The following is a 41,844-nucleotide window of genomic DNA, read 5'->3' as shown; positions in this document are numbered from 1 at the left end:
GCTGCCGCGCCCGGCCCCGGCGCGTTCGCGGGCGGCGCGGCGGGCTGCGGCGCGCCCGGCTGCATCGCGGGACCGCCCGGCGTGCCCAGCGGACGCGGCGGCGCGGCGGTGAACGGAGAGGCGGCGGCCGGCTGCGCCGGTCCCGTCTGTCCCGCAGTCTGGCGGGGGGCTGCCGGGTCGGGCCTGTCGCTCACCATCGTCGCTTTCGCTGGTTTTTCCTGATCGCCGTTGATACAGAGCCGCAGGCGCCAAGGCCAGCCTCAGCGATCACATGTCCGACATGACCGTTCCCGCATCATCCGCCCCGCAGCGTCCCGGCCAGCCCGCCCGCGGGCCGCGGTTCCGCATGGTCCGCACCGTGGTGGCGCTGATGCTGCGCGAGATCTCGACGACCTATGGCCGGTCCGTCGGCGGATACGCCTGGGCGCTGCTGGACCCGATCCTGGGCATCGCGCTGCTGACGGTGGTGTTCCAGGGCGCGCTGGGCGCGGCCAAGCCGATGATCGGCAGCAACTTTCCGCTGTTCTATGCGACGGGCTATATCCCGTTCGTGATGTATAACGACATCGCCAACAAGATGGCCGCGTCGCTGCGCTATTCCCGTCCGTTGCTGGCCTATCCCGCCGTCACCTTTGTCGATGCGCTGATCGCGCGGTGGCTGCTGAACCTGGCGACGCATCTTGTGGTGTTCTTCGTGGTCGTGGGCGGCATCGCGCTGATCTTCCGCATGCCGCTGGTGATGGACGTGGGCGTCGTCATGCAGGCGCTGGGGCTGATCGCCCTGCTGGCGGCGGGCGTGGGCACGATGAACTGTTTCCTGATCATGCGGTTTCCCGTGTGGGAACGGGCGTGGTCGATCCTGAACCGGCCGCTGTTCCTGATGTCGGCGGTGTTCTTCACCTATGAATCGCTGCCGAACGTGGCGCAGAACGTCCTGTGGTGGAACCCGCTGGTGCATCTGATCGGGCTGTTGCGGCGCGGGGTGTATGGCGTCTATCCGGCCGATTACGTCAACATCCTGTATGTCGCGTCGATCGCGGTCGGGCTGTTCCTGTTCGGTCTGCTGCTGCTGTGGCGGCGCTATCGCGACCTGCTGGAGCTGACTTAGACGTCCTCTAGACGTCGCCCAGACCCGCGATGATGGACCGCAGCGTGGCGATGCCGCGGCCCTTTTCGGACGAGGTGACGACCAGTTCGGGGAACGCCGCCGGGTGGCGTTGCAGCTCGGCCTCGACCTGGGCCAGCGTCTCGGACAGGGCGGCCGCCCCGATCTTGTCGGCCTTGGTCACGACCACCTGGAACGGCACGGCGGACCGGTCCAGCAGGGTCAGGATCTCGTGGTCCACCGGCTTGACGCCGTGGCGCGCGTCGATCAGCGCGAAGGCCCGGCGCAGCGTCGGCCGCCCCGCCAGATAGCGTTTCAGCAGCGCCTGCCATTTCGCCACCACCGCGACCGGGGCCTGCGCATAGCCATAGCCGGGCAGGTCCACCAGATAGCTGTGGTCGGCCAGCGCGAAATAGTTGATTTCCTGCGTGCGGCCGGGGGTGTTGGACGCCCGCGCGATGCCCTTGCGCCCGGTCAGCGCGTTGATCAGGCTGGATTTGCCGACGTTCGACCGTCCGGCGAAACAGACCTCGGGGCGGTCGGCGGGGGGCAGGCCGTCCATGTTGACGACGCCCTTGACGAAATCGACGGGCCCCGCGAACAGCAGCCGGCCGCGTTCGGCGGACGCCTCGTCGGGGTCGGGGGCGGGGGGGAATGCGACCTTCAAAGCACCGTTACCTCGTCGCCGGGGCGGATGGTTCCGCCGGTTTCCACCTGCGCGTAGATGCCAAAATCGCGGTGCCAGAACAGCCGGTCCAGGTCGGCGGGCATGTCGCCGTCGATCCGCCCGGTCGCGGTATCGGCGCTGGTCGCGGCGCAGCGCCCGATCCGGTCGGTCAGTTTCAGCACCACCGGGCCGATGCGGACCTTGTGCAGCCGCATGTCGTGTTCGGCGTGCGCGTCCCAGCCGTCGATCCACAGGTTCCCGCGCCAGCGGTCGGTGCCCAGCCGCCGGCCCAGCCGCCGTTCAAGATCGGCCAGCGAGGTCAGCGACAGCACCGACACCCACGGCTGCTGGACGTCGGACAGGGCCTGCGGCCCCTCGACCAGCCGCGCGGCCGGGGCCTTGCCGCTGTCGGCCCACAAGGGCGCCAGCCAGTCCAGCAGGGGCGCGTCGTCGCCTGTCGGGTCGAACCGCAGGGGCGGGCGGTCGGGGTGGGTCAGCGCCAGCGCGTCGCCCTCCCACCCGCCGCGCACGGCCTGCAGGGGCGCTGCCGCCACGCCGCGCACAAAGGCCGATTTCGGCAGCCAGCGGTGCAGCGCGTCGCCTTGCAGGTGGTGGGCCGCGTCGGCGTGCAGCACCGCGAAACGGCGATCGCCGGGCAGGGGCTGCCCGGCGGTCAGGGTCACGCTGTCCAGCGTCTCGCCGCCGATCGACTTGACCGGATAGCGGCAGATGCGGGCCAGCCGCGCCGTCACTTTTTCGCGCCGCGCTTGGGCAGGCTGGACCGGATGTTGCCGAACAGGTCGGGCGGATGGCCGTGCATCTTCATGATCGTGTATTGCTGCACGATGGTGATGACGTTGTTGGTGATCCAGTACAGCACCAGCCCCGACGCGAATCCGCCCAGCATGAACATGAAGATCCACGGCATCCACGCGAAGATCATCTTCTGCGCGGGGTCGGTGGGCGCGGGGTTCAGCTTTTGCTGCACCCACATGGTGATGCCCAGGATGATCGCCATGACCGGCAGCGAAAAGCTGTGCAGCATCGTGCCCTGCGCGGGCGAGGCAAAGGGCAGCAGCCCGAACAGGTTCAGCAGCGACGACGGGTCGGGGGCCGACAGGTCGCGGATCCAGCCAAGCCACGGCGCGTGGCGCAGTTCCAGCGTGACGAAGATCACCTTGTAAAGCGCGAAGAAGATCGGGATTTGCAGCAGCATGGGCAGGCAGCCCGCCGCCGGGTTGACCTTTTCGCGCTTGTAGAGGGCCATCACCTCTTGCTGATACTTGGCGCGGTCGTCGCCGGTGCGCTCCTTGATCGCCTCCATCTGGGGCTGCATCTCGCGCATGCGCGCCATCGAGACATAGGATTTGCGCGCCAGCGGGAACACCAGCAGCTTGAGGATGAAGGTCAGCGCGATGATCGCCCAGCCCATGTTGCCGATCACGCCATGCAGCCAGTGCAGTACGCGGAAGATTGGCTTGGTCAGGAAATAGAACCAGCCCCAGTCGATGGAATCGACGAAACGGTCGATGCCCTGCTGTTCCTGATAGCGGTTGATCTGCTCCCACTCCTTGGCGCCGGCGAACAGATAGCTGCTTTGCGACACGCTGGCGCCGGGGGCCACGGTCTGCATCGGCATCCGCGTTTCCGCCTGATAGATGTCGGCGCCCGGCGCGTATTTCACGACCGAGGTGAAGGGCTGCCCCGGCGCGGGGGCCAGCGTCGTCATCCAGTATTTGTCGGTGAACCCGACCCAGCCGTTGGTCGCGACCTCGGTCACCTCGGCGGGGCCTTCGGCGCCGACCGGGTCAAGGCCGGCGATGTCCTTGTATTTCGCCTCGATCAGCTCGCCGTCGGTCATGCCGACCGCGCCCTCGTGCAGGACGAAAAAGTTCTGGGTGTCGGGCTGGCCGTGGCGCGCAAGGATGCCATAGGGCGCGGCCGAGAACGGCGCGGCGGCGGTGTTTTCCAGGCTTTGCGTGACGGTGAACAGGAAGTGGTCGTCCAGTTCGAACGTGCGGCGGAAGACCTGCCCCGCGCCGTTGTCCCAGGCCAGCGTGACGGGCTGGCCCGGCGACAGCGTGGTGCCGCTTTCGACCGACCACAGCGTTGCCGGGTTCGGGACCAGCGCCGGATCGACGCCGGGGCCGGGCATCCAGCCATAGACGGCGTAATAGGGTTTCTGGACCACGACCGCCGGATCGCCGCCGGGTGCGACGGGGCTGCCCGTCGCCTCGACGCGCGGCTGCGCGGTGGGCGACAGCAGCCGCACGAACGGCGAATTGGGGTCCAGCGTCTCGCGATAGCCGCTGAGCAGCAGGTCATCGACCCGCCCGCCCGCCAGCGAGATCGAACCTTTCAGCGCGGGCGATTCGATCGCCACGCGGGGCGCGGACAGCACCGGATCGTCGGCCGCCCCGGTCAGCGCGGGGGCGGCCGCGGTGCCGGCGGGGGCCGCAGCCGTCGTGGGCGCGGGGGTGGCGGCGGTCGTGCCGGGGGCGGTCTGGGTCACGGCGTCGGGCGCCACGGCCGGCGGCTCGGGCGCGAAGAAGGCGTACCACCCGATCATCACCAGTGCGGACAGCACCATGGCAAGGATCAGGTTGCGATTGTTGTCGTCCATCCGTGGACCCCGGGGCTATGCAATATCGCGCCGCTTTGACCGGACCCCCCTGCAAAGGTCAAGCGGATTTGGCCTGCGCACCTGCCCGCGCAGCCGGCGGGCGAAGGCTGCCGGGGCGCAAGGGGTGGCGCGGCCGGTGCGCGGGCCGGGGATGTGTGGCGGGGGCGAGCCGCGATCAGATCGGCGTGACCTCGCGTTCGGCAAACAGGCGTTCGACGTCCGCCGGGCGGCACAGGTCCGTCGCGGGCGTCATCACCGTGGCCGAGGCGGCGGCAGCCCCCAGCCCCATCGCGTCCGCGACCGGCCAGCCGCGGGCGATCCCCAGCGCATAGCCGGCGACAAAGCTGTCGCCCGCGCCGACCTTGCTGGCGACCGGCACGTCATGGGCCGCCACATGCCAGCGCCCGTCCGGCGTGGCGATGATGTTGCCGTCGGGCCCGCGCGCGATGATGACCGTGCGGGCCGCCCCCGATGCCGCCAGCCGCGCTGCGAAATCGGCGGTGTCCGCGCGGGTGGGCAGGGGGGCGCCGCACAGGGTCGCGGCCTCGGCGTCGTCCATGCGCAACAGTTCAACCGGGGCGCCCTGCGCGGCCGCCACCGACGCCAGCGCCTTGCCCGAGGTGTCCACGATCAGCCGGCTGCCGGTCGGCGTCAGCCGCGCCGCGGCCATTGCCGCGAACTCGGGCGGGACGCCCGGCGGGTTCGACCCCGACAGCACGACCAGCCCGTCGCGGGGCGCGGCGGCGGCCAGCGCGTCCAGCGCCGCGCGCACGTCCAGCGTGCCCCATTCCGGCCCGGGCAGGACAAAGCGGAACTGCTGGCCGGTGCCGCGGTCGGTGACGGACAGTGAATGGCGCGTCTCGCCCGGCGCATCCAGCCGCAGCACGGTCAGCCCCGCCTGCGCCAGCAGCGTGGCCAGCCGCGCGCCCGCGCCGCCCCCAACGGCGACCAGCGCGGTGGACCGCCCGCCCATGCGGTCGATGGCGCGGCTGACGTTGATGCCGCCGCCGCCCGGATCGACCTGCGGCGCGTCGCAGCGCAGCTTGATCTCGGGGACGACGGAATCGACGGCGGTGGCGATGTCCAGCGCCGGGTTCAGCGTGACCGTCAGGATCGGCGCCTGCCCCGTGCCCGCCATGCGCGTCATTCCCACCAGCGGTCGATCCGGGCGATGTCGTCGTCCGACCAGCCGAAATGATGCGCCAGTTCGTGCACGACGACATGGCTGACCAGCGCCCCCAGCGTGACGTCGCCGCGTTCGGCCCATTCGTCCAGGATGGCGCGGCGGAACAGCCAGACGGTGTCGGGGAAATGCTGCGGCTCGCTGGGCGATTTTTCGGTCAGGGGGATGCCGTCGTAAAGCCCGGTCAGTTCCAGCGGGTCGTCGATCTGCAGTTCGTCCAGCACGTCGTCGCCGGCGACATCCTCGACCCGCAGGATCACGTCCTGCGCGTGGCCGGCGAATTGGGCGGGCAGGGCGGCAAAGACCTCGCGGGCCATCGCCTCGATCGTGGCGCTGTCGGGCGCGTTTCGTTCCGTCCAGTCGGTCATGGCCGCCTCTCCTGTGGCTGGGGCCGATATGGACAAAAACCCCCGCCTGTGAAAGAGCGGGCCGACCAAGGAGCCGCCGATGACCACGACCCGTTTCGCGCCCTCGCCCACGGGGCATATCCATGTCGGCAACCTGCGCACGGCGCTGATGAACTGGCTGATCGCCCGCAAGGCCGGCGGCACGTTCATCCTGCGGCTGGACGACACCGACCGCGAGCGGTCGAAGCAGGAATACGCCGACGGCATCCGGCGCGACCTGGAATGGCTGGGCCTGACCTGGGACCGGGTGGAACGCCAGTCCGACCGGCTGGACCGCTATGCCGAGGCCGCGGACCAACTGCGCGGCGCGGGGCGGCTTTACGAGGTGTTCGAGACACCGACCGAGCTGGACCTGAAGCGGAAAAAGCAGCTGAACATGGGGAAGCCGCCGGTCTATGACCGCGTCGGGCTGAACCTGTCGGACGACGACCGCGCCCGCCTGCGCGCCGAGGGGCGCGAGGGCTACTGGCGGTTCCGGCTGGACCAGGAACGGATCGAATGGCCCGACGGCATCATCGGCGACGTGTCGATCGACGCGGCGTCCGTCAGCGACCCGGTGCTGATCCGCGCGGACGGGCAGGTGCTGTATACCTTCGCGTCGTCGGTCGATGACGTGGACATGGGCGTGACCGACATCGTGCGCGGCGCGGACCATGTGACCAACACGGCGACGCAGATCCAGATCATCAAGGCGCTGGGCGGCACCCCGCCGCGCTTTGCCCACCACAGCCTGCTGACCGGTCCGCAGGGCGAGGAGCTGTCCAAGCGGCTGGGCACGCTCAGCCTGCGCGACCTGCGCGAACAGGGCGTCGCGCCTCAGGCGCTGCTGTCGCTGATGGCGCGGCTGGGGTCGAACCAGCCGGTGACGCTGCGGATGAGCCTCGACGAGCTGGCCGAGGGGTTCGAGCTGTCGCAGTTCGGCGCCTCGCCCACCAAGTTCGACGCGGATGACCTGTGGCCCCTGACCCGAGAGCGCAACCAGAACCTGCCGTTCGACGCGGTGGCGGACCGCATCGCGGCGCTGGGCGTGCCGCAGGATCTGGCGCGGCCGTTCTGGGAGGTCGCGCGCCACAACATCACCCGGCTGGACGACCTTGACCCGTGGTGGGCGCTGATGCGCGACGGCGCGGACGCTGTGGTCGCCCCCGAGGATGCCGAGTTCGTGGCGCAGGCGCTGGCGCTGCTGCCGCCGCGCCCGTGGACGGCGGCAAGCTGGGGCGAATGGACGGGCGCGGTCAAGGCGGCCACCGGGCGCAAGGGCAAGGGTCTGTTCATGCCGCTGCGCAAGGCGCTGACCGGCATGGACCACGGCCCCGAGATGGCCGACCTGATGCCGCTGCTGCAGGTGGTGCGCGGGGGCTGAGCGTTACAGCCCGGCCCGCGCCCGCGCCTCGCGCAGCAGCAGGTTGATGACGTCGGACCGCGTGATGACGCCCGCGACGCGCGCGCCTTCCATCACCGGGACGACCTGCGGCCCCTGCACGGCCAGCCATTCCAGCAGCGCGCCGACCGGCAGGTCGGCCTGCACCTGCGGCCCGCCCGTCCGCATGATCCGCGCCGCCGTCAGCCGCCGGCGCAGCGTCGGCGCGGACATCAGCGCGCGCACCAGATCGCCCTGCTGGATGATCCCCGCCAGCCCGCCCGCGGCGTTGACGACCGGCACGCTTTTGATCGCGTGGCGGGCGAACAGGTCCGCGATCTCGGTCATGTGGGCGTCGGGGCCGACCGAGATCAGCGGCCGGGTCATGATGTCGCCGCAGGTGGTGCCGTCGAAACGGTGGTGGGCGGCCTCGGCCTCGGCCGCGGCCAGCAGCCGGCCGAGGTCCGCCGCGCCCAGGTTCGCGCCCTGCCGGAACCGCACCAGCAGCCCGTCCAGTTCGGCCCGCGACAGGCTGATCTGCGGCGTGGCGATGCCCGCGGCCGCCGTCTGGCGCAGCGGATAGACCCGGCCGGTCAGCCGGTTCCAGATCACCGCGCCCGCGACCAGTATCGTGGTGCCCAGCATCAGCGGCGCGATCAGCGCAAAGGGCTGCGCCGGATCGGCTGCCAGCGCCGTCAGCAGTGCCGCCGCCCCGCCGGGGGGATGCAGCGCGCGCACCGCGATCATGACGGCGATGGCCAGCCCCGCCGCGACGGCCGCCGACCACGGCGCGGGCAGGAACATGGCGGCAGGGACCGCCGCAAGCGCCGACACCAGACAGCCCGCGATGGCCGACCACGGCTGCGCCAGCGGGCTGTTCGGCACGGCGAAGGCCAGCACCGCGGTCGCCCCCATCGGCGCCAGCAGCACCGGGTCCAGCCCGGCCAGCAGCATGACCGCCGCCGCCAGCGCCAGCCCCGCCGCGCCGCCTGCGGCCGCGCGCATCATCTCGCGCCCCGAAGGCGCCGGCATGGCGGGCAGCAGCCCGCGCAGCAGTTCCACCCTCATCCGCGGCCCGTCCCTTGTGCGTTCGACCGCCCATCTGCCGCGTATCGTGCCGGAACGGAACCCCGCGCGGCGGGGCAGGGGGTCCGACCTTCGGCTGGGAACGGGGGCGCACGCCGGTCGCCGGTGGTCGCGGCCCCGGTCGTGGGACCGCGCCCGCGCGCCTACTTGTCGCGCGGCCCCTCCAGCCCCACGCCGGTCGGCTGCAGCCGGCCCGCGCGCCGGATGCGCAGCGCCTGGCACAGGGTGCGCGCGGCGTTGCGCACCTCGTCCTGGACCGCGCTGTCGCGGTCCAGCTCCTGGTGGCTGGTCGCATAGGGCTTGAAATAACCGATATAGCGGTCCAGCTCGGCCTCGGCCCCGGCGCTTTCCATCTGGATCGACCGCATCCAGTCGGTCAGGCTGCGGCGCACATTCTCGGCCCCCTCGGCGTCGCCGTGAACGACCACGGAAAACAGCCGCCCCTTGAGGTGGCGCGGATAGGCCCAGCCCTTCAGCTCCTCGCGCTTGGCGGCCTGCGCGTCCTTGCCGTGGGTCAGCGTCGGGTCGGGGTTGCCGCCGTCGGCGCAGACCAGACGGTCCATCATCAGCTTCAGCCCCGAGGTGGGGCTGAACCAGTTGACCGGTGTCACGATCATCACCCCATGCGCCTGAACCCACATCGGAAAGATGTCGTTCATCATGTCCTGGGTCTGGCCCAGCGAATGGTTCGGATAGCACGAGCAGGGCCAGTGGCACAGCGCCGCGGCGGTCGAGAAGCACGCCTTGCAGGGATGGATCTTGCGCCCGTATTCGGACGCCAGGCGCGACAGGTCGAGGAACGCGACGTCAAAGCCGCCCGCCTCCTCCAGCACCTCGCGTGCCAGCTGGGCCAGCCGCCACGATTTCGACACCTCGCCCGGGCAGGTATGTTCCGACCGGCCCGATCCGTTGATCAGCAGCACGCGCAGCGGGCCGTCCGGGTCGTCGTGGCGGGCTTGCGCGGCGTCGATGGCCTCGCGGGCGGCGATCCAGTCCACGGCAAGGTCATAGTCGGGGTCGGCATGGCCGGGACCGGCCTTGCGGGTCCGGGGGCTTTTGCGTTCATGCGCATAGCCGTCCCAGGCGGCGTCGGCGATCCGGTCCAGTTCCACGGCCAGCGCGTCGAAGGCCGGATCCTGGAACTGGTCGCGGAACCGCCGCTTGAACTCGGCCTCGTCCAGGCGCGGGCTTTCGGACCCCCTGCGCGGCGCGGGCGCGCCCCCGGTGACATAGCCGGCGATGTCCCTGATGCGCATGGCGATCCCCTGTCCTGCGTTCAGGGCCCAACGCGGAACCGCCGGGCGCGGGTCCGGCCGGGATGAATCACCAGAGGAAATCGTCCGATCCCAGCGCCGCCAGGTGCTTGCCCTCGATGGTCAGGACGTCGTCGCCCATTCGGAACACGACGTTGCCGCCCGACCCAGCCAGATGGGCGCGCACGTCGGCCCAGCTGTCCAGACCGGCAAAGCTGCGCAGGTCGATCACGTCGGCCGTCTGGTCGAACCAGCGGACGGTGTCCGCGCCGTCGTTGAACACGAACCTGTCGCGCCCCGCGCCCCCGCGCAGCAGGTCGTCGCCCGTCCCGCCATCCAGCACGTCCGCCCCCGAATCGGCCAGCAGGGTGTCGTTTCCGGCCCCGCCGACCAGCCAGTCGTTGCCGTCGCCGCCGACCAGCAGGTCGTTTCCGCCGTCGCCCCACAGCGTGTCGGCCCCGGCCTGCCCCTGCAACTGGTCGGCGTCGTCGCCGCCGTTGATGCGGTCCACGCCCAGCCCGCCCCACAGCGAGTCGAACCCCGCCCCGCCAAGGATGCGGTCGTCGCCGGTGCCGCCGTGAACCGCGTCGTTGCCGGCGCCGGCGTCCAGCAGGTTGGCCCCCGCGCCGTCGTGCAGCCGGTCGTTGCCCGCCCCTCCGCGCAGCTGGTCGTTGCCCCCGCCGCCATAAAGATGGTCGTCACCCTCGTCGCCGGCCAGGATGTCGTTGCCATCCCCGCCCTGGATGGTGTCGGCGCCGTGGCGGCCGTGGATGGCATCGTTGCCGTTGCCGCCCGCAAGACGGTTGCCGGCGGCGTTGCCCAGGATCGTGTCGTTGCCGCCACCGCCGGTCGCGTGTTCGATCACCGTGCCGCTGACGATCTGCATGTTCCCGGTCGCGCCCATGACGCTGGAGATCGCGCCGCCGGTCAGGTCGATGCGCTGCGACGCCGCGAAGCCTGCAAAGTTGACGTGGTCGATCCCGCCGTGATCGGCGATCAGGAATGTGGCGCCGCCGCCGATCTGGGCGGCCCGGTCCAGCGCCCCGCCCGCGTTCGAGCCGACGCCATAGGTCGTGTTGCCGAGATGCATGTCCGGCGCGTCATACATCTGCCGCAGCGCAAGATAGTCGGCCAGCATCGGCGTCAGGTGATAGGCCTTGCTGGCGTCGACGCGGCTATTCTCGTTCTGGTCGAAATAGGACATCAGGCTGATCTGCCAGCTGTCGTTGGCGATCGACGACTGGGCGTAATCCTGGACGCGGCCGTAATCCTGCGGGTGCCCCAGTCCCAGCGCGTGCAGCGTCTCGTGCATATAGGTGCGGGACGCAAAGCTGCCATAGCTGTCGCCCGGATCGACCCGGTCGGACGCGATGCGGACGGTGGCGCCGGTGATCGTGGTGCCGCGGGCAGAGGTCTGGGTCTGCGCCCCGCTGCCATCGTTCAGATAGCGTATCTGGGCGGTCCCGGTCGTCTCGGCAAAGCGCAGGCCGGTCATCGCCGAAACCTCGACCAGGGCAGCGCGGGCCAGCGCCTTTTCCTGCGCCGTCAGGTCCGTGAGGTTGACGGTGATCCCGTTTGCGCCGGGCTGCATGGTCCGGGTCACGCCGTCCGAATACGAACTGGTCATCAGGCGTTGGGCATATTGCTGCGGGGTCAGGACTTGCATCCGGATCTCCTGAATGCGGACGGGGGGGCGTCGGGTGCCAGTGACCTGCGGGAATGCAGCATCGCGGCGGGTTCGTCCAATGGTTGTTATCTACAAATCTATACAATCTAGACGGGAACGGCGAAGCCGGTCAAGGCGCCCGGCCTGAGGACGGCAGCGTCGTCCGGCCTGCAAGTCGCGCCGCGCGGCGATCCCTAGGCTGTCGGCGCGTCCGACTGCAAGGCCGCGGCCCCGCCCTGGGCCGGGCTGAAGGCGACTTCGTGCCGAAGGGCAAGCGCGCGGGCGAGATCCACACCACGGGCGCGGGCGTGATCGGCGGGACGGCGTCCTGATCCGTGGTTTCCGGCTGATCCTCGGCATCGCCGCGCTGCCGCCGGGGTTGCGGGCACGCAAGGGGGCGGCACAGGACGCCAACGGCAGCGGCTTTCCGATCCTGCCCGCACGGGTCTTTGCCCAAGGACATGGTTGCGGCTTTCCGCCGATTTCCTGTTGCGTCATATTCTGGATCGTGTGTCACATGTAAAGAATGCGGTGCCAGATGGGTGAGGTTTGCATGCGAGACTCGACCGAACCCTGCGACTGGCGGGCCGTCGTTGACACGCGATTGGCCGGGATCGCCGCGGGCTTCGGCGCGGCCTCTCCCGCGCTGGGGCGGGCGATGACCGACGCTGCGCTGGCGCCCGGCAAGCGGTTCCGCGCGATGCTGCTGCTGATCGCCGGGCAGGCCACCGGCGATGTCGGGCCGGGTCTGGTCGATGCCGCCTGCGCGGTGGAACTGGTCCATACCGCGTCGCTGGTGTTCGACGACCTGCCCTGCATGGACGACGCGCAGGCAAGGCGGGGGCGGCCGACGACGCACCGGGTTCATGGCGAAAGCCGGGCGATCCTGGCGGGGATCGCGCTGGTGACCGAGGCGATGCGGCTGCTGTCCACCGCCCGCGACACCGACGCGGCCACGCGCGCCGGTCTGGTCGCCATGCTGGCCCGCGCAATCGGCCCCGCTGGCCTGAGCGCCGGGCAGGATCTGGACCTTCACGCGCCCAAGGACGCGGCCGGGATCGAGCGTGAACAGGATCTGAAGACGGGCGCCCTGTTCGCCGCAGGGTTCCAGATGCTGGGCCTGATCCAGCGGCTGAACGAGGCCGACCGGACAAGTCTTGCGCTGCTGGGCCGGGCCCTGGGCCGTGCGTTCCAGTGCTATGACGACCTGCTGGATGCCGAGGCCTCGACCGACATGCTGGGGAAGGACACCGGGCGCGACACCGCGGGTCGGGGGCCGGCCCGCGGTGTGCTGGCGGTGCAGGGGCTGTCCTCGGCCAAGACCCGATACGAGGCGCAGCGCATCGGGATCGACGCCATCTTGTCGAACTGCCGCTTTGACAGCCGTCCACTTGCCCTGCACATCGCGCGGGTGCTGCCGGTGCGCGCAAGCCGGGCCGCCTGATCTCAGCCTTTTGCGCGGGTCCACAGGCCGTGGCGCGGGACAGATCGGGGTGCGAGCCGCGAGATCCCGGCGTCCGCCAGGGCGCGAAGGGCAAGCCCGGCCTTGGCCCTGCCCGAGGTGCCGATGCGCTGGCTATAGGCCTGCGGTCCGCCACTGCGGATGCGGGTGCCGATCGCCCGATAGATTCGCGCCGCCGAAGCGATCGACCAGGCGCAGCGCGGCGGCAAATGGGGCAACCCGGCCAGGGCCGACGCGTAATATGGCTCGGCCGCGTCCAGCAGGCGCAGGATGACGCCATGAAGCCGGGGCGAGGGGATGCGGCCATCGACCGTCGCCCCGGCCTCGTCCAGCCAGTCGCCGGGCAGATAGACGCGGCCGATGCGCGCGTCGTCGATCACGTCGCGGGCGATGTTGGTCAGCTGGAACGCCAGCCCAAGGTCGCAGGCGCGGTCCAGCACGCCTTCGTCGCGCACGCCCATGACGCGCGCCATCATCACGCCCACCACCCCCGCGACGTGATAGCTGTAGTCGAGCGTGTCGTTCAGCGTCCGGTAGTCCCGCCCCGCCACGTCCATCGCAAAGCCGTCGATCAGGTCCAGCGGCCAGCGGTCGGGGAAATCATGCCGCCGCGCCACTTCGCGCAGGGCTGCAAAGGGTGGGCTGACGGGGTCGGAGCCATGCAGCGCCTCCAGCGTCTCAGCCTTGAGGCGCGCGAGCCGTGCGGCAGGATCGCCCTGCGCGACGGGCGTGCTGCCCAGCTCCTGCCCGTCCACCACATCGTCGGCATGGCGGCACCAGGCGTAAAGCATCACCGTGTCGTCGCGGATGCCCGCGGGCATCAGCCTTGCCGCCGCGGCAAAGCTTTGCGAACCCGCGGCGATGGCGGCCTGCGACTCGGCGACCGGCGCCGTCATGCCGCGCCCGCGTCGGCCAGCATCACGCCCGCCGTGGCCTTGGCCGAGCCGACGACCCCGGGGATGCCCGCGCCGGGATGAGTGCCCGCGCCGACGATGTAGAAGTTGCGGATGCTGCAATCGCGGTTGTGCGGGCGGAACCAGGCCGACTGGCGCAGGATCGGTTCCACCGAGAAGGCGCTGCCGTGATGGGCGTTCAGTTCCGACGCGAAGTCGGCGGGCGAGAAGATGCGCTTTACCCGCAGGTTGGCGCGCAGGTTCGGGATCAGCCGTTCTTCCAGACTGGCGAGGATGCGATCGGCGTAGGCCTCGCCCTCGGTCGCCCAGTTGATCGCCGCGCGGCCCAGGTGCGGCACGGGGGCAAGGACGTAATGCGTGGACATTCCCGGCGGCGCGAGGCTGTCGTCGGTGACGCTGGGCGAGTGGAGGTAGAGCGAGAAATCCTCGGCGAGCTTCGGGCCGCGGAAGATCTCGTTCACCAGCTCGCGGTAGCGGGGACCGAACAGGATGGTGTGATGCGCCAGCCCTTCGGGGCGCTGCGACAGGCCGAAATGGACCACGAACAGCGACATGGACCAGCGTTGGCGTTTCAGCAGCGCGGCCTTGGTCCGCCCGCGCCGGGTGCCGCCCAGCAGGTCGCGATAGCTGTGCATCACGTCGGCATTGCTGGCGACCATGTCGGCGCTCAGGCGCGCGCCATCCGCCAGCGTGACGCCGGTGGCGCGCGCGCCTTCCGTCTCGATCCGGGCGACCTTGGCGTTCAGGCGCAGGCTGCCGCCCAGCCGTTCGAACAGCGCGACCATGCCGGACACCAGCGCGTTGGTGCCGCCCTTGGCGAACCAGACGCCGCCCCGCCGTTCCAGCGCGTGGATCAGCGCATAGATGGAACTGGTCGAAAAGGGATTGCCGCCCACCAGCAGCGTGTGAAAGGAAAACGCCTGCCGCAGGTGCGGGTCCTTGATGAAGCGCGCGACGACGCCGTGGACCGAGCGATAGGCTTCCAGCCGCACCAGCGCGGGCGCGGCCTGCAGCATCTGGCCCAGCTTCAGGAAGGGCACGGTGCCGAGGCGCAGGTAGCCTTCCTGATAGACCTGTTCCGAATAGTCGTGGAAGCGGCGGTAGCCGTCGAGGTCGGCGGGATTGAAGGCGGCGATCTCGCGTTCCAGCGCGTCGGCCTCGTTCACATAGTCGAAGCGTTTCCCGTCGGGCCAGAGCAGCCGGTAGAAGGGGCTGACCGGCAGCAGGGTCACGTCGCGGGCCATGTCCTGACCCGACAGTGCCCAGAGTTCCCGCAGCGCGTCGGGGTCGGTGATGACCGTGGGGCCCGCGTCGAAGACATGGCCCTCCTCGCGCCAGACATAGGCGCGCCCGCCGGGCTTGTCGCGGGCTTCCAGCAGCACCGTGGCGATGCCCGCCGACTGCAGGCGGATGGCCAGCGCCAGCCCGCCGAAGCCCGCGCCGATGACGATGGCCGAGCGGGCCGGGGTCGCATGGAGCGTCATGGGCTTTCCTTCAGCAGCGGCGCTTCGCGCAGGCAGGGCAGCGCGTCGCGGATGGGAATGGGGGGCTTGCCCGTGACGATCCGCAGCCGGTCCAGCCGGGTCAGCCGGCCGGCGTAGAAGCGTTCGATCAGCGGCTCGGGCAGGCGGTAGAAGCGGGACAGCACGCGATGGCGATGCCCGGGCGGGCAGCCGCGGAACAGCATCCGGTTCAGCAGGCGCAGGAAGCGGTCATCCCGGGCGCGCGAGAGCGCATGGGCGCGGACGGCCGCAAAGACCTCGGTGGTGGTCGGCCCGGCGGCGGCAACCACGTCGGCCACCTGCGCGGCGACGGGCAGGGAATAGCCCGTGACAGGGTGGAAGAGGCCCGCGCGCATCCCCACGGGCACGGGTCCGCCCTGCGCCTCGGCCCAGAGGGCAGCGGCGTCATGGGCCAGCGCGATGGGCAGGACGCCGCGCTCGCGCCGGACCTCGTGGCCGCTCCAGCCGTGGCCCTGCGCGTAATCGGCGATGGCGCGGGCCAAGGCTTCTTCGTCCAAGCCTGCGCCGTCGCTGTAGCGGGTGTCCTCGATCAGCAGGCGCGTGGGGGAAAAGGGCAGCAGGTAGACGAAGCGATAGCCGTCCTGCTGCGGCACGGTCGCGTCCATGATGACCGGGCGGGCGACGCCATGGGGGGCGTCCATCTTGAACTCGATGCCGACAAACTTCTGGAAGCCGGTGACGAGATGGCGCGAGGGCGCGGCCCCCCGCCCGTCGATCACGCAGGGCGCCTCGATCCGCTCGGTTCCCAGCGTCGCGCCGGTCGCGTCCAGCGCCGTGATCCCGGCATCCCAACGCAGGGTGACGCCGGGCGTATGGGCCAGCAGCTGCGCCAGTCCTGCGCCGTCCAGCGAGGCATAGCCCGCGCGCAGGGTCCGGGCGTGGTCGGGGAAGCGGACCTCCTGCCCCTGCCAGCGGCAGCGGATCGCAGGGGAAAGGCGGCGGTGCCAGGACAGCCGCAGGTCGGGGTCGTGAAAGGACCAGGTGTGCGCTTCGGACGGTCCCGGTCGGCGGTCCAGCATCAGGATGCGCGTGCCCGGCCGGGCCTCGGCCAAGGCCAGCGCGATCAGGGCGTTGGCAAGGCCCGCGCCGGCGAGGATCAGGTCGGGCCTCATGCGGCGATCCTGCGGACAAGGCGCGTCTCGATCAGGTCGGCGGCGCGGGACGCGCCGCCCGCCACGGCAATCTCGGCGGCGGGGGCGGCAAGCGCGGCGCGATACGAGAGGTCGGAGAGAACCGCCGCCAGCGCCTCGCGGATCGTGGCGCGGGTGGCGCGGCGCGGCGGCACGACGCGGGCCGCGCCGTGAAAGGCGAGCCGGGCGGCGGTGGCGGGCTGCTCGAAGGCCAGCGGGACCGCCACCATCGACACCTGCGCCGCGGCGCAGTCCAGCACGGTGTTCAACCCGGCGTGGGTCACGCAGGCAGAGGCCCGCGCCAGCACCGCGCGCTGCGGGAAGAAGTCGCGGACGATGGCGCGGCCGGGCAGCGCGCGTGCCTGCGCCTCGGTCAGGCCGCCGCAATGGGCCAGCGCGAGGCAGACGCCCAGATCCTCGGCAGCCCCGGCGATGGCAGCCAGCAAGCCCCGCCGCCCGCCCTGCAGCGTGCCCAGCGAGGCGAAGACCAATGGCCTGCCGCCGGTGTCCAGCGTGAACTCGTCCGGCGCGCCGTCCCGCAGCGGCCCGGCCGCCCGCGCCCCCGGCCCCGGCGCATGGGGAAAGTCGAGCGACGGCACCATCTGGCGCAGGTCGAGATCGGGCGAGATCCAGTCGTCGATCCGCCGCCTGACGGGCAGCCCGTGGTCGCGGCATCCCCTTTCCAGCGCGCGCGCCTGCAGCATCATCAGCGCGTCCGCCACCCGCCAGCCCCCGCGATTGCGCCTCAGCCCCGCCTCGCCATCCTGCCAGTGCCAGTCCACGAAGGGGGGCGGGATCGCCTCGTCCCGGTCCATCGGCAGGGCCGAGGCGAGCGTGACGCGCGCGATGCCCGCCGCCTCGGCCGCAAGGCTTGCGCCGGGTTCGGCCTGGTCGGCCACCACGATGTCAGGGGCGAAACGGGCCAGCGCGTCCGGCCCCTGGCGCACAAAGGCGCGGGTCGCCATAGCCGTCGCCCGCAGCGTGCGGATCAGCCCCGCGCCGCGCAGATCGAAATCGCGCGTGCCAAGGCTTTCGAACGCCAGCCCCTCGCGCGCGGCCAGCGGCCGCAGGCCCGCGCCGCCCACCATGCGGCAGTCGTGCCCGCGCGCCGCCAGCGTCCGGGCAAGCGCGCCGTGGACGGCGGCGTGGCTGGGCAGGGCGGGCAGGCAGAACGCGATCCCTGCCATGCGCCGCTCAATCCTCGCCGCGGTCGGGACGCCAGGCGTCGTGATGGCGCGATTGCCGCTGCGCCAGCACGCCCGACGCCCGCAGCCGCGTCTTCAGCCCGTCCACCGGCGGCGCATAGACAAAGCCGAAGGACACGCAGTCGTCGCGCCCTTCGACCGCATGGTGCAGGCGGTGGGCCTGATACAGCCTGCGGAGATAGCCGCGGCGGGGGACATAGCGGAACGGCCAGCGCTGATGCACCAGCCCGTCATGGACGACGAAGTAGATCAGCCCATAGGCGGTCATCCCCACAGCCACCCACCACATCCACGGCCACCAGCGGCCGCCGAGCGCGAAAAGCAGGACGGACACCCCCGCGAAAACCACGGCGTAAAGGTCGTTCTTCTCGAAGGGGCCGTGGCGATCCTCGTGGTGGGACTTGTGCCAGCCCCAGCCGAAGCGGCCGTGCATGATCCAGCGGTGGACGGAATAGGCCACGCCCTCCATCACCGCGACGGTCAGCACGACGATCAGGACGGGGCCAAGGACGCTCATGCCTTGCGGTGCCGCGTGGACGGCAGCCGCCACCACGGCACCGAGGGATGCAGGTGGTGTTCGTGGTGATAGCCGCCGAAGTGAAAGCAGGTCAGCAGCGATACCGGGTCGCTAAGGCGGGTCGAGCGCGCGTTGTGCCGGTCGGGGAACTCGTCCTGGCCGGGGCGGTGCGGCAGCCAGGTGCCGAAGACGAACAGCTGGACCGAGGCCAGGATCGAGGGCACGGCCCAGAACGCGACGTAAGGCCAGCGGGGACCGAGGATCAGCGCGTAAAGGATGACCGCACCGCCCAGCACCCAGAACTCGCGCCAGCCGAAATAGCTGCGGACGAAGGCGCCATACCATCCGACCGGCCCGCCGTGGCCGAAGTCGGGATCGTCGTCGGTGCCTGCGTGGCGATGATGCGCCATGTGCTTGACGATCAGCTTGCGCCAGGAAAACCCGGCGTAAAGCAGCAGCGCCAGCGACCCGATCGCCGCGTTGATCCGCGGCCGTCCGGGCACGACCGCCCCGTGCATCGCGTCATGGGCGACGATGAACAGGCCGACCGACAGCCAGGTCAGCCCGACCAGGCAAAGCGCCGCCAGAACCGGCGCGCCTGCGGCGTCCAGGTGCCAGACGGCAAGGACGTGCAGGGCGGTCCAGGCGCAGATGACGGCGCCTGCCAGCGCCAGGCTGACGATGCCGGGTTTCAGGAAGCGTCGGCGCGTATCAGGCAAGCCTCGTCCTCTTCATCCTGTATCACCTGTCACAATCTAAACCATCCAGCCACGCGTTTCCAGCCCGGCCGCAAGCCGCGTGCGTGCCTGTATCCTCACTCCAGCGGCGCGCGGCGCAGGGCGGCAAGGTCGCGCGAGCCGGTGCAGAACATGGCGATGCGCAGCTGCTCGACGACCTCGGACAGATGCCCCGCCAGCGCCTCGGCGCCGTCGCGGGCGGCGGGCAGCACGCCCGCGGCCTGTCCCGCGAGATCCGCGCCCAGACGAACGGCCCGCGCGACATCCAGCCCGTGCCGGACGCCGCCGGATGCGATCAGCACTGTGCCCGGCCGCATCAGGGGCGCCATCGCGGCCACCGCCCCGGCGGTCGGGATGCCCCAGTCGAAAAAGGGCGCCGCGATCCGGCGCAGCCGGTCGTCGCCGCGCTCGGCCTCGACCCGCGCCCAGCTGGTGCCGCCAAGGCCGGCCACGTCAAGAACGACCGCGCCCGCGTCCAACAGCCTTTGGCCGACGGAGGCGGACAGTCCTGCCCCGACCTCTTTCACGCCCAGGGGCACGGGCAGCGCGCCGGCCAACGTCTCGATCCCTCGCAGCAGCCCCGAGAAGTCTCGGTCGCCGCCGGGCTGGATCGCCTCCTGCAAGGGGTTCAGGTGCAGCATCAGCGCGTCGGCCTCCAGCATGTCGACCGCGCGCCGCGCCTCGTCCAGCCCCATGCCGCGCCGCAGCTGAACCGCGCCAAGGTTGCCGAGGATCGGGACGTTCGGCGCTTTCGCGCGCAACTCGCGGCCAAGGCCGCCCGCGCCCCGCCCCTCGATGGCGATGCGCTGCGATCCGACGGCGAGCGCCAGCCCCAGCGCGCCGCAGGCCTCGGCAATGGCCAGGTTGATGCGATAGGCCTCGCGCGGCCCGCCGGTCATGGCGGACACCATCACCGGCGCAGAAACCCTGCGGCCGAGAAACATGGTCCCGGTGTCGATCTCGTCCAGCGACAACTCGGGCAGCGCGTTGTGCCGGAAGCGGATCGCGTCAAAGCCCGTGCCGCGGGTGTCCTGCACGCCCCGGCCGGCGGTCACGATCGCAAGATGCTGTGATTTGCGGTCTTCGATGTCGTCCATCCAGTCTCCGATGCGGATGCAGCGCGGGTCAGTCTGCACGATAGGCGCGGATGAACGAATCCACCACGTGGTCGAGATAGGCGTCCCCCTCCAGCGGATAATCGCGCGCGCCCCCCAGTTCCTTCTGGTGCAGCGCCCCCAGCAACAGCGGCGAGGCGAGCGTCAGCGCGGCCATGCGGGTGTCCACGGCCCGCATCTCGCCCCGCGCGACATGGGCGTCGAGGCGTTCGGTCAGGGCGATGACGAACGGCTCGAACATCGTCTGGATGAAGGCCGGGCCGAGCAGGTCGTCGCGCATCCCCTCGACCATGCCCATCGCCAGCACCCCCGCGACGCCGTGCTGCGTCAGCACGGTCCAGGACAGCGCCGCGGCGTCGCGCACGGACGTCGCAAAGTCGGGACCGGCGATCCGGGTGGCGTCGAACTGGCCCTGTCCCCGCTGGCCCGATTGTGCGAACACCGCCAGCACGATGTCGTTGCGCTTGCCGAAATAGTGGTTGAGGGTCGAGACGCTGCACCCCGCGGCCGTCGCCAGATCGCGCAGGGTCGGCCGCATCGCGTCGCGCTGCGACAACCGGGCCTTGAGCCGGTCGAGCAGTTCGGCCCGGCGCTCGTCAAAGCGCGCGTTGCGGGCACCCTTGGGCCTCAATCGTCGTTCCTTCCGGTCTTTCGGCCGCTCGCCCCGCGCCTCAGCGCAGGACCACCTTGACAGTGCCAAGCACGAAACCATCGTGGACGATCAGGGCTGCGGTGATTTCGGCCGACGCGCCGGCCGCGATGACGAACCAGCGCGGCAGACTATGCGCCCCCAGGAAGCCGAAGGCAACGAAGGCCGTGTCGCTCAGCGCGTTCACGATGCTGTCGCCGCGATAGACGTCGGGGCTGCCGGGGCCGTTGAAAAGCGAGATCACGGCAGGCGCGTTCTCGACCACCTCCCACACGCCGCTGCACGCGATCACCATGATGAAGCGCCGGTGCAGCGGCCAGTCCGGGCAGACCGCCCGCGCCGCGAAGCAGAGGGCCGCGCCCGAGACGGCGTGCAGCGCCGAATAGAAATCCGCGATGTGCTGCGAGTTGTCGGCGGCCAGCGTGCTGCCGCTCCACCATTGCAGCGGCACGGTGTCGGGCAGGACGCCGCGGCCCAGAAGCAGCAGCCACAGGATCACGGCCCCGTTGACCAGCAGGATCGCCATCGCAACCTGCAACGCCGGCCATGCGGCGGGAACCGGCATGGGCGAGCGGCCGAAAAGCCCCGTTCGCTGGATGGCGTCGGCGTCGTGCAACGGGTGCGCCTCCGTGCGGGCGGGCGGACCGCTCATCCGGCTCTCAGCACGGCGGCGGGTCTGACGCTCAACGCGCCGAGTGCGAACGCCAGTTCCGCAGCCATCGTCGCCAGGACGCCGCCTGCGACAAGCGCCACCGCATTCGGCCAGATCACCGCATAGCCGGTGTCCAGCACAAAGCGCGCGACCGCCCAGCCGCCCGCCACCCCGGCGGCGATGGCGGCCAGCCCCGCAAGCAGCCCCAGCAGCGCCGCGCGCAGGGCAAAGCTTGCCAGGATCACCGCCCGGCTCGCGCCCAGCGTCTTGAGGATCGCGGCCTCGTATCGGCGGCTGCGGGCGCCGGCCAGCGCCGTGCCGATCAGCACGGCAAATCCCGTGACCAGCGTCGCCGCCGCGCCCCAGCGCACCGCCCCGGCGATGCCGCCGAGAAACTGCGACACCCGCGCGATCGCCTCGCCCACGGGAATGCCGGTGACGTTGGGCCAGCGGTCCACGACCTCGCGCAGGATCGCGCTTTCCGCCCCGGTGTCGGCGTAGACCGTCGCGATCCAGCTGTGCGGCGCGCCGCGCAGGGCGGCCGGGTTCATCGACATGACGAAGCCGATGCCTGCGTTCCTGAAATCCACCTGCCGGAACGAGGCGATGCGACCCGTGATGTCGCGCCCCATGATGTTGACGGTCAGGGTGTCGCCAAGGGACAGGCCAAGCTCCGCCCCCTCGTCGGCCGAAAAGCTGATCAGCGGCGGGCCGTCGTAGCCGGGCGGCCACCATTCGCCCGCGGTGATCGTGGTGCGCGCGGGCGGGGTGTCGGAATAGGTCACGCCGCGGTCGCCCCGGATGACCCAGTGGTCGCCCGCGACCTCGGCCGCGGGGCGGCCGTTGATCGCCGTGATGACGCCGCGCAGCATGGGCGCGGCCTCGACGCGGGTGACGGCGGGGTTGCCGCGCACCAGCGCGTTGAAGCCGTCGATCTGGTCGGGCTGCAGGTCCACGAAGAAAAAGGAGGGCGCGACGCCCGGCATCTCGCGCGCGATCGCATTGCGCAGTGTGCCGTCGATCTGTCCGACCGCCGCCAGCACGGCAAGGCCCAGTCCCAGCGACAGAACGACCGCCGACGCCTCGGCCCGCCGCGTCCGGACGGCGCCAAGCGCCAGCCGCAGGGCCGGGCGGGTCCGCGCCAGCGGTGCCAGCGCCCGCGCAAGGGGTGCCGCCAGCAGCGCGCAGGCGGCCAGCAGCGCAAGTGCCGCGGCGATGCCGCCCAGCGTCCACAGCGCCAGCCGCCAGTCGCCCGAGAATGCCGCCGCCGCGACGACCAGCGCCAGCACGGCGGCGGCGATCATCGCCAGATGGCCCGCCCGCGGCACCCGCCGCCCCGGCGCCACGGCCGCGCGGAACAGGACCGCCGCCCGCGTCTCGGCCGCCAGCGCCAGCGGCCACAGCGTGAAGATCAGCGCGGCGAGGATGCCATAGATCGCCGCCTCGGCCAGCGGGCCGGGATAGATGCCGAAGGCCGCGGGCATCGGCAGGCGCGACTGGATCAGCGGCGCCAGCAGCAGCGGCAGCCCCGCGCCCAAGCCCAGCCCGATTGCGACGCCGATCAGGGTCAGCGCGCCGATCTGCAGCAGGTAGATCAGGAAGACCGTGGCGCGGCCCGCGCCCAGGGTCTTGAGCGTGGCGATGGTGGGCACCTTCTCGTCAAGATAGGCGCGCACCGCCGCAGCGATGCCGACGCCGCCCACGGCGAGGCCGGACAACCCGATCAGGACGAGGAACGCGCCCAGCCGCTCGACAAAGGTCGAAATCCCCGGCGCGCCCTCGCGGGCGTCGCGCCAGCGGGGGGCCGCGCCTTCCAGCGCGGACGTGACCTCGGCCTCTGCCGCGTCAAGATCGGTGCCGGGGGGCAGCAGCATCCGGTATTGCGATTCAAACAGCGTCCCCGGCGCCAGCAGCCCGCTTTGCGCCAGATCGGCGGTCCGCAGGATGGTGACGGGACCAAGCGCAAGGCTTTGGCCGGTGTTGTCGGGATAGCTGACGAGGATCGCGGAGAGGGTGAACGCCTGCTCGCCCAGCCGGAAACGGTCGCCGGGGGCGAGGTTCAGGCGCTCGGCCAGCGCGCGTTCCATGACCGCGCCGGGCAGGCCGCCGCCGGGCGCAAGCGCGCGGTCCAGCGGCATGGGCGGGGCAAGCGCGACCGCGCCGACCAGCGGATAGGCGTCGTCCACCGCCTTGACCTGCGTCAGCGCGCGGTCGGTCCCGCCCGCGCGGTCCACGGTGGCCATAGACCGGAACTCGGCCGTCTCGGACAGATCGGCGGCGATGCGATCCAGCGCGGCGCGCTCGTCCGCGGTGGCAAAGCGATAGTTCAGCTCGACCTCGGCATCGCCGCCCAGCAGCCGCGCGCCGTCGCGGTCCAGCCCGGCCTCGATCGCGGCGCGCACCGTGCCCACCGCCGCCAGCGCCGCCACGGCCAGCGCAAGGCAGATCAGGAAGACGCGGAACCCGCCAAGCCCGCCCCGCATCTCGCGCAGGGCGATGCGGGCGGCGATGCGCAGGCCGCTCATGGCGCAGGCTCCAGCCGGCCGTCGCGCAGGCGGACGGTGCGGGCGCAGCGGGCGGCAAGGTCCGGCGCGTGGGTGACCATGACCAGCGTCGTGCCGCGCGCGCGGACCATGCCGAACATGAGGTCGGCGATCTGCCGGCCCGTCGCCTCGTCCAGATTGCCGGTAGGCTCGTCGGCCAGCAGGATCGCGGGTTCGGGCGCAAGCGCGCGGGCCAGCGCCACCCGCTGCTGCTCGCCCCCCGACAACTGCGCCGGATAGTGGTGGGCGCGGTCGTGCAGGCCGACGGCCGCCAGCCCCGCCATCGCCCGATCGCGCGCGTCCACGCGGCGGGCGAGTTCCAGCGGGATCGCCACGTTCTCCAGCGCGGTCATGGTCGGGATCAGGTGAAAGCTTTGGAAAACGACGCTGAGGTTCTCGCGCCGGAACCGGGCCAGCGCATCCTCGCCCATCGCGGACAGGTCATGCCCCAGCGCCCGCACCCGCCCGCCGGTCGCCCGTTCAAGCCCGCCCATCAGCATCAGCAGCGACGACTTGCCCGACCCGGACGGACCCACCAGCCCGACCGTCTCGCCCGTCGCCACGTCCAGCGTGATGCCGCGCAGGATCTCGACCGGACCGGCGCCCGAACGCAGCGTCAGGCGCACATCGTCAAGCGACAGAACCGTTGGCGCCATCGTGCGTTCCTTTGACAGTTCCGGCAGGGCCGGGGAAAAAGACGGCGGCACGGTGCCAGCACGGCACCGATCACAGGAAACCCAGAGGTCCGCAATGCTTGCCCGCGCGCTTGCCATCACGTTCCTGACCGCCCTGCCGGCGGCGGCCCAGCCGGTGACGGTGGCCGCCCTGGGGGACAGCCTGACGCAGGGCTATGGCCTGCCGCAAAGGGCCGGGCTGGTCCCGCAGCTTCAGGCGTGGCTGCGCGACCGGGGCGCCGACGTCACCCTTGTCAACGCGGGGGTGTCGGGCGACACCACGGCGGGCGGGCTTGGCCGCGCAGCGTGGACCCTGACCCCCGAGGTGGACGGGCTGATCGTGGCGCTTGGCGGCAACGACCTGCTGCGCGGGATCGACCCGGCGGTGACGCGCGCAAACCTGTCGGGCATCCTCGACGCCGCGCGCGATGCGGACGTGGACGCCATGCTGATCGGGATCGAGGCGCCCGCGAATTACGGCGGCGACTATCGACGGGCGTTCAACGCCATCTATACCGATCTTGCCGCGGCCTACGACATCCCCGTGATCCCGTCGATGCTGGCCGGCGTCATGGCGGCGCCCCAGCCGCGGGCGCTGATGCAGCCCGATGGCATCCATCCGAACGCGCGGGGCGTCAAGGCGGTGGTCGAGGCGATCGGACCGTCGGTGCTGGCGTTCGTGGACAGCCTCGGGGCCTGCGACGGCGGCTGCATCGCCGCCCGGTGATCGCCCGGCGACCACGCGAAGTCGGGTCTGGCGAGACGCCGCGATACGCCGGACGCGCGGTCGCTTGGCCATCTCCGGCTCAGTGCGCCGCCCGACCTTGGGCCGGGCCGTCGTTTAGCGGCGATGCCCGCGACCCGGACGCCCGCGACATCGCAGCCGTCGGGGACGCGCGGCGGCGCCAGCCGCGTTCCCGCGCCCCGCCGGTCAAAGCGGAACCGTCGCCTGATCGTCCTTGTCGTCCTTTTTCGGATCGATCCCCAGCAGCGACTTGACCCCGGCGACCAGGCTTGACCCGTCAAGCCAGATTTCCGCCTGTTCGGCGTCCAGCCGCAGCAGCCGCAGCTTGGGGTCGTCCTTGCCGTTCTCGAACCACGCGCTTGCCTGCGGGTTCCACAGCTTGTCGATCATGGCGCGGTCCTGCGAGACGGACAGGTTCCCGCGGACGGATGCGTAGAGGTCTCCCTTGATGGCCACCGTCGCAATCGCCCGGCGGCCCTCGCGCACCGCATCCACGATATGGTTGTCGGACGACGCGAAGAACCAGATCGGGCTGCGGTCCTGGTCGATCTGGGCGGCCATCGGGCGGGCAAAGCCGTCCTCGACGCCGTCCACGCCCAGCATCATCACCGGGTCGGACCTCAGCGCCTTCCAGAAGCGGGCTTCGATCTGCTTGTCATCGGGCATCGGGCGTCTCCGGCTGGTGTTCAAGGGGGATCTGGGCATGCTGGACCACCGTCCAGTCGTCATGCCCGCGACGGCGATAGACCGAGGTGCAGGCGGCGGCGAAGCGGGCTTCGCCCTTGGTCGTGGCCACGCGATAGCCGATGACGATCAGCCCTTCTTCCGGGCGCCGCACCGCGCGGTCCGAGAACGAAACCTCGTCCCATTCCGGCGTCTGGCTGACCGCATCGACGGCCGCGCGCCCGGCAAAGACATGCGGTGCGCGGCTCAGCGACATGATGCAGTCGGCATCGACCCGCTGGTGATAGCGTTCGTCGCTTGCGCGCCACAGGCTCTCTTCAAAGCGCCAGACCCGTTCGTCGTCCATCTGCGGCCCCCGTCGTTGGTCCACGTCAACGACCGGCGTGACATGCCGTTCCGTCCGCCGCAGGATTTTTTGTCGCGGGTGTCACACGCTAAGACCGGCGGCTTTCCCTTGCCTGCCCGCGCAGACACAGGTTCTGCAGATGCAGCCGGATGATGGGCGGTCGGCGCAACGCTTCCGTTTCGCGCAGGGCGTTGTGACCGTCCCCCCATCAGCCATGACGCTGCGGGCATGACCGCGAGCGAAGAACAGGAAATCAACCCGATCTGACCCCGTAGAATCCAGGGCGGGTTGAACCCTGGAATGCAATCTGGCCTTGCCGATATGACGATGTCAGCCTTGATGTCCAGCTATAGGGAAAGGATATTTTTTGCGTTCTTCACATGCCGCCGGACCAGTTCCTTTTGCAGCATGCGCGATGGAATTGCATGTGCTGGCGCCCCGGGGTAGGCGACTTCGCCAACCTTCGGAAACAGTGACAGAAACTCGTCCCGCTGCGCCTTGCTCAGGGTCTTTTGCGTTTCGAAGTTCATCAGAAAGCTCTCGGTCGGCGTGCCTTCGGCGAATATCACTTCATGATTCTTGAAGATGAGGTGGAAATACTCGACGCGCTCGATGGCGCTGTCCACAAAGATTCCCGGCAACTCGGTCAATCTTATTGCGGCGACAAGAACGGTTTCCGACCCGAACATGCGTTTGGCAATATCGGACTTCACGACCATTCGGTGCTGGCGCGACACGACCAGATCTCGTTCAGGCAGCCCTGAACCCAACGCGCCAGCCGTGATCCGCACCGGATAAAGCTTTGCATTTCTGCGCAGCTCATTGGTTCCCACGACCCGGCTCATCGTTGATACGAGTTCCTGGAAACCATGATCCTGGGTCAGTATCCTGCAGCCTGATTCCAGATCCTCGATGGGCACATCGCCGCGATCCGTGGTGATCAATGTTCCGCGGACGATACAGGTCACCCCGGATGGCACCAGGTCACCGGCATCCCTCATCGTGTCGATGTCGGAGTTCCACCTAAGACCCCCCAGAAGGCCGCCCCCCGGAAGCTGAGAGAAATCAACAACCATCGTCGTGTAAAGATCGCCCACGGCCGGGCTTCCCGTCAGGTTGACGATCCCTGAATATGTCACTGTCAGGCCGCCGGTGATTTCTTCATATTCAGGGGCCAACCTGAACGGATAGCCATTCAGGGAAGTGGGCGTTGAATTGCCATCCGGATAATCGCCGCTATCCAAGGTCGTGTCGAACACCGAGCTTGCGGGCTGCAGGTCGATTTCCAGCGAGCTTAAAGCCTTCGTCGTGGACAGCTCATGCCAGTCGAAGCCGAAGGACATTTCGATGTCCGTGCCGGTGGCGCCGCCATAGGTGTATGAGTCCCGCGCATGCCACGTCAGGATTTCGGTAGAGCCGTCCACATATGTGACCGTGATCCGGGCGCCTTCCAGATCGACCCCGCGCGAGTTGGTATCGTCGCGAATGCCATTGACGGTTTCATGCGGGTTCTCGTCGCGCCGGACAATATCGATCGAGGGCATTTATCAAGCCACCTTCTGCCGTTTACATTCGCGCCAATCGGTTCCGATTGCGGCAATCTTGCGTATTTTCCGACGAAGCCTTCCGCGTTCGCGCATCGCCGCAAATGCCCCTTGTGCAATCTTTTTGCCACAGGAAATGCATTGTTGCGCAAATCGGATGGTGCGCAGTTTTCCTTTTCCCGGACATACTTGCCCTGCGGCTGTGCGGACCAGTATGACGAACGCCGTGAAGCGGTTCAAGACGGTCCGTCGCATCGGCGTGTCTGCTGCCACAGCCTCTGCGAACTTGCGGAGACGCGCCAACGAGGGGGGGTGGTAGCGGAGGAGGGATTTGAACCCCCGACACGCGGATTATGATTCCGCTGCTCTAACCAGCTGAGCTACTCCGCCCCAGAACCGAGTCCTCGGGTGCGGGGGATTTAGGGCCGCGCGGCGGAGGCGTCAAGCGGATTTCGTCGGGCCTGGGGTTGCGGCAAGGCAGGTGCCCGCCGCCCCGACGGCCCAGCGGTGCCGTGTGCTTCGCCCCCACCAGCCGCCCCACGCGGGCGGCACCGCCCGGCGGGGCCTTGCCGCTGAATGGTGGCGTCCGGCGGCCGGGCCGCCTATGAACGCCCCAGTCACGAACGAGGCGGCGATGTCGGAACTGATCCTGCATATCGGTGCGCACAAGACGGCCACCACGACCATCCAGAAACTGCTGGCCGAATCGGCCGGCGCGCTGGCGCGGGCGAATGTCGTCTATCCGCGCATCGCGTGGTTCCAGTTCGCCCAGCACCGGCTGGCGTTCGGGCTGAAGCGGATGACGGACCCGACCGCGCGCGACGTGCCCGACCCGCTGGCCGAGATCGCGGGCATCAACGCCGTGCTGGCCGCCAACCGGGGCAAGCGGGTGCTTGTGTCCAGCGAAGAGCTGTTCACCATGCCGGCCGCGTCGCTTGAGCTGCTGAAGGGCAATCTTGTGGCGGACAGCATCCGCATCGTCGCCTGCGTGCGCCGGCCCGACGACATGCTGCTGTCGATCTATAACCAAAAGGCCAAGACGCCGAACAACGGCTTTGCGCGGATGCTGGACCATTTCGTCGCCAATCCGCGGCTGATCGACCCCGACATCGCCTATGGCCAGCAGCTGGGGAAATGGATCGACGCCTTCGGTGCGTCCGCGCTGTCGGTCTATACCTATGAAGAGAGCCCGCCCGTCGCCAGCTTTTTCGCCCAGCTGGGCATGGTCGTTCCGCAAGGGGGCGCATCCGCGTTCAACCCCAGCGTGCCGGGCACCGTGGTCGAGCTGATGCGGATGGCCAAGGCGTTCGGCATGGCCGCCGACCGGCAGCCCCGGCTTTATGCCGCAGCCCTGCGCCAGTTTGCCGATGCGCCGCTGCGGACCCTGCCGGACGAGGCGCGCCGGTCGATCGTGGCCACGATGCAGCCGGAATGCGACGCGCTGTTCCAGCGGCTGGGCCGGGCGAACCCCTATACGGTGGACCGGCTTGTCCCGGCCAGGGCCGATGCCGCGGCCGCGCCCGCCCCCAGCGTGAGTTACCGCGACCTGATGTCGCTGGTCGAATCGCTGCTGCCGCCGTCCTGACCCGTCGCGCGGTCCGCCGGGCCGCGCGTCGCCTGCAGGAATGTCGCCAACAGCGTGTCCGGCCTGCGGTCGGGCAGGATGTGCCCGCGCGGGGCCTGCGCCACGGCGTCACCCTGCGCGCCAAGGTCAAAGGCCATGACCGGCAGGCCGGTCGCCAGCATCTCGTGGGTGGTGAATGAAAACGTCTCGGGGACGATGGACGGCATCAGCCACGCTTGCACGCGATGGCGGCGGATCAGGGCGGGCAAATCCTCGACGTGATAGCGGCCGGTGACGGCGACGCTGCCGGGCAGGGGAAAGGCCATGTCGAACTCGCCGATCACGATCAGCCGGGGGGCGCCGGGGCGGCGCGCAAAGTCGGCGGCGACCTGACAGACATACTCCGCCCCCTTGTGGACCCCGATGGCGCCCAGAACGGCGATGGTGCCCGGCCGGTCGGCGCCCCAGTCGCCGGTGTCCACCGCCAGATCGGGGATCGCCAGGCTGTGCGGATGCACGGCCAGCGGGGCATCGGGCCAGACCGCCCGGACGATCCGCGCGCTGTCGTGGGAAAACACCACGACCTGCCGCGCGGCGGCGACCAGACGGCCCCACGCGGCCTGCCATGCGGCCAGCGTGACCTCATCCCCCCCGACCGTGCGGGCGCGGTGGGCCGGGTCTGCCCGGCCGGGCAGCGGCACGCCGCGGAACACCCCGTCGGCATCGACCAGCGTATAGGAGGGGCTGACCGGCCAGTAATCGTGGAACAGCACCCGGATCTCGGCGTCGGCGCCCGCCAGCCGCAGCAGCAGGCCCGGGATCTCGATCCCCGCCGGATCGCCGACGCCGCAGGAATAGACGACGCGCTGCCCGGCCAGCGGCGCCAGCAGCCGCGCCAGCACGGCGGCCGAATCGGTCGCGCCCCGCGTCACGCCCGCGTCGCTGTGCAGCTCGATCCCGAAGCGGACCGGCCCGCCCAGCCGCAGCACGACCGCCGGGCGGCCGCCTTCCAGGTCGGCGGCAATCGCGCCCGCCAGCCAGCTTTCCGCGCCGCCGCCCAGCGAATGGCCGACATAGACCGACACGCGGTCGTCCGGCGCGGCGCCCGCCGCCCATGCCAGCCCCAGCGCCAGCCGCGCGTCCGCCAGCGGGTCGGCGGCGATGAACTCCTGCACGTCGAGGTCAAAGTGCGGATAGCGCGAGGTGATGATGCGCCCGCTGGCCAGCATCGCCGCGGCCTTGACCTCGTTGCCAAAGGACTGGCCGCCGCGGTGTTCGACGAACAGGTTGGGGATGCCGACGTGGCGCATCCCCAGCGCGCGGGTGCGCTGGCACCAGTCCACCTCTTCGCCGTAACCCTTGCCGAAGACCGGGTCCAGCTGCGGCACGGCGGCCAGCGCGGCGGGCGACAGCGCCATGCAGAACCCGACGCCGGTCGGCGCCTCGGCGGCCAGCAGGGGGTTCAGGGTGCGCGCCGTGGCGTCGATGCGGTCCGCCTGGCCCTCCGCGATGGCGCGGCTCAACGCGATGTCGGGCACGCTGAAGATGGTGGCGTCGTTCGACATGGGCGTCACGCTGGCGACGCCCGGATCGGACAGGATCGGGCCCACCAGCCGCGAGGCCCAGTCCGCCGGCACCAGCGCGTCGCTGTTCAGCAGCACCACCGGACGGCCCGCGGGCGCCAGCGCCAGCGCGCGGTTGACGCTGCCGATAAAGCCCAGGTTGATGTCGTTTTCCACCAGCGTCACCCGGTCGGGGCGCGCGGCGGCCCAGTCGCGCAGCCACGGGCGCACGGCGGGATCGGTGGACCGATCCTCGACCGCGATCAGGTGCCAGGGCAGGTCGGTGTGGGCATCGACCCGGCGCAAGGTCTGGGGCAGCAGGTCAAAGGCGTTATAGACGGGCAGGACGATGGTGATGCCGTCCGTCGCAGGAACGGCGGGGGGCGCCGTCGCGAACAGGCCGTCGCCGATTGTCCGCGACAGGACGCCCGCCCCCGCGCCCAGCCCAAAGCGCCGGCGCAGCAATCCCACGTCGGGGTCGCGCCCGCGCGCCATGTCGATGGCCACGCCGGAGCCGACCCGCAGCGCGGTCACCGCAAAGCGGCGCAGCGCGCGCTGGCGTCCGGCGCGCAGCACCCGCGCGTCGGGCAAGGGCAGGGGAACATGCAGGTCGCGCGCCCCCGCGTCGGCGGTCGCCGGCAGGCGGATCGCCAGCGACACCGGCCCGCCGGACCACATCAGATCGGCGGCAAAGCCGACCTGCGGGCCGCTGTGGGCGACAAGGTCGGGACGCGCCTGCGCCACGTCCGGGCGCTGCACCGTGCGGTGGACAGGCTTGACCGATCCGGCGGCGACCAGCGCCAGCCGCCCCGCGACGCACCAGCCGGTGACATGGACGCGGCCCGCCTGATAGCGGACCTCGTCCACATAGCCCAGCAGCGCGCCGCCGGGATCCTTCAGCGGCACGCCCCGCGCGGTCGCGGCCAGATGCTGGCGCAGGTATTTCTGGAACAACCGGCGCGCGCGGGCGATCATCGGCGGCCCATTGCGACCAGGAACAGCGCCTCGGCGCCATCCCCGTCCGCATCCGCGCTCAGCACCAGCCAGCCGCGCGGCTCGCCCGCGGGGGCGGCGACCTGGAACATGCGCGCGCCCGCGTGCCCGGCGGCCTGCGCGCCCGCGTGCGGCGCGCCGACGCGCCCCGGATAGACGCCCGCCGCGTCCTGCAGCGCGACGGTCCGCGCCGTGGTCCAGCCGCTGACCGCGCGACCCTGGGGATTGTGGCGCACCGCCTCGCACCGGCCCAGCACCCTGCCGTCGGCCGACAGCAGATCGAACGGCGCCCGTCCGCCCGGTTCGGCGGACAGCGCGATATCCAGACGCGGCGTCATGGCGCAGGGGGCGGCTTGCGAAACACCCGCGGCAGTTAGCCCGCGCCCCCGCGTTCCGCAAGATGCCGGCGGCCGCACCGGCGGGTTGTGACCGGCGCGGCGATGTGCAGAAATGCCGCGCCAACAACAGGGGTCGGGCGGCATGCCAAGCATCGAAATCAACGGCAGGCGCGTGCTGTTCGTCCACATCCCCAAGACCGGCGGCACCTCGGTCACGCGCTGGATGCAGGGGCTGGGGCGGGTGCGCCTGCACGCCGACACCAAGCCCGAGGCGCTGAAGGTCGCCCCCCAGCACCTGACGTGGACCGACATCGACTGCCTGTGGGGGGGCGATGATTTCGACTATGCCTTCGCCGTCGTCCGCAACCCCTTTACCCGCATGGAAAGCGAGTTCCGCATGCGGCAGAAGCTGCGCGCGCAGGGGTTCTTCGGCGGCAGCCTGCATTTCGCAAGCTGGCTGGAACGCGCGCTGATCGACGCCCGCGCGAACCCCAACCATTTCGACAGCCACATCCGCCCGCAGTGGAGCTTTGTGAGCGACCGACTGCACGTCTTCCGGTTCGAGGACGGCATCGACGCCATCCTGACCCGCATCGCCAGCGACCTTGACCTGCCGCCGCCCGCCCGCGCGCCCCACGCGCTGGCAACCGCCGCCGAGGTGCCCGCCGTGACCTGGGACCGCGCCGACATCCTGCGCATGCAGGAGTTCTATCGCCTGGACTTCCAGCAGTTCGGCTATGATCTGCTGCCCCCGGTGGCGGCGGGCGCGGCGCGGGGCGCGGGTCTCTGACATGGACCTGATCCTTCACATCGGGACGGAAAAGACCGGCACGACCTCGATCCAGCAGGCGCTGGCGGCCAGCAGGGACGCCCTGGCTGAACGCGGCATCCTGTATCCCGCGCTGCTGGGCACCGAAAACCACATGGAGATCGCCGCCGCCGCGATGGGGCCGCGGGCGAACGACAGCATCCAGATCCAGGAACTCGCCCGGACCGGGCTTGACCTGCCCGCCTATGTCGATGCCGTGCGTGCCCGGCTTGCGGCCGAGATCGAGGCGACGGGCGCCAATACGCTGCTGATATCGAACGAGCATTGCCACGGCCGGCTGGACACGCCCGAGTCGGTTCAACGGCTGGCGCAGCTGCTTGGCGCGCCGTTCCGCCGTGTCCGGGTCATCGTTTATCTGCGCCGGCAGGACCAGATGGCGGTCAGCCTGCATTCGACGCGGCTGAAGGGTGGCGGAACCGGGGCGATGCTGCCGCAGTGGGGGATCGTGCCCCAATACTATGATCCGCACGGGCTGATGGCGCGCTATGCGGATGTGTTCGGCCAGGCTGCGATCACGCCCCGGCTGTATGAACGGAACCGGCTGGCAGGCGGCGACGTGGTGCGGGATTTCTTCCAAACCGCCGAACTGGGCATCGACCCGCCGGCGATGACCAAGGCGAACCCGTCGCTGTCGCGGGCGCAGGCGCGATTCCTGTCGCTGTTCAACGCGCGCGTGCCGCTGATCGTGGATCGCAAGGTCAACCCGGACCGTGGTCCGGTGGTGGCTGCCATCATCCGTGTCCTGCCCGGCCCGCCAGCCCGGCCCGCCCGCGCCGAGGCGATGCGCTTTCAGCAGCAGTTCGACGTGGTCAACCGGCTTGCGCGCGAACGTTTCATGCCGACGCTGGACCGGCCGACCTTGTTCGACGACGATTTTTCCGCCTATCCCGAGGCGGGCGACGACGATCAGCCCCTGACCGAGGAAGAGTTCGCCGCCTTCGCCGAAGCCCTGTGGGTTTATGGGCGGAAAGCCGGCGCGCCCCGCTGACGGGGTTCGCGCATCGGCCAACTCACCCCATCGGCGGCATGAACGCGGGCCATCTGCGAGCCCGCCCGCCGGCGATAGAAATAAAGCGTCTCCGCCACCGGTTTATGCGCATGGCCTGCGGCAAGCGTCACGCGGTTCCAGTGCCAGTCCTCGTGGCCAAAGCCTTCGTGCAGCGCGTTCAGCGTGAACGGATGGCGGCGATACAGGTCAAGCGACGCACAGGAAATCGCGATCCAGTAATTGCTCCATTCCAGATAAAGCGGATCGAACAGCGCGGATTCGGAATCGACGTGCCACCACAGGTGCTTTTCCTGGCCGAATGCCAGCGAGCAGGCGGGATGCCAGATCGCGTCGGGACGTTCGGCCGACATGGCTGCGGCCCGCGCGAACCAGTTCTCCGAGACGAGATCGTCGGCGTCCAGAAAGGTCGCGGCAGTGCCCCCAGCGGCCTCGATCCCGCGGTTGCGGGCGCCGCCCGGATCGCCTTCGTCCGTCTCGAGGAACCGGGCAGGCGTGTCGGCGACGTCGCCAAAGCCTTCGCGCAGGATGTCGCGGGTGGGCGCGTCGGCGCGGTCCAGCACAACCACCACCTCCATCCGCACGCCCTTGGCGCGGGCATGGTCGATGCCTGCCCGCGCGCTGCGGATCGTGGTGCCCGCCAGGATACCCTCGCGGTGCGCGGTCAGGATCAGGCTGAGGTCGATCATCGTGCTGTTTCCTCGGCTGCCAGGACGCGGTCCAGGACTTCGCAGTAGTGATCGAATGAATGGCGGTCGCGGGCGCGCGCCATCAGCGCGGTCGCACGTTCACGGCGCCGGGCCGGGTCTGCCAGCATCTCTGTCAACGCGGCGGCATACGCCTCGGCGCCGGCGCCCGGTTCGACGGGCCATCCGGTCGTGTCGTCCACCAGTTCCGGCACCCCGCCCACGGCGCTGGCGACGACCGGCATGCCCTTTGCCGCGATCTCGATCAGGATGGTGGGCAATCCGTCCCAACCCGAGGTGTAAAGCCACCCGTCGCAATCCGTCAGCGGCAGTTCGTCCAGGCGGCCGTAGGTGCCCATCAGCGTCATGTTGTCCGGCAGCGCCGACAGGTCGGGCGCCTGGTCCAGCACCGCCTTTCCCCAGCACAGGAAATCCCAGCCGGGCAAAAGCCGCGCAATCTGCTGCACCAGGTCAAAGCGCTTCTGCCGGTCGAACCGCCCGGCCCACAGGATCCGCGGCCGGGACCGTCCGGCCGATGTCGCGATCTGTGCATCGACCACGGGAACGCCCGCAGGCGGCTCCATCGCGGGTGAATAGAGGGGCTGCACACGCGCAGCCATGCCAGGGGTCAGGGCATGGCGGTCGACCAGCACCCGCGCGAAATCGGCATTGTCGATCAGCGCGCAATCGAGATTGCCTTGGAGAGACGCGAAGAAGTCGATCGCATACCCCACCTCGGTGCCGTCGGGCCGCCGGTCCGCGCAGAAGTAATAGGTGTACAGCGCCATGAACCGCGACAGCTGGGCGCCAAAGCGCAGCATCGTTTCATAGGCCGCGCGGCTGTTGACATTGAACAGGCGCCGCGCGCCCGCATGGTGCAGCACGGCATACAGGACCGATGCGCGTGTCCGCATGTCCACCTGCCCCAGCAGGTCGGACAGATCGGCCGTGGCTATACCCTGCGGGAACCAGTCGGGACGTTCCCAGTCTGCCTGCTCGGTCCGAAGCACCAGCACCCGCGCCCCACGCCGGTCAAGCGCCCGGGTCAGCACGCCCGCGACGAAATCCGCGCCGCCCATCTTGCAGAAGGGCATGGCGACGACAGTGTCATACTGGCCAGCGGGCAGGCGTTCGACGCAGGCCTTGAACAGCAGGAACGCAGTGTCGTGCCAAGGCGGCAGAAAGGATGCCATGCGCTCGCCCACGATGCCGACCAGCGGCTCGATGTCGCGCGCCTTGGCGACCAGCGCATCAAAGCGCCCCTCGCGGAAATTGCGCATCCCGGCCAGTTCCCGGTGGGCGGGACCGGCGAAATCCTCGGCAAAGACCCGTGCCAGCGGCCGGTGCGGTCCCGCGGCCACCGCCCGCGGCGAAGCGCCCAGGGTGATGCCGGCCAGCGCCGGCCGCTGCTCGTTCAGCCCGTTGACGACCCAATGGCCGAAATGCGCCGCGCCGGCCTCGACAAGGCCGGGGTTCAGCGCGGCATAGGCCGCGCGATCGAATGCCGGGGTCGGCGACAGCCCCGCCGCGTGCCCGCGCTTCAACCAGTCCAGGAACGCTGGCCCGTTCGGGGGGGCAAGGCCCGCTGCTTTCAGCTGGCGCAGATAGTGTTCGGTATCGAACAAGGGCCCCGGCGGCACGCCGCGGGGCAGGTCGAACATCAGGTAACGCGTCAGCAGCGCAAGGTCGCTTTGACCGCTGCCTTGCGCGTGCCGCCGGCGATAGTCGGCAGGCGAGAACATCGCCACGATGACGTCCGCGTCGGGGCCGCCGGACACCGCCGCGAACGGTCCCAGATCATAGCCGGCGGATTTCAGCAAAGCCTGGATCTCGGCGTTCCAGAACCCGTGGCTGGCGCGGTTCGCGCGATCGACCAGGGGCGCGGCCGCAATGTCGATGTCGTCGGGCATTCCGCTTGCGACATAGTGCTCCAGCGGGCTGACCTCGCCCCCGCGCAGCGACGGCACTTGTTCCAGATAGTGGCGCGTCGAGAAAAAAGGTGAGGGGTCTGCCCCATCCTTCCAGCCTTGCAGCAGATAATGCTGCAAGGGATCGACGCCTGCGGCACGCAGGGCCGGAAAGGCCGCAAGATAATGATCGGCGTCGAACAGCGCCGCTATCGCCGGATCGACCGGGCGCGTCGCCAGCCATGCGGCATGCACCAACGGACAGACGTCTGTCTCTCGCAGGGCCGGAAAGGCATTCAGGTAACCGGACGTGGAAAACTTCGGGTGCGGGTTGCGCCCTTCGCGCCAGCCGTGGCGCAGGTAATGGGTCAGCGGGTCGAGGTTGGCGGCACGCACATCCGCGTTGCGCGCCAGATAATCACCGGCGTCGAACAGCCCTTCAGCCAGCGCGCGCTGCTCTGCTGGGTCGGTCGGCAGAACCGCAAACCGGGGTTGCGACATGAATGGCCCGATCAAACTATTGAGGTCGCGCCCACTTTCCGCATTCTGGTCGAGATGGCAAGCCGCCCCCGCCACAGGGGCGCCAGACCCGCCGGGATGGGGTCGCAGGCGCGGGCGGGGTTCTTTTTTCATGGTGGCATCGCGCCCGCGCGTTGCCTTGCAAGGTGAGGTTTCATGGCATTTTCCGATCGCGTCGCGCTGGTCATCGGGGGCGGGGGGTTCATCGGGCAGGCGCTTGTCGCGCAGCTGCTGGAGGACGGGTGGTTGATCCGCAACCTGGATTTCATCGCCGGGCCTGCGGACCACCCGTCGCTCAGCCACTGGCAGGGCAGCTTCATGAACCGCGACCTGCTGCGCGAGGCGATGGTGGGGGCGGAATGCGTCTTCCACCTCGCCTCGACCCATTTCCCGCGCGAGGCGAACCTGCACCCGCGCGCCGACGCCGAAGGGGGGATCGTCGGCACCGTCGCCGTGGCCGAGACGGCGGCCGAGATGGGCGTGCGGCGGATGGTCTTCGCCTCGTCCGGCGGCACGGTCTATGGCCCGCTGACGCAGGTGCCGGTCCCCGAGGATCATCCCACGCGGCCGATCACGGCCTATGGCATCTCGAAGCTGGCGGGCGAACATTACATGCGCTTTTTCGACGGGCGCGGGGTGTCCACCGTGTCGCTGCGGGTCGCCAACCCCTATGGCCCCGGCCAGAACATCAGCAAGGCGCAGGGCGCGCTGACGACATTCTGCCATCACGCCGCCTTCGGCCTGCCGATCGAGATCTGGGGCGACGGGTCGGTGGTGCGCGATTTCGTCCATGTGGACGACGTGGCGTCGGCCTTTGCGCTGGCCGCCGACGCGCCCGCCCGCGGGACCGAGATCAACATCGGGTCGGGCCGGGGCGCGTCGCTGAACGAGCTGCTGGACCTGATCCGCGCCGTGACCGGACGCGACCCGGACGTCACCTATCACCCGGCGCGGGCGTTCGACGTGCCGCGCAGCGTGCTGTCCATCGACCGGGCGCGGGCGGCGCTGGGGTGGACGCCGCAGGTCGAGCTGCGCGACGGCATCGCCGGCATGATGCAAAGCTTTGCGGGCTGAGCGGCGGCCCGGCCGCGTTTGCCCAAACCGCCAGCGCGAACGCTGTTTGCCGCCGCCGCCCCGCCCGCCTATGGTGCGCGCGTCCAGCCCGTGAAAGGGGAATCCAGATGGTCCGGCCACGCGTGCTGATCCTCGCCGAGGACTGCAACCCCGAATGGCCCTCGCTGCCGATCGTGGGATACAACTATGCCCGCGCGCTGGGCCGGGCGGCCGACATCACGCTGGTCACCCATGTCCGCAACCGCGCGAACATCGAGGCCGCGCGCGACATGACCGGGCCGGTCGCCTATATCGACACCGAATGGCTGGCCGCGCCCATGTATCGGCTGGCGCGGGCGCTGCGGGGCGGCGACCAGGTGGCATGGTCCACCAGCCAGATCATGGCCTATCTGCCCTATCTCGCGTTCGAGCATCAGACACTGCGCCAGTTCCGCCAGCGGCTGGCGCGTGGCGATTTCGACCTGATCCACCGCATCACGCCGATGTCGCCCACGCTGCCCTCGCCCATCGCGGGGCGGACGCGCCAGCCGTTCGTGATCGGGCCGCTGAACGGCAACCTGGACTGGCCGGCGGCCTATGGCGGCGAACAGCGGCGCGAAAAGGAACGGCTGCGGGCGCTGCGCGGCGCCTATCGCGTGCTGCCCTATGCGCGGCGGACCTGGCGCCGCGCCGACTGCGTGCTGGCGGCGTTCCAGCACACCATCGACGACCTGACCGCCGCCGATCCGGCGCGGATCGTGCCGTTCCCCGAGATCGGCATCGACCCGGCGATCTTTCACGCCCGCGGCCGGCGTCCGGCGTTTTCCGGGCCGGGGCCGTTCCGGTTCCTCTATGCGGGGCGGCTGGTCCCCTACAAGCTGCCCGAGGCGGCGGTCCGCGCCTTCGCCACCTCGCCGGCGCTGGCCGGGCACCGGCTGTCGATCATCGGCGACGGCCCCGAGCGCCCCCGGCTTGAGGCGATGGTCGCCGAGGCGGGCGCGGGTGACCGCATCACCTTCGAGGGGCGCAAGTCGCAGGCCGAGGTGGCCGACGCCATGCGCGCCGCCGACGCGTTCGTCTTTCCCTCGATCCGGGAACTGGGCGCGGGCGTGGTGATCGAGGCGATGGCCTGCGGCATGGTCTGCCTTGTCGCCGATTACGGCGCGCCCGGCGCGCTGGCGGCGGACGGGCGCGGCATCGCCGTGCCGCTGCGCCCGCTGGAGGAGCTGATCGTGGACCTGCGCGCCGCGATGGACCGCTGCGTGACCGATCCCGCGCCGCTGGGCGCGATGGTGGCGCGCGCGCAGACCCATGCCGCGCGTTTCGACTGGGACGAAAAGGCGCGCTATACGGCGCAGATCTATGACGCGCTGCTGTCGGGGCGGCCGGTGGCGGGGTTCGATGCCTATGCGTGACCGGCGGCCGGATGCGGGGGCGGGCGGGCGACCCTTGGCCTGACCGCCGCAGCCTTGCGCGGCGGCTACTCGACCCCCGCGCGCTGCGGCAGCCAGTCGGCCGCAACGATCCGCCCCTCGGCGTCGACCACCGCCTCGCGCGGGATCGGGTGGCTGATAAAGTTCACCGGGCTGGTCGTCGGGCCATAGGCCCCGCTCATGTGGATGGCGATCAGCGCGCCGGGTTCGACGCGCGGCAGCATCGCCCCCTGCGCCAGCCGGTCGATCGAGGTGCAGAGCGGCCCGGTCAGGTTCACCGGCTCGACCTCTCCGGCGCCGCCGACCAGATGCAGGCGATAGTTGCGGTGGATGACCATCCCGAAATGCCCGCTGGCCGCCAGATGCGCGTTCATGCCCCCGTCGCACAGCGCGATCCGCTGTCCGCGCGACTGCTTGACGGCCACCACGCGGGTCAGGAACCACCCCGCAGGCCCGACCAGATAGCGCCCCAGTTCCAGCAGCGGGCGCGCGAACCGCCCCTCGGCCGCCAGCGCGTCCAGGTCGGGGGCGATGTCGTCGGCGATCGCCTGCAGGTCCAGGGGCGTGTCGGTCAGATGATAGGGGATGCCCAGCCCCGCCCCCAGGATCAGCCGCAACGGGCCGTCCGCGCACATGGGCGCGAGGTCGCGCGCCAGCCCGATGAAGATGCGCCAGTTTTCCACGACCGCATCGGCGCGCAGGCATTGCGTGCCGGAATAGAAATGCAGCCCCGCCAGCCGCAGATTGCGCAGCGCCGCGATCTGCGCCAGCGTGTCCGCCGCCTCCTCGGCGTCGATGCCAAAGGGGCTGGGGCGGCCCGCCATCTGGTCGCCAAAGCCCTTGGGCACCCGGTCCGGCGCGATCCGCGCGACCACCTTCTGCCGCAGGCCCAGCCCAGCCGCGGCGGCATCGGCCATCCGCGCCTCGGCCAGCGATTCCACCACCAGCTCGCCCAGACCGGCGGCCAGCGCGGCCCCGATCTCGGGCGCGCGCTTGGCGGGGCCGGTAAAGCTGGTGCGGCCCGCGTCCCAGCCCGCCGCGGCGGCCTGCGCCAGCTCGCCCCCCGACGACACGTCCAGCGTGTCCACCATGTCCGCCAGCGCGCGCAGCAGCGTCGGGTTCGGGTTGGCCTTGACCGCAAAGCTGAGGCCAAGACGCCCGCGGAACGCCGTCCGCAGCCGCGCCGCGCGCGCGGCGACGCGGCGCAGGTCGTAAAGGTAAAGCGGCGTGCCGGCGGCCGCCGCCCGTGTCAGGATCGCGTCGTCGGGCGGGGCCAGATCGTCGGCCCACAGGTCGCCTTCAGCGCCGGCCGCGCCCGACCAGCCGCCCGGCAGGTCAGCGGCGGGCGGCGACAAGGGCCAGCATCCGGTCGGCGGTGTCCAGGTTGTCCAGCGTCACATCCTCGGTCCCGATGCGGACCTGGCCGTGATCCTCAAGATAGCCGATGACCTGCATCATCGCGATGGAATCGATCAGCCCGGTGGAAAACAGCGGCGTTTCGGCCCCCAGCGTGTCGTCGCCCGCCACGCGGCGCAGGAAATACAGCAGGTCGTCTCGGGTCATCTCAAGCCTCGTCCTTGGCGGCGCAGGCGGCGGCGACGGCTTTCCGGTCCAGCTTGCCGCTGGAGATCCGGGGCATCGGCCCGTCCCACGCGTGAATGCGCCGGGGCATCATGTAGTGTGCGGCCCGCGCGCGAAAGTGGTCGATCAGCGCCGGTTCCAAAAAACCGTCCCGCGGAGCGACGGCCAGATGCACGGCCTGGCCCATCGTGTCATCCTCGACCCCCCAGGCGACCGCGTCGGCGACAAGGCCGCTGGCATAGGCGTGTTCCTCGACCTCTTCGGGGGACAGGCGGAACCCCATCGTCTTGATCATCGCGTCGCGGCGGCCGACGAACCACAAATCGCCGTCCGCGTCCATCCGCACCGTGTCGCCGGAATGGACGACGCGGACGCCCCCCAGCGCGGGGCAGGGGCGGAACTTTTCGGCCGTCTGTTCGGGCTTGCCCCAATAGCCGAGGCTGACCAGCGGCCCTGCGTGGATCAGCTCGCCGTCCTCGCCCGGCCCCGCCAGCGTCCCGTCGGGGCGCAGCACGCGGACATCTGCGCCGGGAATGGCGCGGCCGATGGCGCCGGCCTTGGTGGCGAACAGATGGGGGGGCAG

At 70.5% G+C, this 41,844-nt stretch carries 39 protein-coding genes, 1 tRNA gene and 1 pseudogene (1 of these 41 cut by a window edge); 10 read left to right on the top strand and 31 right to left on the bottom strand.

Annotation, left to right across the window (positions count from 1 at the left end; translation table 11 throughout):
- Positions 1-222: pseudogene (locus tag EPA64_RS16475) on the top strand (hypothetical protein); the annotation flags it as partial.
- A gap of 58 nt (positions 223-280) precedes the next feature.
- Positions 281-1,108, top strand: coding sequence for an ABC transporter permease (locus EPA64_RS10665; RefSeq protein WP_246026715.1), 828 nt, complete (start codon positions 281-283; stop codon positions 1,106-1,108).
- Positions 1,109-1,115: 7 nt separating this feature from the next.
- Here the strand turns inward: EPA64_RS10665 and yihA are convergent, their stop codons facing one another.
- The 5 genes from yihA to EPA64_RS10640 all read right to left on the bottom strand — a co-directional run bounded on the left by yihA (position 1,116) and on the right by EPA64_RS10640 (position 5,946).
- Positions 1,116-1,772 (bottom strand): ribosome biogenesis GTP-binding protein YihA/YsxC, encoded by a 657-nt coding sequence (gene yihA, locus EPA64_RS10660; RefSeq protein WP_134726334.1) that lies wholly within the window; start codon positions 1,770-1,772, stop codon positions 1,116-1,118.
- A complete protein-coding gene (locus EPA64_RS10655; RefSeq protein WP_134726333.1) occupies positions 1,769-2,524 on the bottom strand; it encodes an MOSC domain-containing protein in 756 nt (251 codons plus the stop codon). The genes yihA and EPA64_RS10655 overlap by 4 nt, the downstream gene beginning before the upstream one ends.
- On the bottom strand, positions 2,521-4,395 hold the full coding sequence (yidC, locus tag EPA64_RS10650) for a membrane protein insertase YidC (protein WP_134726332.1): 1,875 nt from the start codon (positions 4,393-4,395) through the stop codon (positions 2,521-2,523). The genes EPA64_RS10655 and yidC overlap by 4 nt, the downstream gene beginning before the upstream one ends.
- Before the next feature lie 175 nt (positions 4,396-4,570).
- Entirely contained in the window at positions 4,571-5,542 is a 972-nt protein-coding gene (locus EPA64_RS10645; RefSeq protein WP_246026717.1) for a 1-phosphofructokinase family hexose kinase, read from the bottom strand.
- A complete protein-coding gene (locus EPA64_RS10640) occupies positions 5,539-5,946 on the bottom strand; it encodes a metallopeptidase family protein (RefSeq protein WP_134726331.1) in 408 nt (135 codons plus the stop codon). The genes EPA64_RS10645 and EPA64_RS10640 overlap by 4 nt, the downstream gene beginning before the upstream one ends.
- A gap of 79 nt (positions 5,947-6,025) precedes the next feature.
- Between EPA64_RS10640 and gltX the strand changes: the two genes are divergently transcribed.
- The gene (gltX, locus tag EPA64_RS10635; RefSeq protein ID WP_134726330.1) at positions 6,026-7,348 is read left to right on the top strand and encodes a glutamate--tRNA ligase; all 1,323 of its coding nucleotides are present in this window, start codon (positions 6,026-6,028) and stop codon (positions 7,346-7,348) included.
- Positions 7,349-7,351: 3 nt separating this feature from the next.
- Here the strand turns inward: gltX and EPA64_RS10630 are convergent, their stop codons facing one another.
- From EPA64_RS10630 to EPA64_RS10620, 3 genes are all read right to left on the bottom strand, one after another.
- Positions 7,352-8,413 carry an HPP family protein gene (locus EPA64_RS10630; RefSeq protein ID WP_134726329.1) on the bottom strand — a complete coding sequence of 354 codons (1,062 nt, stop codon included), beginning with the start codon at positions 8,411-8,413 and terminating at the stop codon, positions 7,352-7,354.
- A gap of 161 nt (positions 8,414-8,574) precedes the next feature.
- Positions 8,575-9,687, bottom strand: a complete 1,113-nt coding sequence (locus EPA64_RS10625; RefSeq protein WP_134726328.1) for a flavodoxin family protein — start codon at positions 9,685-9,687, stop codon at positions 8,575-8,577.
- 67 nt (positions 9,688-9,754) lie between these two features.
- Positions 9,755-11,350 (bottom strand): M10 family metallopeptidase C-terminal domain-containing protein, encoded by a 1,596-nt coding sequence (locus EPA64_RS10620; protein WP_134726327.1) that lies wholly within the window; start codon positions 11,348-11,350, stop codon positions 9,755-9,757.
- Between the two features lie 553 nt (positions 11,351-11,903).
- On the opposite strand from EPA64_RS10620, the gene EPA64_RS10615 reads away from it, so the two are divergent.
- Positions 11,904-12,794, top strand: coding sequence for a polyprenyl synthetase family protein (locus EPA64_RS10615; RefSeq protein ID WP_167626650.1), 891 nt, complete (start codon positions 11,904-11,906; stop codon positions 12,792-12,794).
- 2 nt (positions 12,795-12,796) lie between these two features.
- Here the strand turns inward: EPA64_RS10615 and EPA64_RS10610 are convergent, their stop codons facing one another.
- The 11 genes from EPA64_RS10610 to EPA64_RS10560 form a co-directional block, all read right to left on the bottom strand.
- Entirely contained in the window at positions 12,797-13,708 is a 912-nt protein-coding gene (locus tag EPA64_RS10610; protein WP_134726325.1) for a phytoene/squalene synthase family protein, read from the bottom strand.
- Positions 13,705-15,210, bottom strand: a complete 1,506-nt coding sequence (locus tag EPA64_RS10605) for a phytoene desaturase (RefSeq protein ID WP_134726324.1) — start codon at positions 15,208-15,210, stop codon at positions 13,705-13,707. Before EPA64_RS10605 ends, EPA64_RS10610 begins: the two co-directional genes overlap by 4 nt.
- Entirely contained in the window at positions 15,207-16,361 is a 1,155-nt protein-coding gene (gene crtY, locus EPA64_RS10600; RefSeq protein ID WP_134726323.1) for a lycopene beta-cyclase CrtY, read from the bottom strand. The genes EPA64_RS10605 and crtY overlap by 4 nt, the downstream gene beginning before the upstream one ends.
- Positions 16,358-17,566: a glycosyltransferase gene (locus tag EPA64_RS10595; protein ID WP_134726322.1), complete on the bottom strand. Its 1,209-nt coding sequence runs from the start codon at positions 17,564-17,566 to the stop codon at positions 16,358-16,360. Before EPA64_RS10595 ends, crtY begins: the two co-directional genes overlap by 4 nt.
- 7 nt (positions 17,567-17,573) lie before the next feature.
- A complete protein-coding gene (locus EPA64_RS10590; RefSeq protein WP_134726321.1) occupies positions 17,574-18,101 on the bottom strand; it encodes a sterol desaturase family protein in 528 nt (175 codons plus the stop codon).
- Positions 18,098-18,820: a fatty acid desaturase gene (locus EPA64_RS10585; RefSeq protein ID WP_220443744.1), complete on the bottom strand. Its 723-nt coding sequence runs from the start codon at positions 18,818-18,820 to the stop codon at positions 18,098-18,100. The genes EPA64_RS10590 and EPA64_RS10585 overlap by 4 nt, the downstream gene beginning before the upstream one ends.
- A gap of 95 nt (positions 18,821-18,915) precedes the next feature.
- Complete coding sequence (gene fni, locus EPA64_RS10580) at positions 18,916-19,935, bottom strand: type 2 isopentenyl-diphosphate Delta-isomerase (protein ID WP_181953510.1); 1,020 nt, start codon at positions 19,933-19,935, stop codon at positions 18,916-18,918.
- A 28-nt stretch (positions 19,936-19,963) separates the two neighbouring features.
- Entirely contained in the window at positions 19,964-20,584 is a 621-nt protein-coding gene (locus EPA64_RS10575; protein WP_167626649.1) for a TetR/AcrR family transcriptional regulator, read from the bottom strand.
- A gap of 40 nt (positions 20,585-20,624) precedes the next feature.
- Positions 20,625-21,254, bottom strand: coding sequence for a DUF2585 family protein (locus EPA64_RS10570; protein ID WP_134726319.1), 630 nt, complete (start codon positions 21,252-21,254; stop codon positions 20,625-20,627).
- Positions 21,251-23,779 carry an ABC transporter permease gene (locus EPA64_RS10565; RefSeq protein WP_134726318.1) on the bottom strand — a complete coding sequence of 843 codons (2,529 nt, stop codon included), beginning with the start codon at positions 23,777-23,779 and terminating at the stop codon, positions 21,251-21,253. The genes EPA64_RS10570 and EPA64_RS10565 overlap by 4 nt, the downstream gene beginning before the upstream one ends.
- Entirely contained in the window at positions 23,776-24,453 is a 678-nt protein-coding gene (locus EPA64_RS10560) for an ABC transporter ATP-binding protein (RefSeq protein WP_134726317.1), read from the bottom strand. Before EPA64_RS10560 ends, EPA64_RS10565 begins: the two co-directional genes overlap by 4 nt.
- 94 nt (positions 24,454-24,547) lie before the next feature.
- Here EPA64_RS10560 and EPA64_RS10555 point away from each other — a divergent pair, with 94 nt between their 5' ends.
- The gene (locus EPA64_RS10555) at positions 24,548-25,198 is read left to right on the top strand and encodes an arylesterase (protein WP_134726316.1); all 651 of its coding nucleotides are present in this window, start codon (positions 24,548-24,550) and stop codon (positions 25,196-25,198) included.
- 204 nt (positions 25,199-25,402) lie between these two features.
- On the opposite strand, the gene EPA64_RS10550 is transcribed toward EPA64_RS10555, so the two are convergent.
- The 5 genes from EPA64_RS10550 to EPA64_RS10530 all read right to left on the bottom strand — a co-directional run bounded on the left by EPA64_RS10550 (position 25,403) and on the right by EPA64_RS10530 (position 28,180).
- Positions 25,403-25,882 carry a pyridoxamine 5'-phosphate oxidase family protein gene (locus EPA64_RS10550; RefSeq protein WP_134726315.1) on the bottom strand — a complete coding sequence of 160 codons (480 nt, stop codon included), beginning with the start codon at positions 25,880-25,882 and terminating at the stop codon, positions 25,403-25,405.
- On the bottom strand, positions 25,872-26,246 hold the full coding sequence (locus tag EPA64_RS10545) for a DUF4440 domain-containing protein (RefSeq protein ID WP_134726314.1): 375 nt from the start codon (positions 26,244-26,246) through the stop codon (positions 25,872-25,874). Before EPA64_RS10545 ends, EPA64_RS10550 begins: the two co-directional genes overlap by 11 nt.
- A gap of 347 nt (positions 26,247-26,593) precedes the next feature.
- Positions 26,594-27,790 carry a Hint domain-containing protein gene (locus EPA64_RS10540; RefSeq protein ID WP_134726313.1) on the bottom strand — a complete coding sequence of 399 codons (1,197 nt, stop codon included), beginning with the start codon at positions 27,788-27,790 and terminating at the stop codon, positions 26,594-26,596.
- A 3-nt stretch (positions 27,791-27,793) separates the two neighbouring features.
- Positions 27,794-28,030 (bottom strand): hypothetical protein, encoded by a 237-nt coding sequence (locus EPA64_RS10535; protein ID WP_134726312.1) that lies wholly within the window; start codon positions 28,028-28,030, stop codon positions 27,794-27,796.
- Positions 28,031-28,103: 73 nt separating this feature from the next.
- Positions 28,104-28,180, bottom strand: a tRNA-Met gene (locus tag EPA64_RS10530).
- A gap of 214 nt (positions 28,181-28,394) precedes the next feature.
- Between EPA64_RS10530 and EPA64_RS10525 the strand changes: the two genes are divergently transcribed.
- Positions 28,395-29,375 (top strand): hypothetical protein, encoded by a 981-nt coding sequence (locus tag EPA64_RS10525; protein WP_134726311.1) that lies wholly within the window; start codon positions 28,395-28,397, stop codon positions 29,373-29,375.
- On the opposite strand, the gene EPA64_RS10520 is transcribed toward EPA64_RS10525, so the two are convergent.
- On the bottom strand, positions 29,327-31,891 hold the full coding sequence (locus EPA64_RS10520) for a glycosyltransferase (RefSeq protein ID WP_134726310.1): 2,565 nt from the start codon (positions 31,889-31,891) through the stop codon (positions 29,327-29,329). The two genes, EPA64_RS10525 and EPA64_RS10520, sit on opposite strands and share 49 nt — an antisense overlap.
- Positions 31,888-32,247: a hypothetical protein gene (locus EPA64_RS10515; RefSeq protein WP_134726309.1), complete on the bottom strand. Its 360-nt coding sequence runs from the start codon at positions 32,245-32,247 to the stop codon at positions 31,888-31,890. Before EPA64_RS10515 ends, EPA64_RS10520 begins: the two co-directional genes overlap by 4 nt.
- Positions 32,248-32,389: 142 nt before the next feature.
- Here EPA64_RS10515 and EPA64_RS10510 point away from each other — a divergent pair, with 142 nt between their 5' ends.
- Both EPA64_RS10510 and EPA64_RS10505 read left to right on the top strand, forming a co-directional pair.
- Positions 32,390-33,037 (top strand): sulfotransferase family 2 domain-containing protein, encoded by a 648-nt coding sequence (locus EPA64_RS10510; protein WP_167626648.1) that lies wholly within the window; start codon positions 32,390-32,392, stop codon positions 33,035-33,037.
- A 1-nt stretch (position 33,038) separates the two neighbouring features.
- Complete coding sequence (locus tag EPA64_RS10505) at positions 33,039-34,064, top strand: hypothetical protein (protein WP_134726307.1); 1,026 nt, start codon at positions 33,039-33,041, stop codon at positions 34,062-34,064.
- Here EPA64_RS10505 and EPA64_RS10500 read toward each other — a convergent pair.
- Both EPA64_RS10500 and EPA64_RS10495 read right to left on the bottom strand, forming a co-directional pair.
- A complete protein-coding gene (locus tag EPA64_RS10500) occupies positions 34,034-34,771 on the bottom strand; it encodes a glycosyltransferase family 2 protein (protein WP_134726306.1) in 738 nt (245 codons plus the stop codon). The two genes, EPA64_RS10505 and EPA64_RS10500, sit on opposite strands and share 31 nt — an antisense overlap.
- Complete coding sequence (locus tag EPA64_RS10495) at positions 34,768-37,176, bottom strand: glycosyltransferase (RefSeq protein ID WP_167626647.1); 2,409 nt, start codon at positions 37,174-37,176, stop codon at positions 34,768-34,770. Before EPA64_RS10495 ends, EPA64_RS10500 begins: the two co-directional genes overlap by 4 nt.
- 174 nt (positions 37,177-37,350) lie before the next feature.
- Between EPA64_RS10495 and EPA64_RS10490 the strand changes: the two genes are divergently transcribed.
- A complete protein-coding gene (locus EPA64_RS10490) occupies positions 37,351-38,268 on the top strand; it encodes an NAD-dependent epimerase/dehydratase family protein (RefSeq protein WP_134726304.1) in 918 nt (305 codons plus the stop codon).
- A gap of 107 nt (positions 38,269-38,375) precedes the next feature.
- The gene (locus tag EPA64_RS10485) at positions 38,376-39,662 is read left to right on the top strand and encodes a glycosyltransferase family 4 protein (protein ID WP_134726303.1); all 1,287 of its coding nucleotides are present in this window, start codon (positions 38,376-38,378) and stop codon (positions 39,660-39,662) included.
- A gap of 65 nt (positions 39,663-39,727) precedes the next feature.
- Here the strand turns inward: EPA64_RS10485 and EPA64_RS10480 are convergent, their stop codons facing one another.
- The 3 genes in view from EPA64_RS10480 to EPA64_RS10470 are tightly spaced (at most 1 nt apart) and all read right to left on the bottom strand, a layout consistent with a single transcriptional unit that may run on beyond the window.
- Entirely contained in the window at positions 39,728-41,035 is a 1,308-nt protein-coding gene (locus tag EPA64_RS10480; protein ID WP_246026714.1) for a type III PLP-dependent enzyme domain-containing protein, read from the bottom strand.
- Positions 41,016-41,243: a phosphopantetheine-binding protein gene (locus tag EPA64_RS10475; RefSeq protein ID WP_134726302.1), complete on the bottom strand. Its 228-nt coding sequence runs from the start codon at positions 41,241-41,243 to the stop codon at positions 41,016-41,018. Before EPA64_RS10475 ends, EPA64_RS10480 begins: the two co-directional genes overlap by 20 nt.
- Before the next feature lies 1 nt (position 41,244).
- On the bottom strand, positions 41,245-41,844 hold the 3' portion of the coding sequence (locus EPA64_RS10470; RefSeq protein WP_134726301.1) for an AMP-binding protein. Its footprint extends 912 nt past the window's final position; 600 of the gene's 1,512 nt are visible here — the last part of the coding sequence; its start codon lies off the right edge, out of view — the gene reads right to left on this strand; the stop codon is at positions 41,245-41,247.

The organism is Paracoccus luteus, assembly GCF_004522155.1.
Taxonomy (GTDB): domain Bacteria; phylum Pseudomonadota; class Alphaproteobacteria; order Rhodobacterales; family Rhodobacteraceae; genus Paracoccus; species Paracoccus luteus.
Note: the sequence above shows the minus strand (reverse complement) of the source record. Positions and strands in the feature narration are given on the sequence as shown.

Excerpts from the sequence above, each read along its gene's own strand:
- EPA64_RS10570 (WP_134726319.1), bottom strand. The coding sequence starts at position 21,254 with ATGAGCGGTCCGCCCGCCCGCACGGAGGCGCACCCGTTGCACGACGCC.
- EPA64_RS10540 (WP_134726313.1), bottom strand. The coding sequence starts at position 27,790 with ATGCCCTCGATCGATATTGTCCGGCGCGACGAGAACCCGCATGAAACC.
- EPA64_RS10595 (WP_134726322.1), bottom strand. The coding sequence starts at position 17,566 with ATGGCAGGGATCGCGTTCTGCCTGCCCGCCCTGCCCAGCCACGCCGCC.
- EPA64_RS10665 (WP_246026715.1), top strand. The coding sequence starts at position 281 with ATGACCGTTCCCGCATCATCCGCCCCGCAGCGTCCCGGCCAGCCCGCC.
- yidC (WP_134726332.1), bottom strand. The coding sequence starts at position 4,395 with ATGGACGACAACAATCGCAACCTGATCCTTGCCATGGTGCTGTCCGCA.
- EPA64_RS10620 (WP_134726327.1), bottom strand. The coding sequence starts at position 11,350 with ATGCAAGTCCTGACCCCGCAGCAATATGCCCAACGCCTGATGACCAGT.
- fni (WP_181953510.1), bottom strand. The coding sequence starts at position 19,935 with ATGGACGACATCGAAGACCGCAAATCACAGCATCTTGCGATCGTGACC.
- EPA64_RS10475 (WP_134726302.1), bottom strand. The coding sequence starts at position 41,243 with ATGACCCGAGACGACCTGCTGTATTTCCTGCGCCGCGTGGCGGGCGAC.
- EPA64_RS10515 (WP_134726309.1), bottom strand. The coding sequence starts at position 32,247 with ATGACGCCGCGTCTGGATATCGCGCTGTCCGCCGAACCGGGCGGACGG.
- EPA64_RS10485 (WP_134726303.1), top strand. The coding sequence starts at position 38,376 with ATGGTCCGGCCACGCGTGCTGATCCTCGCCGAGGACTGCAACCCCGAA.
- EPA64_RS10625 (WP_134726328.1), bottom strand. The coding sequence starts at position 9,687 with ATGCGCATCAGGGACATCGCCGGCTATGTCACCGGGGGCGCGCCCGCG.
- EPA64_RS10495 (WP_167626647.1), bottom strand. The coding sequence starts at position 37,176 with ATGTCGCAACCCCGGTTTGCGGTTCTGCCGACCGACCCAGCAGAGCAG.
- EPA64_RS10630 (WP_134726329.1), bottom strand. The coding sequence starts at position 8,413 with ATGAGGGTGGAACTGCTGCGCGGGCTGCTGCCCGCCATGCCGGCGCCT.
- EPA64_RS10490 (WP_134726304.1), top strand. The coding sequence starts at position 37,351 with ATGGCATTTTCCGATCGCGTCGCGCTGGTCATCGGGGGCGGGGGGTTC.
- EPA64_RS10610 (WP_134726325.1), bottom strand. The coding sequence starts at position 13,708 with ATGACGGCGCCGGTCGCCGAGTCGCAGGCCGCCATCGCCGCGGGTTCG.
- EPA64_RS10640 (WP_134726331.1), bottom strand. The coding sequence starts at position 5,946 with ATGACCGACTGGACGGAACGAAACGCGCCCGACAGCGCCACGATCGAG.
- EPA64_RS10645 (WP_246026717.1), bottom strand. The coding sequence starts at position 5,542 with ATGACGCGCATGGCGGGCACGGGGCAGGCGCCGATCCTGACGGTCACG.
- EPA64_RS10520 (WP_134726310.1), bottom strand. The coding sequence starts at position 31,891 with ATGATCGCCCGCGCGCGCCGGTTGTTCCAGAAATACCTGCGCCAGCAT.
- EPA64_RS10550 (WP_134726315.1), bottom strand. The coding sequence starts at position 25,882 with ATGCCCGATGACAAGCAGATCGAAGCCCGCTTCTGGAAGGCGCTGAGG.
- EPA64_RS10615 (WP_167626650.1), top strand. The coding sequence starts at position 11,904 with ATGCGAGACTCGACCGAACCCTGCGACTGGCGGGCCGTCGTTGACACG.
- EPA64_RS10560 (WP_134726317.1), bottom strand. The coding sequence starts at position 24,453 with ATGGCGCCAACGGTTCTGTCGCTTGACGATGTGCGCCTGACGCTGCGT.
- gltX (WP_134726330.1), top strand. The coding sequence starts at position 6,026 with ATGACCACGACCCGTTTCGCGCCCTCGCCCACGGGGCATATCCATGTC.
- EPA64_RS10525 (WP_134726311.1), top strand. The coding sequence starts at position 28,395 with ATGAACGCCCCAGTCACGAACGAGGCGGCGATGTCGGAACTGATCCTG.
- crtY (WP_134726323.1), bottom strand. The coding sequence starts at position 16,361 with ATGAGGCCCGACCTGATCCTCGCCGGCGCGGGCCTTGCCAACGCCCTG.
- EPA64_RS10500 (WP_134726306.1), bottom strand. The coding sequence starts at position 34,771 with ATGATCGACCTCAGCCTGATCCTGACCGCGCACCGCGAGGGTATCCTG.
- EPA64_RS10505 (WP_134726307.1), top strand. The coding sequence starts at position 33,039 with ATGGACCTGATCCTTCACATCGGGACGGAAAAGACCGGCACGACCTCG.
- EPA64_RS10605 (WP_134726324.1), bottom strand. The coding sequence starts at position 15,210 with ATGACGCTCCATGCGACCCCGGCCCGCTCGGCCATCGTCATCGGCGCG.
- EPA64_RS10545 (WP_134726314.1), bottom strand. The coding sequence starts at position 26,246 with ATGGACGACGAACGGGTCTGGCGCTTTGAAGAGAGCCTGTGGCGCGCA.
- EPA64_RS10590 (WP_134726321.1), bottom strand. The coding sequence starts at position 18,101 with ATGAGCGTCCTTGGCCCCGTCCTGATCGTCGTGCTGACCGTCGCGGTG.
- EPA64_RS10555 (WP_134726316.1), top strand. The coding sequence starts at position 24,548 with ATGCTTGCCCGCGCGCTTGCCATCACGTTCCTGACCGCCCTGCCGGCG.
- EPA64_RS10510 (WP_167626648.1), top strand. The coding sequence starts at position 32,390 with ATGCCAAGCATCGAAATCAACGGCAGGCGCGTGCTGTTCGTCCACATC.
- EPA64_RS10565 (WP_134726318.1), bottom strand. The coding sequence starts at position 23,779 with ATGAGCGGCCTGCGCATCGCCGCCCGCATCGCCCTGCGCGAGATGCGG.